The sequence below is a fragment of the Devosia sp. P3_B2 genome (genome assembly GCF_056402875.1).
Map to the genome: position 1 here is coordinate 1 of NZ_JBFUGO010000002.1, position 55,195 is coordinate 55,195.

General features: G+C 64.6%; 52 protein-coding genes and 2 pseudogenes (1 of these 54 cut by a window edge). 23 read left to right on the plus strand and 31 right to left on the minus strand.

Features of this window, described 5'->3' with window-relative positions; all coding sequences use genetic code 11:
- The 4 genes and pseudogenes from AC1DV8_RS02710 to AC1DV8_RS02725 form a co-directional block, all read left to right on the plus strand.
- Window positions 1-225: pseudogene (locus AC1DV8_RS02710) on the plus strand (sugar phosphate isomerase/epimerase); the annotation flags it as partial.
- Between the two features lie 65 nt (window positions 226-290).
- A complete protein-coding gene (locus tag AC1DV8_RS02715) occupies window positions 291-1,292 on the plus strand; it encodes a substrate-binding domain-containing protein (RefSeq protein ID WP_477156385.1) in 1,002 nt (333 codons plus the stop codon).
- Window positions 1,293-1,356: 64 nt separating this feature from the next.
- Window positions 1,357-2,139, plus strand: coding sequence for an ATP-binding cassette domain-containing protein (locus AC1DV8_RS02720; protein ID WP_477148512.1), 783 nt, complete (start codon window positions 1,357-1,359; stop codon window positions 2,137-2,139).
- Complete coding sequence (locus AC1DV8_RS02725; protein ID WP_477156386.1) at window positions 2,136-3,191, plus strand: ABC transporter permease; 1,056 nt, start codon at window positions 2,136-2,138, stop codon at window positions 3,189-3,191. Before AC1DV8_RS02720 ends, AC1DV8_RS02725 begins: the two co-directional genes overlap by 4 nt.
- A gap of 72 nt (window positions 3,192-3,263) precedes the next feature.
- On the opposite strand, the gene dgoD is transcribed toward AC1DV8_RS02725, so the two are convergent.
- The 3 genes from dgoD to AC1DV8_RS02740 form a co-directional block, all read right to left on the minus strand.
- A complete protein-coding gene (gene dgoD / locus AC1DV8_RS02730; protein ID WP_477156387.1) occupies window positions 3,264-4,439 on the minus strand; it encodes a galactonate dehydratase in 1,176 nt (391 codons plus the stop codon).
- Between the two features lie 94 nt (window positions 4,440-4,533).
- Window positions 4,534-5,685 (minus strand): mandelate racemase/muconate lactonizing enzyme family protein, encoded by a 1,152-nt coding sequence (locus AC1DV8_RS02735; RefSeq protein ID WP_477156388.1) that lies wholly within the window; start codon window positions 5,683-5,685, stop codon window positions 4,534-4,536.
- Between the two features lie 51 nt (window positions 5,686-5,736).
- A complete protein-coding gene (locus AC1DV8_RS02740) occupies window positions 5,737-6,438 on the minus strand; it encodes a GntR family transcriptional regulator (protein ID WP_477148516.1) in 702 nt (233 codons plus the stop codon).
- 196 nt (window positions 6,439-6,634) lie between these two features.
- On the opposite strand from AC1DV8_RS02740, the gene AC1DV8_RS02745 reads away from it, so the two are divergent.
- Complete coding sequence (locus AC1DV8_RS02745) at window positions 6,635-8,113, plus strand: ABC transporter substrate-binding protein (RefSeq protein WP_477156389.1); 1,479 nt, start codon at window positions 6,635-6,637, stop codon at window positions 8,111-8,113.
- 54 nt (window positions 8,114-8,167) lie between these two features.
- Here the strand turns inward: AC1DV8_RS02745 and AC1DV8_RS02750 are convergent, their stop codons facing one another.
- From AC1DV8_RS02750 to AC1DV8_RS02760, 3 genes are read right to left on the minus strand one after another with little or no spacing between them, the layout of a single operon-like run.
- The gene (locus AC1DV8_RS02750; protein WP_477156390.1) at window positions 8,168-9,256 is read right to left on the minus strand and encodes an ABC transporter ATP-binding protein; all 1,089 of its coding nucleotides are present in this window, start codon (window positions 9,254-9,256) and stop codon (window positions 8,168-8,170) included.
- A 29-nt stretch (window positions 9,257-9,285) separates the two neighbouring features.
- On the minus strand, window positions 9,286-9,930 hold the full coding sequence (locus AC1DV8_RS02755; protein WP_477148519.1) for a ThuA domain-containing protein: 645 nt from the start codon (window positions 9,928-9,930) through the stop codon (window positions 9,286-9,288).
- Window positions 9,927-11,129, minus strand: coding sequence for an ROK family transcriptional regulator (locus AC1DV8_RS02760; protein ID WP_477148520.1), 1,203 nt, complete (start codon window positions 11,127-11,129; stop codon window positions 9,927-9,929). Before AC1DV8_RS02760 ends, AC1DV8_RS02755 begins: the two co-directional genes overlap by 4 nt.
- Window positions 11,130-11,448: 319 nt before the next feature.
- On the opposite strand from AC1DV8_RS02760, the gene AC1DV8_RS02765 reads away from it, so the two are divergent.
- From AC1DV8_RS02765 to AC1DV8_RS02775, 3 genes are all read left to right on the plus strand, one after another.
- Complete coding sequence (locus tag AC1DV8_RS02765; RefSeq protein ID WP_477156391.1) at window positions 11,449-12,705, plus strand: extracellular solute-binding protein; 1,257 nt, start codon at window positions 11,449-11,451, stop codon at window positions 12,703-12,705.
- Window positions 12,706-12,908: 203 nt separating this feature from the next.
- The gene (locus AC1DV8_RS02770) at window positions 12,909-13,778 is read left to right on the plus strand and encodes a carbohydrate ABC transporter permease (protein WP_477156748.1); all 870 of its coding nucleotides are present in this window, start codon (window positions 12,909-12,911) and stop codon (window positions 13,776-13,778) included.
- Window positions 13,778-14,620 (plus strand): carbohydrate ABC transporter permease, encoded by an 843-nt coding sequence (locus AC1DV8_RS02775; RefSeq protein WP_477148522.1) that lies wholly within the window; start codon window positions 13,778-13,780, stop codon window positions 14,618-14,620. Before AC1DV8_RS02770 ends, AC1DV8_RS02775 begins: the two co-directional genes overlap by 1 nt.
- 43 nt (window positions 14,621-14,663) lie before the next feature.
- Here the strand turns inward: AC1DV8_RS02775 and AC1DV8_RS02780 are convergent, their stop codons facing one another.
- Window positions 14,664-15,563 carry a GntR family transcriptional regulator gene (locus AC1DV8_RS02780; protein ID WP_477156392.1) on the minus strand — a complete coding sequence of 300 codons (900 nt, stop codon included), beginning with the start codon at window positions 15,561-15,563 and terminating at the stop codon, window positions 14,664-14,666.
- Window positions 15,564-15,665: 102 nt separating this feature from the next.
- Here AC1DV8_RS02780 and AC1DV8_RS02785 point away from each other — a divergent pair, with 102 nt between their 5' ends.
- The 4 genes from AC1DV8_RS02785 to AC1DV8_RS02800 all read left to right on the plus strand — a co-directional run bounded on the left by AC1DV8_RS02785 (window position 15,666) and on the right by AC1DV8_RS02800 (window position 19,575).
- On the plus strand, window positions 15,666-16,712 hold the full coding sequence (locus tag AC1DV8_RS02785) for an ABC transporter permease (protein WP_477156393.1): 1,047 nt from the start codon (window positions 15,666-15,668) through the stop codon (window positions 16,710-16,712).
- Window positions 16,709-17,476: an ATP-binding cassette domain-containing protein gene (locus AC1DV8_RS02790; protein WP_477148525.1), complete on the plus strand. Its 768-nt coding sequence runs from the start codon at window positions 16,709-16,711 to the stop codon at window positions 17,474-17,476. The genes AC1DV8_RS02785 and AC1DV8_RS02790 overlap by 4 nt, the downstream gene beginning before the upstream one ends.
- Before the next feature lie 68 nt (window positions 17,477-17,544).
- Window positions 17,545-18,462 (plus strand): sugar ABC transporter substrate-binding protein, encoded by a 918-nt coding sequence (locus tag AC1DV8_RS02795; protein ID WP_477148526.1) that lies wholly within the window; start codon window positions 17,545-17,547, stop codon window positions 18,460-18,462.
- Between the two features lie 84 nt (window positions 18,463-18,546).
- Window positions 18,547-19,575: a zinc-binding alcohol dehydrogenase family protein gene (locus AC1DV8_RS02800; RefSeq protein WP_477156394.1), complete on the plus strand. Its 1,029-nt coding sequence runs from the start codon at window positions 18,547-18,549 to the stop codon at window positions 19,573-19,575.
- Between the two features lie 36 nt (window positions 19,576-19,611).
- On the opposite strand, the gene AC1DV8_RS02805 is transcribed toward AC1DV8_RS02800, so the two are convergent.
- From AC1DV8_RS02805 to AC1DV8_RS02830, 6 genes are read right to left on the minus strand one after another with little or no spacing between them, the layout of a single operon-like run.
- On the minus strand, window positions 19,612-20,811 hold the full coding sequence (locus AC1DV8_RS02805) for an ABC transporter permease (protein WP_477156395.1): 1,200 nt from the start codon (window positions 20,809-20,811) through the stop codon (window positions 19,612-19,614).
- On the minus strand, window positions 20,798-21,493 hold the full coding sequence (locus AC1DV8_RS02810; protein WP_477156396.1) for an ABC transporter ATP-binding protein: 696 nt from the start codon (window positions 21,491-21,493) through the stop codon (window positions 20,798-20,800). Before AC1DV8_RS02810 ends, AC1DV8_RS02805 begins: the two co-directional genes overlap by 14 nt.
- Window positions 21,490-22,965, minus strand: coding sequence for an efflux RND transporter periplasmic adaptor subunit (locus AC1DV8_RS02815; RefSeq protein WP_477156397.1), 1,476 nt, complete (start codon window positions 22,963-22,965; stop codon window positions 21,490-21,492). Before AC1DV8_RS02815 ends, AC1DV8_RS02810 begins: the two co-directional genes overlap by 4 nt.
- Window positions 22,962-23,450 (minus strand): hypothetical protein, encoded by a 489-nt coding sequence (locus tag AC1DV8_RS02820; RefSeq protein ID WP_477156398.1) that lies wholly within the window; start codon window positions 23,448-23,450, stop codon window positions 22,962-22,964. Before AC1DV8_RS02820 ends, AC1DV8_RS02815 begins: the two co-directional genes overlap by 4 nt.
- A 39-nt stretch (window positions 23,451-23,489) precedes the next feature.
- Entirely contained in the window at window positions 23,490-24,686 is a 1,197-nt protein-coding gene (locus AC1DV8_RS02825) for a sensor histidine kinase (protein ID WP_477156399.1), read from the minus strand.
- Window positions 24,683-25,378, minus strand: a complete 696-nt coding sequence (locus tag AC1DV8_RS02830; RefSeq protein ID WP_477156400.1) for a response regulator transcription factor — start codon at window positions 25,376-25,378, stop codon at window positions 24,683-24,685. Before AC1DV8_RS02830 ends, AC1DV8_RS02825 begins: the two co-directional genes overlap by 4 nt.
- Window positions 25,379-25,611: 233 nt before the next feature.
- On the opposite strand from AC1DV8_RS02830, the gene ytfQ reads away from it, so the two are divergent.
- The 5 genes from ytfQ (at window position 25,612) to AC1DV8_RS02855 (ending at window position 30,902) form a co-directional block, all read left to right on the plus strand.
- Entirely contained in the window at window positions 25,612-26,574 is a 963-nt protein-coding gene (ytfQ, locus tag AC1DV8_RS02835) for a galactofuranose ABC transporter, galactofuranose-binding protein YtfQ (RefSeq protein ID WP_477148534.1), read from the plus strand.
- A 105-nt stretch (window positions 26,575-26,679) separates the two neighbouring features.
- A complete protein-coding gene (locus tag AC1DV8_RS02840) occupies window positions 26,680-28,176 on the plus strand; it encodes a sugar ABC transporter ATP-binding protein (RefSeq protein ID WP_477156749.1) in 1,497 nt (498 codons plus the stop codon).
- On the plus strand, window positions 28,173-29,177 hold the full coding sequence (locus AC1DV8_RS02845) for an ABC transporter permease (RefSeq protein ID WP_477156401.1): 1,005 nt from the start codon (window positions 28,173-28,175) through the stop codon (window positions 29,175-29,177). The genes AC1DV8_RS02840 and AC1DV8_RS02845 overlap by 4 nt, the downstream gene beginning before the upstream one ends.
- A complete protein-coding gene (yjfF, locus tag AC1DV8_RS02850) occupies window positions 29,174-30,151 on the plus strand; it encodes a galactofuranose ABC transporter, permease protein YjfF (RefSeq protein WP_477148536.1) in 978 nt (325 codons plus the stop codon). Before AC1DV8_RS02845 ends, yjfF begins: the two co-directional genes overlap by 4 nt.
- A gap of 1 nt (window position 30,152) precedes the next feature.
- Entirely contained in the window at window positions 30,153-30,902 is a 750-nt protein-coding gene (locus tag AC1DV8_RS02855; protein WP_477156402.1) for a FadR/GntR family transcriptional regulator, read from the plus strand.
- 28 nt (window positions 30,903-30,930) lie between these two features.
- On the opposite strand, the gene AC1DV8_RS02860 is transcribed toward AC1DV8_RS02855, so the two are convergent.
- The 4 genes from AC1DV8_RS02860 to AC1DV8_RS02875 form a co-directional block, all read right to left on the minus strand.
- Window positions 30,931-32,205, minus strand: a complete 1,275-nt coding sequence (locus tag AC1DV8_RS02860) for an L-fuconate dehydratase (protein WP_477156403.1) — start codon at window positions 32,203-32,205, stop codon at window positions 30,931-30,933.
- Window positions 32,206-32,271: 66 nt separating this feature from the next.
- Entirely contained in the window at window positions 32,272-33,210 is a 939-nt protein-coding gene (locus tag AC1DV8_RS02865) for a substrate-binding domain-containing protein (protein WP_477156404.1), read from the minus strand.
- 99 nt (window positions 33,211-33,309) lie between these two features.
- Window positions 33,310-34,314, minus strand: coding sequence for an ABC transporter permease (locus tag AC1DV8_RS02870; protein WP_477156405.1), 1,005 nt, complete (start codon window positions 34,312-34,314; stop codon window positions 33,310-33,312).
- Window positions 34,314-35,819, minus strand: a complete 1,506-nt coding sequence (locus AC1DV8_RS02875) for a sugar ABC transporter ATP-binding protein (RefSeq protein WP_477156750.1) — start codon at window positions 35,817-35,819, stop codon at window positions 34,314-34,316. The genes AC1DV8_RS02870 and AC1DV8_RS02875 overlap by 1 nt, the downstream gene beginning before the upstream one ends.
- 227 nt (window positions 35,820-36,046) lie before the next feature.
- Here AC1DV8_RS02875 and AC1DV8_RS02880 point away from each other — a divergent pair, with 227 nt between their 5' ends.
- Window positions 36,047-36,742, plus strand: a complete 696-nt coding sequence (locus AC1DV8_RS02880) for a FadR/GntR family transcriptional regulator (RefSeq protein WP_477156406.1) — start codon at window positions 36,047-36,049, stop codon at window positions 36,740-36,742.
- Between the two features lie 114 nt (window positions 36,743-36,856).
- Here the strand turns inward: AC1DV8_RS02880 and AC1DV8_RS02885 are convergent, their stop codons facing one another.
- The gene (locus AC1DV8_RS02885; protein WP_477156407.1) at window positions 36,857-37,702 is read right to left on the minus strand and encodes a LytTR family DNA-binding domain-containing protein; all 846 of its coding nucleotides are present in this window, start codon (window positions 37,700-37,702) and stop codon (window positions 36,857-36,859) included.
- Window positions 37,703-37,833: 131 nt separating this feature from the next.
- On the opposite strand from AC1DV8_RS02885, the gene AC1DV8_RS02890 reads away from it, so the two are divergent.
- A complete protein-coding gene (locus AC1DV8_RS02890; RefSeq protein ID WP_477156408.1) occupies window positions 37,834-39,036 on the plus strand; it encodes an acyltransferase family protein in 1,203 nt (400 codons plus the stop codon).
- A gap of 182 nt (window positions 39,037-39,218) precedes the next feature.
- Window positions 39,219-39,701, plus strand: a complete 483-nt coding sequence (locus tag AC1DV8_RS02895) for a nuclear transport factor 2 family protein (RefSeq protein ID WP_477156409.1) — start codon at window positions 39,219-39,221, stop codon at window positions 39,699-39,701.
- A gap of 121 nt (window positions 39,702-39,822) precedes the next feature.
- Here AC1DV8_RS02895 and AC1DV8_RS02900 read toward each other — a convergent pair whose 3' ends face one another.
- Entirely contained in the window at window positions 39,823-40,815 is a 993-nt protein-coding gene (locus AC1DV8_RS02900; protein ID WP_477156410.1) for an NADPH:quinone oxidoreductase family protein, read from the minus strand.
- Between the two features lie 104 nt (window positions 40,816-40,919).
- Between AC1DV8_RS02900 and AC1DV8_RS02905 the strand changes: the two genes are divergently transcribed.
- Window positions 40,920-41,546, plus strand: coding sequence for a TetR/AcrR family transcriptional regulator (locus tag AC1DV8_RS02905; protein ID WP_477156411.1), 627 nt, complete (start codon window positions 40,920-40,922; stop codon window positions 41,544-41,546).
- 77 nt (window positions 41,547-41,623) lie between these two features.
- Here AC1DV8_RS02905 and AC1DV8_RS02910 read toward each other — a convergent pair whose 3' ends face one another.
- Both AC1DV8_RS02910 and AC1DV8_RS02915 read right to left on the minus strand, forming a co-directional pair.
- On the minus strand, window positions 41,624-42,136 hold the full coding sequence (locus tag AC1DV8_RS02910; RefSeq protein ID WP_477156412.1) for a DUF2867 domain-containing protein: 513 nt from the start codon (window positions 42,134-42,136) through the stop codon (window positions 41,624-41,626).
- A gap of 140 nt (window positions 42,137-42,276) precedes the next feature.
- Window positions 42,277-43,293: a zinc-dependent alcohol dehydrogenase family protein gene (locus AC1DV8_RS02915; RefSeq protein ID WP_477156413.1), complete on the minus strand. Its 1,017-nt coding sequence runs from the start codon at window positions 43,291-43,293 to the stop codon at window positions 42,277-42,279.
- 93 nt (window positions 43,294-43,386) lie between these two features.
- Here AC1DV8_RS02915 and AC1DV8_RS02920 point away from each other — a divergent pair, with 93 nt between their 5' ends.
- A complete protein-coding gene (locus AC1DV8_RS02920; protein WP_477156414.1) occupies window positions 43,387-44,304 on the plus strand; it encodes a LysR family transcriptional regulator in 918 nt (305 codons plus the stop codon).
- 43 nt (window positions 44,305-44,347) lie between these two features.
- Here AC1DV8_RS02920 and AC1DV8_RS02925 read toward each other — a convergent pair whose 3' ends face one another.
- Both AC1DV8_RS02925 and AC1DV8_RS02930 read right to left on the minus strand, forming a co-directional pair.
- Window positions 44,348-45,244, minus strand: a complete 897-nt coding sequence (locus tag AC1DV8_RS02925; protein WP_477156415.1) for a phosphotransferase — start codon at window positions 45,242-45,244, stop codon at window positions 44,348-44,350.
- 57 nt (window positions 45,245-45,301) lie between these two features.
- Window positions 45,302-45,895 carry a TetR/AcrR family transcriptional regulator gene (locus AC1DV8_RS02930; RefSeq protein WP_477156751.1) on the minus strand — a complete coding sequence of 198 codons (594 nt, stop codon included), beginning with the start codon at window positions 45,893-45,895 and terminating at the stop codon, window positions 45,302-45,304.
- Window positions 45,896-45,982: 87 nt separating this feature from the next.
- Between AC1DV8_RS02930 and AC1DV8_RS02935 the strand changes: the two genes are divergently transcribed.
- Window positions 45,983-46,267 carry a SelT/SelW/SelH family protein gene (locus tag AC1DV8_RS02935; protein WP_477156416.1) on the plus strand — a complete coding sequence of 95 codons (285 nt, stop codon included), beginning with the start codon at window positions 45,983-45,985 and terminating at the stop codon, window positions 46,265-46,267.
- Window positions 46,268-46,325: 58 nt separating this feature from the next.
- Here the strand turns inward: AC1DV8_RS02935 and AC1DV8_RS02940 are convergent, their stop codons facing one another.
- The 8 genes and pseudogenes from AC1DV8_RS02940 to AC1DV8_RS02975 form a co-directional block, all read right to left on the minus strand.
- Entirely contained in the window at window positions 46,326-46,727 is a 402-nt protein-coding gene (locus AC1DV8_RS02940) for a RidA family protein (RefSeq protein ID WP_477148552.1), read from the minus strand.
- A gap of 51 nt (window positions 46,728-46,778) precedes the next feature.
- Complete coding sequence (locus tag AC1DV8_RS02945; protein WP_477156417.1) at window positions 46,779-47,741, minus strand: alpha/beta fold hydrolase; 963 nt, start codon at window positions 47,739-47,741, stop codon at window positions 46,779-46,781.
- A gap of 146 nt (window positions 47,742-47,887) precedes the next feature.
- Window positions 47,888-48,730 (minus strand): helix-turn-helix domain-containing protein, encoded by an 843-nt coding sequence (locus AC1DV8_RS02950; protein WP_477156418.1) that lies wholly within the window; start codon window positions 48,728-48,730, stop codon window positions 47,888-47,890.
- Window positions 48,731-49,008: 278 nt separating this feature from the next.
- Window positions 49,009-49,392, minus strand: a pseudogene (locus AC1DV8_RS02955) (allophanate hydrolase-related protein); the annotation flags it as partial.
- Window positions 49,393-49,419: 27 nt separating this feature from the next.
- Window positions 49,420-52,956, minus strand: coding sequence for an urea carboxylase (uca, locus tag AC1DV8_RS02960; protein WP_477156419.1), 3,537 nt, complete (start codon window positions 52,954-52,956; stop codon window positions 49,420-49,422).
- Window positions 52,956-53,576 carry an urea amidolyase associated protein UAAP2 gene (locus AC1DV8_RS02965; protein WP_477156420.1) on the minus strand — a complete coding sequence of 207 codons (621 nt, stop codon included), beginning with the start codon at window positions 53,574-53,576 and terminating at the stop codon, window positions 52,956-52,958. Before AC1DV8_RS02965 ends, uca begins: the two co-directional genes overlap by 1 nt.
- Before the next feature lie 3 nt (window positions 53,577-53,579).
- Window positions 53,580-54,395 carry an urea amidolyase associated protein UAAP1 gene (locus AC1DV8_RS02970; protein ID WP_477156421.1) on the minus strand — a complete coding sequence of 272 codons (816 nt, stop codon included), beginning with the start codon at window positions 54,393-54,395 and terminating at the stop codon, window positions 53,580-53,582.
- Window positions 54,392-55,195, minus strand: partial view of an ABC transporter ATP-binding protein gene (locus AC1DV8_RS02975; RefSeq protein WP_477156422.1) — the 3' portion only. 21 nt of this gene lie beyond the right edge of the window; 804 of the gene's 825 nt are visible here — the last part of the coding sequence; its start codon lies beyond the right edge, outside the window; the stop codon is at window positions 54,392-54,394. Before AC1DV8_RS02975 ends, AC1DV8_RS02970 begins: the two co-directional genes overlap by 4 nt.

Consider the following 55,195-nt stretch of genomic DNA (forward strand, 5'->3'; position numbering starts at 1 on the left):
TTCGGCGACAGCAACTGGACCGACATCATCTCCGAGCTGCGGCTCGCCGGCTGGACCGGCTCGATCGACATCGAAGGCTGGCATGACCCGGTCTATCGCGACGCGCTTGAAATGACCGGACAGGTCAGGGCGCTCAACTATCTCAAGCACAGCCGCGGCGGCGATTTCGTGAATCTGGCGGCGAACTACGAGGGCGGAGATCCCTCGCTTCGACGCGCCAGCTGATGAGTGGTGCCGGCGGGGGAGCCGGCACGCAAAACCGTGCACAGCACGAAAGGGAGGACGTGACTATGACTAGGATTGTTCTGAAGACACTGACCGCAGCAGCCTTTGCAACGGTCACCATCGCCAGCCTGACGAGCGTCGCCATGGCGGAAACGCTGCGCGACAACTGGTGCAGCGACGTCAAGATCCGGTTCTTTGCCGGTGGCGCCGAGGGCGATGCGTTTGCATCGATCGTCTACAACGGCGCCGTCCAGGCGGCTAAGGATACGGGCGCTCAGGTCGACTACGTGTTCTCGGGCTGGAGCTCGGAAAAGATGATCCAGCAGCTCCGCGAGGCCATCGGCGCTGCCCCGAACGGCATCGCCATGATGGGCCACCCGGGCAATGCCGCGATCATGCCGCTGGCCGAAGAAGCTTCCGCCGCGGGCATCAAGATGATGTACCAGAACGTGCCGGTCGACGAGGTCACCGCAAAGTTCGGCGGCGGCTATGTCGGGGCCCAGCAGAAGCCGCAGGGCAAGGCCCTGGGTGAGGAAGCCATCCGCCGCTTCGGCCTCAAGGCCGGCGATGTTGCCATCGTGATGAGCGACTGGTCGCAGATCGAACGCGCCGAACGCGAACTCGGAACACTCGAGGCATTCGAGGCGGCTGGGTTGAAGGTCGTGAAGCTGCAAAGTCCGGAAGGCCTGGGCACGGATCCAAACGTGGGCATTCCAGTCATCACGGCGGCTGTCACGGCCAACCCCGATGTGAAGATCATCGCCTATCCGGGTGGCCAGCCGCTCGGTAACGCCGCCACCTACATGCAGGCGGCAGGCAAGAATGCCGGCGACATCATCAACATCGGCTTCGACACCAGCCCGCAGATCGTCGAGGCGTTCAAGGACGGCTGGGTGCAGTTGACCTCGGACCAGCAGCCGTTCCTGCAGGGCTACATGCCGATCCTGTCGCTCTGCCAGCAGGTCGTCTACGGCCTCGGCTCAATCAATGTGGATACCGGTGCCGGCTTCGTGACCCCCGACAATTACGGAGCTGTTGCGGACCTGGCCAAGGAAGGTCTTCGCTAAGGGCTCCCGGCGGCGGGGTCCGGTTCCGGCCGGGCCCCGGCCCATCATTTGCAGCGAGGGCATCGTGCAAAATCGCATTATCGAGCTCAAGGACATCAAGAAGTCCTATGGGCAGGTCTACGCCCTTGGCGGAGTTGACCTTCACGTGGACCAGGGCGAGGTCGTCGGCCTCGTCGGCGACAATGGCGCGGGCAAGTCCACTCTCATCAAAATCCTTGCAGGCGCGGTTCGACCGACGACGGGCGAGATCCTCGTGCGCGGCGAGCCGGTTTCGAACTGGAACGCGGCACGCTCGCGCGAGGCGGGCATCGAGACGGTGTTCCAGGACCGCGCGCTGGCCGTGCAGCAGACCATCATCTGGAACGTCTTCATGGGCCGCGAACTGGTGGGCCCGCTTGGCTTTCTCAAGGTCCGCAAGCAGCGCGAAGAGGCCGAGCGCCTGATGCGCGAGATCGGCTTCACCTCGAAGGTCTTCGGCCCGAGTTCCATTGTTGGCCAGTTGTCCGGTGGCGAGCGCCAGGGCGTGGCCATCGCCCGGGCAATGTACAACCAAAGCGACCTGATCATCCTGGACGAGCCGACGACGGCGCTCTCGCTCACCGAGACGGCCAAGGTTTTCCATTTCGTCCGGCAGGCCCGGGCAGCGGGCCGCTCGATCCTGTTCATCGGCCACAACATCCACCACGTGTTCGACATTTCCGATCGCTTCGTCGTGCTCGATCGTGGACGCGTGGCGCTGCAGGCCACCAAGGCCGAACTCGGCTCGGCGGAAGCCCTTGTCCGCTTCATGGAAGAGCTTGCCCATCCGGGTGGCGCCGGCGTTGAGTCCACAGGAGGGACAGTATGACTGATACAGCCAACCGTGACGGTCAGTCGCTGGCCAAAGCCCTCGATGCGGACAAGGTCCGTCGCGTTGCAGAGGGCAAGCACGCCGACCGGTCCAGAGTTCGCCGCTTCCTGATCGACCACCGGCCGGCCATCGGTTCGTTCGTCGTGCTGGTGGTCATGCTTGCCTGCTTCTTCGTGGGCAACCCGGAAGTGTTCTCGCAGTGGAACATGTACCGCGCCGTCCTCATCGGCCTGCCCGTCGTCCTCTTCGTCGTGGTGCCGCTAGTCTACGTGGTGACAGTGGGCGAAATCGACCTCTCCTTCCCGGCGACCATCGGCATGGCCGGGTGGGTTTTCGCGTTGGTGGTGCAGGCTGGGTACGATCCGTTTCTTGGCATCATCGCGGCCGTGCTGACGGGCCTTTTCCTGGGGCTCTGCGTTGGCTGGCTCGTTGTCTATTGCAACCTCTCCTCGCTCATCGCCACGCTGGGCATGAATTTCATGCTGCGGGGGCTGATCCAGATCAACACCGAGGGCAAGTCGATCGCCCTGGTGGGCCTGCCCAAGACCCTGACCTTCCAGATCTTCGGCGGCCAGTTCTTCGGCGTTCCCGTGCAGGTGCTCTGGGCCCTGCTGTTCGTGGTGATCTGCTCGCTCATCTACAACAGGCACCGCTTCGGCGTGCATGTGCACATGGTTGGCGACAACCCTGATGCAGCGCAGCAGATGGGCATCAACATCAAGCTGGTGCGGCTGAAGACTTTCGCGTTCGTCGGCCTTGGCGCTGCGCTCGCGGGCGTCGCCGCCGTGATGATCAACTACACGTGGTGGCCGACTTCCGGCGACGGGTATCTGCTCCCTGCACTGGCCTCGGTGTTCGTCGGTGGCACGGCGCCATGGGGCGGCATCGGCACGATTATCGGCAGCGCCATCGGCAGCTTCACGGTGTCGTTCATCCAGTCAGGAGTCGTGGGTGCCGGACTGTCGGGCTTCTACGTGCAGTTCTTCTACGGACTGATCATCATCCTCTCGCTGCTCGGTCATCGCTGGAACCAGGTGAGGTACCGGTAGCCCGGGGCGATGATGCGCCAGGTATGCAGGAGGGGCGGTGTCCCGCCTTGCATACCTGGCATCTGATCAAACTCACCAATTGGCGATGCGGCCATCCGCGAGGACGGATTCGGTAGCGGGTATGATCTCCTGCGCGAACGGGCGGCGCGCGGCAGCCTTCTCGTCGATTTCGATGCCGAGGCCCGGACCCTCCGGTATGGCCCATGCGCCATCGACGAGGTTCAGCGGGTAGGTCGAGCAGATTTCCTCGAACCACGGCACGATGCCGACCGCCTCTTCCTGGATGACGAAGTTGGTCGTGGCAGCGTCGAACTGCAGTGCAACGGCGCCGGCCACCGGGCCCATCGGGTTGTGGGGGCAGACGCCCATATGCGCTGCCTCGGCAATGGCCGCGATCTTGCGTCCGCCGGTGAAACCGATGCAGTGCGCAAGGTCCGGCTGAATGTATGCGACTGCCCGGGTGTGGGCGACCTCGGCGAACTCGCGTGGCGTGAATAGCCGTTCACCGGTCGCCAGTGGGCAGTCGACGCGGCGCGCGATGTCGGCCATCCCGGCGGTGTCGTCCGGCTGGATCACTTCCTCGCAGAACAGCGGCTTGATCGGCTCGATCGCCTTGATGTAGGCGATCGCCGCATCCAGCGAGTCCGGCCGGCCATGGAAGTCGGTCATGATTTCAACGCCGTCACCAACCCGTTCACGCACCGCCGAGGCGAGCTTTTCGACATGCCTGACAGCGGGGAGGGGGGCGTCGTAGCCGGTGTAGGGGACGAAGCCGAGCTTGATGGCGTTGTAGCCCATCTCCACCGTCTCCTGCACCGCGTCGCAGAAGCGGCTGATATCGGTGTTCGGGACGCGCGCCGTGGAGTCGCCGCGCTTGAGGTGGGTATAGACGCGGACGCTGTCCCGCACCCTGCCGCCGAGCAACTGCCACACGGGCACACCCAGCGCCTTGCCCTTGATGTCCCACAGCGCGTGCTCGATGCCCGAGACGGCGGTGAGGCCGATCGAGCCCAGCGGCCAGAAGCTGAAGCGCGTCATAGTGTTGACCAGATGCTCTATCCGCATCGGATCCTGGCCGATGAGAAACGGTGACAGGTCTTCGATCGTGCCTTTCACCGCCCGGGTCTTCCACTCCAGGGTCGCTTCGCCCCAGCCCCAGAGGCCCGGCTGGTCGGTCAGCACTTTGACGAAGATCCAGTTGCGGTGCACGGCGTTGACGACGACGGTCTCGATGCCGGTGATCTTCATATCGGTCCCTCCCCAGGACGCTGCATCGATCCCGGTCGATGCTTGCTTGGCTCGCCTCGGGCCGAAGTGCCGTGCGAAGCTTGTTGGTCCGCTGTCAGGCCAGCTCGATCTTGTTCGCTTCGAGATAGTCCCGGTCGAGTTCGATGCCGAGTCCGGGCACGCGCGGCAGCTTGAGGGCGCCGTTCGAGTTGTCGAGCCGGGTGTGCATGAGCTCGTTGTATCCGGACAGATCCCAGCGCGAGGTCTCGAGCCGGTAGAAGTTCGGGACCGTCATCATAACGTGCGCGCCGGCCAGCACATTGATCGGGCCACCGGCGTCGTGCGGCGAGATCGGGACGTAGAAGGCCTCGGCCAGCGTCGCGATCTTCTTCATCTCGGTGATGCCACCGGTCCAGGTGACGTCGGGCATGATGTAGTCGGCGAGCTTGTTTTCGAGGATCGCCACGAAGTCCCACTTGGTATGGGCCCGCTCGCCCACCGAGATCGCCGCGTTCACCTTCTCGCGCACCTGCTGCAGCGCCCCATAGCTCTCAGGTGGCACCGGCTCCTCGAACCAGTCGATCTGGCCGGCTTCCTCGAGCGAGCGGCAGAGCCGGATCGCGGTCGGCACGTCGAAGCGGCCATGCGCATCGATCAGGATCTCGATCTCGGGCCCGGCGGTCTTGCGGATCAACGCGGTGAGGTCGGCCGCCTTGCGTTCGTCGGCGCGAGTCATCATGCCGTCGAGATAGCCGTCGCGCTGCTCGTTGCCCCCACGCTGGTGAGGGTACGGGTCGAACTTCAACGCTTTGTGGCCCGACTTCACGATGTCAGTGATCTCGGCCACCACAGCTTCGTCGGAGGTGAACTTGCTCTGGTCGGGGTGGGTGTAGAGCGAGATCTCGTCGCGCACCGCGCCGCCCAGCAGTTCGTAGATCGGCAGTCCGAGCACCTTGCCGCGGATGTCCCAGAGCGCGATGTCGATGGCGCTCACGCATTCGCAGGCGGCGCCGCGGCTGCCCATGTAGGTGAAGCTGCGGAACAGCTTGTGCCACAGTCGCTCGATCTTGCTGGGGTCCTCACCGGCGATCTGCCCGCCGATCTGCCGGAGGATGGCGCACAGTGCCCGGTTGGCGATCTTGGTGGTCGAGGTGATCTCGCCCCAGCCGGAAATGCCCTCGTCGGTCGTCACTTCGACGAACAGGTACTCGCCCCAATACGAGGTGCTGGCCTTGACCAGCCAGGGCTGGACGCCCGTGATCTTCATTATCGTTCCCTCAAAAACCTGTGCATGCCCCTCGCATGCGAAGAATTGGCCTCAGCCGGCGCGCGCCGAGGTGGCCGCCCGCATCTGCTCGAGAACATGGCGGCCCGCGCCATCCACATGCAGGGCGATCAAGTCCGCGGCTCTCGCGGCGTCACCTTCCTTGACCAGCCTGATGAGCTCGCGGTGATCGCGGATCACCTGGGCGCGGCGGGAAAGGGTGAAGCTGTAGCGCCGTCCCAAGGCGCGCAGTACCTCGCGGTGCTTCCACCAGAGCTCGGCAGCGAGGTGGTTATAGTGGCGCTCATACATGACCGTATGAAACTGCGTATCGAGCTCGCTGTGCAGGATCGGGTCGGCGAAGTTGTTGGCCTCGATGAGGTGCTGGATGCGTTCCAGTTCCGCGATATCGGCGGGGGTGGCCATATCCACGAACCATCGAACCATCGAGGGCTCGATCAGCACGCCGATCTCGTAGACGTCCCGCACGAAGTCCTGGTCGATCGGGCGGACGCGCGCGCTCTTGTTGTGGACGATCAGCACGAAGCCTTGCGAGCGCAGCAGCTGCAGCGCCTCTCGCACCGCATTTGCCGGTGATTTGTGCCGTTCCGACAGCTCCGCCACCACCAGCCGCGAGTTGGCTTCCAGGCGGCCGGAGATGATGTCATCGCGGATCAGTCCGTAGACCAGAGCCCCTTCTTCCGACACGCCGGTCGGGTCGATGCCAACGGGGGGGCGGGCCTTGAACTCTCTCATCAATGTCGATCCGTGCGTTCGGTAGCGGCTCAGCTTTGCCGGTTTCTTGCCAAATTTCTAGAGAGATGGGTGAAATTTTGCAAAATCCTTGTTGCCTGTCCCAAAAACGAGGCGTTAATTGCGTAGCCGGCAGGTTGCCGGACAGTCATTCTCGATCTGCGCGAGGGGCGCAGGCCGCGGGTGGAGGAGGAAATTCATGTCAGAACACGGAATTGGCCGCGCGCTTGCGCACGGCGTGGCAGCGGCTGGCCTGGCGGCAAGCCTTATCTCGACGGCCTTCGCCGGGGGAATCGACATCAGCAAATGGTCGCCGGAATACGTGCGATCGATCGCAGGCACCGAGACGTTCGATACCGTCGGTCACTGCAACTCGGTCACCCCGACCGACTACAAGGGCAAGCTGACCTTCTGGTACCAGGGCATCTTCGAGGCCGATCCGCAGATCATGCGCGACAACTACCGCGATTTCTTCGCGGCGTTCCGCGCCACATACCCCAACATCGAGCTTACCGAGCAGGGCATCACCTATAACGAGCTGCTCGACAAGTTCCGCACCGCGCTCCTCGGCAACTCTGCTCCAATGGCGATCCGCCTGCAGATCCTGGGCGGCACCGAGTTTGCGGCCAAGGGCTATCTCGAAGAGCTGAAGCCCGAAGACGTGGGCTACAAGCCAGAAGACTTCTGGCCCGGCGCGATGAAGGCGGTAACCTGGGACGGCAAGGTCTACGGCATTCCCACCAACAACGAGACGATGGCGTTCATCTGGAACGCCGACATCTTCAAGCGCGCGGGCCTAGATCCGGAGAACCCGCCTGCCACGTGGGACGACGTGGTCGCCTATTCCAAGCAGATCCACGACAAGCTCGGCATCGCCGGCTACGGTCTCGTCGCCAAGCAGAACGCCGGCAATACGCCCTATCGCTACATGCCGCAGCTCTGGGGCTATGGCGGCGGTGTCTTCGACGAAGCCGACCCCAACCCCACCTACGGCGAAGTCCGCCTCGACAGCCCGGCCTCCATCCGCTCGCTGCAGGCCTCCTATGACATGTACGTCAAGGACAAGTCGGTGCCCGTTTCGGCGCTCACCAACACCCAGGGTGAAAACCAGGCGCCGTTCATCTCCGGCCAGCTCGGGATGATGATCTCGCACCCGTCCGAGTACGCCAAGATGGTCGAACTCGCCGGCAAAGCGACCGGCAGCGACGTGGCGGTGGCCCAGAACGTGCTCGACAACATGCGCTACGGCCTGATCCCCACCGGGCCCGATGGCAAGCGCGCCGTGGTGTTCGGCGGCTCCAACATCCACATCGTCAAATCCCAATACGTCGAGGGCGGCAAGGTCGATGAGCCTGCGGCCAAGGCGTTGATCTGCATGTGGACCAGTCCCGAGTGGTCGCTGAAGCTGGCCTGGGCGGGGTCAAATCCGGGCAACGTCAACGGCTTCAAGACGCAGTGGATGAAGGAACGCCTCGACACCATCAAGTTCCTCGACGTCACGACCTCGATGCTGCCCAACGGCATCCCGTTCCCGGCCCTGCCGGAGGCGCCTGAGATCATGAACATCATTGTTCCGGACATGATGCAAAATGCTCTCACCGGCACCATGACCGTCGAGGCGGCCGCAAAGGACGCTGCGGAGAAGGTCCGAAAGCTGCACGGTGGTGGCGGTCTCTAAGCCATCAAGATGCAGGGCCGGACGAGACGCTCGGCCCTGCAACTATTCAGGTGGCTACAGCCGCAACCCTGCCTTGTCGAAGGCCATTGCTGCGCCGGGTTCGATGCCCACCTCAATCAGCGCACCGCTGCTGATGCGGGAGTGGCCCTTCTGCTGGATCGTTACCTTGGTCTGGTCGTCCTTACCCGCCGCATAGACGTAGGAGACGCCGCCCAACTGCTCGACCACCTGAGCCTTGGCCGTCAGCGTCGGCCCGCCGAGGCCAACGTCGGCGAAATGCTCAGGCCGAATGCCGACGCTGATCGCGTCGCCCACCGCACCACCGCCGCCGCGTCGCCTTACCTTGAGGGCAGGGGCATCGAACGCGGTTAGCGAGACGGTCAGCTCCTGCCCGTCGATGGCCGCTATGGTCCCATCTAGGAAGTTCATCCGCGGCGATCCGATAAAACCGGCCACGAAGGTGTTGTCGGGGTTGTCATAGAGCTCGATCGGGCTTCCCTGCTGTTCCACCCGGCCGGCGCGCAGCACGACGATCCTGTCCGCCAGGGTCATGGCCTCGACCTGGTCGTGGGTCACATAGACCATGGTGGCGCCGAGCTGCTGGTGCAGCTTGGCGATTTCGATGCGCATCTGCACCCGGAGCTCTGCGTCGAGGTTGCTGAGCGGCTCGTCGAAGAGGAAGGCCTTTGGCTGCCGAACGATGGCGCGGCCGATGGCGACGCGCTGGCGCTGGCCGCCCGAGAGCTGGCGCGGTTTGCGCTCGAGAAGCTCGGTAAGTTCAAGGACGCGGGCGGCTTCATTTACCCGCGTCGAGACCTGGTCCCTGGGCGTGCCCCCCATGCGCAGCCCGAAGCCGAGGTTTTCCTCGACCGTCATGTGCGGGTAGAGCGCATAGGACTGAAAGACCATGGCGACGCCGCGCTCGGAAGGATCGTAGTCGGTGACGTCTTCGCCGCCGATCAGGACCTGTCCGGCAGTCGGTTCCTCGAGTCCGGAGATGGTGCGCAACAGCGTGGATTTCCCGCAGCCTGATGGGCCGACGAAGACGACGAACTCGCCGTTGCCGATGTCGAGACTGACATCGTGAATCACCTGTACTGCGCCGAAGCTCTTGTTGATGCTCCGCAGCTGAAGTTCAGCCATCGTCTCCTCCTTGCGATGGTTAGCGTGGTTCAGCGCGCGGCCCAGAGGGCCCCGCGCTCGAAGATCGTCCGCATCTGCGGGACCTGGAATTCGTCCGCCACATGGCCCAGCGACGAATAGAAGACGCGGCCTTTGCCGTAGCGGCGCTTCCAGACCACTGGCATCACCACTCCGTCGATCTCGTCGAAATGCTCGCCGGAGAACGTGGTGGTGGCGAGCACTTCGACGCTCGGGTCGAAGTGCATGTAGTACTGCTCCGAGCGGTAGGGGAAATCGCCGACGCCGGTCATGATCGGGTCGTCTGACTTCGCAACGTTCACGACGTAGTCGATGATGTTGCCCGGGTGCGCCACCCACTGTCCGCCGGTCATGAACTGATAGTCGGGCTCGTTGCGGAAGCTGTCGCACATGAGGCCATGGAAGCCAGCGAGGCCGGTGCCGCTGCGTACCGCAGCGAGGAGGTTGGTGAGTTCCTCGCGCTCGATCCGCGACATGGTGATGGCCGGAACGATCAGGTCGTACTGGCTGAGGGACTCGTCGGCAAAAGCCTCGGTGGTGGGTTCTATGTCGACGGCAAAGCCATGTGATTCAAGCATCGAGCCAACGAGGCGCGAACTCTGCTCAGGCGTGTGCCCATCCCATCCTCCCCACACGATCAGCGCAGACTTCGTCATTTTCTTTCCTCCTGATAGGCAGATGTCCATGGGGCGCTATAGATGTCCCGCAGCATGAGGGCGGCAGCGCCGCGCGCCCAAAGCTGGTCGTCGAGCGTGTGAAAGATGAGCTGCGTCGTTGCGAGATGCGCACGGAAGCTATTGGCCGCGACGGCTGTCTCGAGCGCCGGCGCAACGAGTTCGCCATAACGCGAGGACGCGAACGCGACGATGATCTTCTCGGGGTTAATGAGGTTGACGACGTAGGAAATTCCGAGGCCGAGCCGTGCACCCTGTGCGTCGATCACCGACTGTGCCGCCTCGACGCCGGCATCGCTCGCCTCGGCCAGCGCCCCCATGATGTCCGTCCGCGCCAGCGGTCTATCGAGGAAACCTTCGCCGAGTCGCGCAGCCGCCTCTCGCCGCATGGCGGCATCGCTCACATAGGCGTTCAGGCAGTCGACCTGACCGCATTCGCAGGGCTGGCCAGCGCCGCCCACCTTGATATGGCCAAACGTCGGGCCGAGCGTGCTGGCGCCGCGGTGCAGATCGGATTCGATCCACAGGCCCAGGCTCGCCGTCTGGTCGAGGGAGATGACTGCGAAGGTTCGTTCGGCTTGCGCATAGCCGAACCAGCTTTCGGCCAGCGCCAGCAGATTTGCGGGCTTTTCAAGCTTCACCGGCAATCCGGTGCGCTCGCTGAGCAGCGACCCAATGGGGATTTCACGCTCGCCGAAAACCGAACTCGAGTAGCTCTTGCCTGAGCGCGGATCGACCAGTCCCGGCACGCCGATGCCGATGCCCTTGATCCGGCTGCGATCGATGCCCGACTTGTTGACGCAGTCGGTGAGCGCATCCTCGATGATGTCAGTGATCACGTCTGCCGGCTGGCGGGCCATTCGGATCGGCAGCTGCGACGAGGCGACGAGCTCACCGCGGAAGTCGACCAGCGTTACGGTGGTGACGCTCTCCGAAATCTTGATACCGAGAACATAGGCAGCATCAGGCACGAGGCCGAGCAGCACGCGCGGCCGGCCTCGCTGCGCCTCGTTGTGCGGTTGGGTGTGGATGGCGTCGATCAAGCCTTCTTCGATCAGTGCGCCGGTGATCGCCGACACCGTGGTGCCGCTCAGCAGCGTGCGTTCGGAGATCTCGACGCGCGAAATCTGTCCATGGCACCGGATGGTCTCCAGCACATGGTACTTGTTGATCTCACGCATCAGCAGCGGGTCTGCGATTTTGACGACCAGGTGACTCTCCAACGGCGAAAGTGAATTAGTGCGCATACCATATCAAAATGTCTGGCGAAATGCACGATTTGCTGGCGGAGAGGCGTCCAGACATGCCGTGTTTCCAAATTATCTCAATCAGTTAGCTGCCGCATTCACCGCGCCCGCTCATTTCTGAGGTACGTTCCTCTTGCGCCTTTAATAAGGGATGCGTAGAAAGTAGCAAGTGGTGATGGCGGGAACGCCTCACTGCCGCGGCTCGAAAAGACCGATGAGGGTAGGGGCCGCCGCGAGGACAGGAGGAGAAACCATGAAGCGTATTGCGCTTGCCGCGATGCTGGCTATGGCCGCCATTTTGCCAGCTCAGGCCCAGACCGTCGTCAAACACTTGCACATCACATCCATCCCGGCCGAGGTGGAGCTGATGAACCAGATCGCAGCCGACTTCATGGCTGCCAATCCGGACATCAAGGTCGAGCTCCCGTTCCTCGAGAACGAAGCGTTCAAGGCCAAGCTGACCACACTGTTGCAGTCGGCCGATGCGCCCGACGTGTTCCACTCGTGGGGCGGCGGCGTGTTCTACGAGCAGGCCAAGGCCGGCTTCCTGCGCCCGGTCGAGGACGTGCTGTCCCAGGAGGCCAAGGACAATCAGGGCCAGGCCGGTGTTTCCGCTTTCACCGCGCCCGATGGCCACATTTACGGCGTCGCGCGCGATGTGAGCGAGGTCGTGCTCTGGTACAACAAGCCCCTGTTCGCGCAGGCCGGCGTCGATCCCGCCAGCATGCAGACCTGGGAGGGTTTCCTCGCCGGGGTGCAGAAGTTCAAGGATGCCGGCATCACTCCGATTGCCGTCGGCGCCAAGGACAAGTGGCCGGCCCACTTCTGGTGGTCCAAGCTCGTCGTCCGGCTGGCCGGCAAGGACGGCTTCGAGGCAGCTGCCCGTGGTGAGGGCGACGGCTTTGCCGGCGAGGATTTCGTCAAGGCCGGCGATTACTTCCTGCAGTTGGCCCAGCTCGACCCCTGGCAGCAGGGGTTCCTCGCCGCCAGCTATGGCGACGCCTCCGGCCTGTTCGGCGACGGCAAGGCTGCGATGCACCTCATGGGTGACTGGGACTACGGCGCCATGAAGGACAACTCGGCGAACAAGCAGGGCATTCCGGACGACCAGCTCGGCATCCTGCCTTTCCCGACCATCGACGGCGGCAAGGGTGATCCCACCGACACACTTGGCGGTCTGGGCGGCATCCTCTTCTCGAAGAACGCCTCGGACGCCGCGGTGAAGTGGGTGGAGTACTTCAACTCCGCCGAAGTGCAGAAGAAATACGCCGAAGCCGCCTACTACATCCCGATCGCCAAGGGCGCCGCCGATGGCATGACCAACCCCTTCAAGGTGCAGATCGCCAAAGACATCGGCAGCGCCCATTGGCATGCCCTGTTCTTCGATCAGGCCCTGGGCCCGAATGTGGGCGGTGTGGTCAACGACGTCTCGGCCGAGCTCGCCGGCAACTCGATCAGCGCCCAGGAAGCGGCTGAGTTGATCAAGGAAGCCGTGGACGAGTCGCTCTAGGCCGCAGGCCTTTTCCGGCGGGCGGCCMGCGCCGCCCGCCGGTTTCCGGCTCGCCCCGCGCGAGCTTCAGATCGAATGCGCCGCCGGCGTTTGTCTCCTCGCCTTGGACCACAAGGCGGACTTCGAGGGAGGATCATCCAGTGACCAGCATAGCCGACGCGGCGACCTCGACCGTGCCCGTAGTGCAACGTCGCCGTCGCTACATGGAACGCAAGAGCCTCGTGCCGCTGCTATTGTTCCTGCCGCCGGCGCTCATCCTCTTCACGCTGTTCGTCGTGCTGCCGATGGTGGACGCGGCGACCTTCTCGTTCTTCGACTGGAACGGCTACGGGCCGATCACCGACTTCGTCGGTTTCGATAACTACGCCGACGTGCTCAAGCATCGGAACTTCGGCACTGCGGTCCGCAACAGCCTGATCGTCGTTGCGGTTTCGCTGCTGGTCCAACTGCCGCTTGCCATGTGGTGCGCCATCGCGCTGGCGGAGCGCGCCGTCAGCATCAACGTGATGCGCACACTGTTCTTCCTGCCCTTCATGCTGGCCGAGGTTGCCGCGGGGCTCATCTGGAAGTTCGTTTACGACGGCAATTACGGCCTGCTGCCGGCCATCGGCAACGCCATTGGCGTCGAGATGCCGTTCGTGCTCGGCGACAAGACCTGGGTCATCCCGGCCATCATGCTGGTGATCACCTGGAAGTATTTCGGCTTCCACATGATGATCTATATCGCCGGGCTGCAGTCCATTCCGTCCGAGGTCATCGAGGCGGCGCGGCTGGACGGCGTCAAGCGCTGGCAGATCGTGCGGCACATCAAGATCCCGATGATCCGCTCGGCCATCGTTATCTCGGTGTTCTTCGCCGTTACCGGTGCGCTGCAGCTGTTCGACCTGATCATTCCGCTGTCGAACGGCGGCCCATCGCACTCCAGCCACACCATCGTGACGTTCCTCTACCAGTTCGGCATCCTGCGCATGAAGCTCGGGTTCGGGGGCGCGGTGAGCGTGCTGCTGTTCATTGCCTGCGTGGTCGTGGCGCTCGCCTATCGTCGCATTCTCTTCAAGGTGGAGCAGAACTGATGGCCGCCGCAAACCGGAAACGCCGCCCCGTCATCTCCGCGGTCCAGTGGATCTCGCTGCTGGTCGTCGCGGCCTTCGTGATCGTGCCGTTCTACACCACCGCGTTGGGCGGCTTCAAAGAGATCGGGGAGCTCCGGGTAAACCCGTTCGGCCTGCCGGCGAGCTGGGATCCGGTGCGCTTCGTCGAGATTCTCGGCGGTCCGCGCTACTTCTCGTCGCTGTGGAACTCGTTCCTGATCGCAGCCGGCACGGTGGTGCTCTCAACGCTCGTGGCCTCGATGACGGCCTTCGCGCTGGCCCACATCAAGTTCTTCGGCCGCAAGTTCGTCATGGGCTATCTGATGCTGGGCCTGCTGTTTCCGTCGGCGACCGGCATCCTGCCGCTGTTCATCAAGATGCGCGACCTGGGGATGCTCGACAGCCACTGGGGCATCATCACCGTGCAGGTGGCTTTCAGCGTCTCCTTTGCCGTGCTGCTCTTTCATAACTTCTTCAAGGAACTGCCCAAGGAGCTGATCGACGCGGCTCGCATGGACAATTGCGGCTATATCCGCATCTACTGGTACGTCACGCTGCCGCTGTGCCTGCCGATCATCGCAACGGTGAGCGTCTTCAATTTCGTGAGCAGCTGGAACAGCTTCCTTCTGCCGCTGATCGTCCTCAACTCCGAGGACAAGTACACCTGGCCGCTCGGCATCATGCAGTTCCAGGGCCAATTCGGCTCGGATTGGCCGCGCATCCTCGCTTTCCTCACGCTGTCCATCATGCCGGCAATCGCCTTCTTCCTGCTGGCGCAGCGCTACGTCATCTCGGGCCTGACCGGTGGGGCCGTGAAGGGCTGACTTCTCCGTCTAGCGGGCAATTCCAGCCCGCTGGCCGCCAGCACTAGGCCGTCGCCGCGTCGGAGGTCGAACGGATCAAGGTCTGTTTGGCTGAGGTCATGTGGGTGCGGCAGGCGGAGACAATGGTCGCGCGCGACCGGCTCAGCAGCGCGTCAATGTAGTTGAGGTGCTCGCGGATGGCGACCTCGTTGCGCTCGCGCTCGTCCTTCTTGTTCCACTGATAGTGGTAGTGAAAGATCAGCGTGATGATGTCGTAGAACCCATCGATGAAGCGGTTGGGAAGGGCCGCGTTGACCAGGCGATGGAACCGGCTGTCGAGACTGGAGAAGTCGTGGAAGCGGGTGTCGATTTCTCCAAGCAGCGCAACATGCTCCTCACGCAGCTGCCGCAGCTCGCGCCATAGCGGCGAGGCCTCCGGTAGCCCGGCGAAGGCTTTTGCCGAACGCAGCTCGAACATTTCTCGTATCTCGAACAGCTCCAGCGCAAAGCCGCCGGTGAACCCCTGCAGAACCCAACCGCCGCTCGGCCGCCGCTCGATCAGGCCGAAGCGCTGAAAGCTGTTCAGGAACTCCCGGATGACCGTGGTGGCGACGCCGAACTGCCGCGCCAGCTCGAGCTCGTTGATCAACGATCCGGGCCTCGCATCGCCGCGTACCATCCACTCCATGAACTGCTTTTCGACCTGGACGGAGGTGGGAACAGTTTCAGCCTCGGGAAACGGGGAGGCCTGGCGCCCCACCCTGCGGACGAAGCGTAGTCGTCCAGTGCCGCGCACCATCCCCTGATCGCCCAGCGCGGCGAGGACCTTGCGCACCGTTGTACGGCTGACCCCAAGCCTGGCGGCCAGCACCGGCTCCGAAGGGACGGGATCGCCTTCCCTCAGCTCGGCCATCAACACCAGGGCGTCGTTGAACGTGCGCTTGAACAGAGTATCGGTCTTCACGTTCCTCAGTCCCCTGCAGTTGTTCTGCAACCTATAAAAAACAATTTGACGATTTCTGTAAATGGAAGTTTTTTGTACATAATGAACATACGGGAGGGGACTGTGCTCGTGGAAGAGGGGCCGCGCGCAGATACGGCTGAGGTACGTGCCCGGTCGGCGGCTGAAGGTTCAGCTCTCGCCATCGCGCTGAAGCTGCTGGGTTTTGGCCCGGTGCTTATTCTTGCGGTTCTCGTGGTTGTCATCAGCTTGGCGACCCCCAACTTCCTGAAGCCGGTGAACATTGGGAACATCGTTGCCCAGACCGCCGTAATCGCGATCGTCGCCATCGGGCAGCATCTCGTCGTCCTCACACGCGGTATCGATCTTTCGGTGGGCGCCAACCTCGCGCTGGCAACGGTGATCGGCGGGCTCGCTTTCCGAGTTGCCGACTCTGCGCCCTTGGTCATGGCGGCGATGCTTCTGAGCGGGGCGCTCGTGGGGGCCGTGAATGGGCTCGTCTATGTCTTCGGCCGGCTGCCCCATCCCTTCATCATTACCCTGGCGACGCTGAGCATCGCGCGTGGCCTCGCGCTGGAACTGGCGATCGGCCACACCACCATGCGCGGCATGCCGGCGGCGATCGCGGCGATCGGCGGCGGCTCGACCCTGGGCATCCCCAATTCCTTCTTTGTGGTCCTCGGCGTCGCTGCTGCCGCACTCTTCATAGCCCGGGCCATGGTCTGGGGGCGCTGGATCTACGCGGTGGGCGGCAAGCCCGAAGCGGCCGTGCAGATGGGCATCCCGGTCAAATGGGTGCTCGTCTCTGTCTATGTCATCTCGGGTCTATGCGCGGGTATCGGCGCCATAGTTCTTGCCGGCCGTACCGAGGCGGGCTCGCCGCTTTACGGCAACCTGCTCGAGCTCGACACCATCGCGGCAGTGATCATTGGAGGCGCGAGTTTTCTCGGAGGACGCGGCCATATCGGTCACGCCCTTGTCGGCGCGGTGATGATCGGCGTCATCCGCAACGCCCTCAACCTGCTCAATGTCGACGTGTTCTTCCAGATGATCGCAATCGGGGCGATCATCGTGGTGGCGGTCGAGGCGGACGTGCTGCGCAATCACCTGGAAGCGCGGGTGCGCGTCATGCAGTCGGGGAGGGCGTCATGAGCGCCGCCACGTCCGCCTCGCCGGTTCTTTCCGTGAACCATGCCGAGAAACGCTTCGGCGCCGTGCACGCACTCAAGAGCGTGAGCATCGAGGCCTACCGCGGCGAAGTGCTGGCGCTCCTCGGCGACAACGGGGCGGGCAAGTCCACCCTGGTGAAATGCATCAGCGGTGTGCACGCGCTGGATGGGGGCGCGATCCTGCTCGATGGCGAGCCGACAGCGATCCGCAACCCGGCGGCGGCCCGCCGGGCGGGCATCGAGACCGTCTACCAGGACCTCGCGCTGTTCGACAACCTGACCCCGGCGCAGAACTTCTACTGCGGACGGGAACTCTCGTTCCCGAGCTGGCTGCCGCGCGGCCTGAGGCTCCTGAGCACGCGGGAGATGGATCGCCAGGCGGCGTCGGTGATCGACCGGCTCAAGGTGCGGCTGCCGAGGTTCGACGCGCCGGTAGCGCTCATGTCCGGTGGCCAGCGCCAGGCGATCGCGGTGGCAAGGGCGACGGTGTTCGCCCGCAAGGTCGTGATCCTCGACGAGCCGACCGCCGCGCTCGGCCTCAGGGAAGCGCGCAAGGTTCTCGACCTGATCGCGCAACTCCGCGACGAGGGTAACGCCGTGATCCTCATCACCCACAACATGGAACATGTCATCGAGCTTGCCGACCGCGCCGTCGTGCTGCGGCAGGGGCGCAAGGTCGGGGAGCTCAAGCCCAGCAAAGCCAATCAGCACGAACTGGTCTCACTCATCGTCGGAGCCGAGGCCTAGGGGATCGATCCGAGGGGATCGAGTGGAGGGAGCGCTTCAACCGAGGCGGTCCGAAGGGAGGAAGACCAATGAAGCTCAAACTACTACTGGGAGGATTGGCGATCGCTGCCGCGACCTGCGGACCGGTCGCAGCGGCGGATAACGTGAAGATCGGGTTCATCACCAAGTTCCCGGTGCCGTTCTTCGCCACCATGGAGAATGCAGCCAAGGCCTACGCCGAGGCCAATCCAGGCGTCGAGATCATCTACGGCCAAGGAACATCGGCCACCGACATCGAGGGCCAGATCGCCCAGATCGAGTCGATGGTGACGCAGGGCGTGCAGGGCATCGCCCTGACCCCAGTCGATCCCACGGTGGCACCGGCGCTCGACAAGGCCATCGCTCAGGGCGTGAAGATTGTTCTGATGGACAACAACATCCCGGACTGGAAGGGCCGCACGTCGCTTGCCACCACCGACAACTACGCCGCGGGCGTGATCGCCGGCCAGTACCTGAAGACAGTGCTCAAGAACGGCGACACACTGGGCATCCTGGAGGGCGTTCCCGGGGTCCCGGCCCTGGACGATCGTGTCAACGGCATGCTCGAGGGCCTCAAGGGCGTCGAGGTCAATATCGTCGGGCGTGGCGGCACCAACTGCACGGAAGAACTGGGGATCAACGTGGCCCAGGATCTGCTGACCGCCAATCCGGATCTGAAGGCGATTTATGCTGCCTGCGGCCCTCCAGCCGCAGGAGCCGCGCAGGCAATCAAGAACGCCGGCATCGCAAGCGACGCGATCGTGCTGGTGGGCTTCGACTTCTGCTGCGGAGAGGCGGAAGCCCTGACGGCGGATATCGAGGACGCCACGGTCGCGCAGTTCCCGACCAAGATGGCCGAACTCGGCGTCGATGCCCTCGTCAAGGCTATCCGCGGCGGTGAGGTCCCATCCCTCATCGACTCGGGTGCGGCACTGGTAACCAAGGACAACATGGCCCAGTTCCAGTGACCCGCGGCGAGGGTCGGAACCTGGTTCTCCCCAGTTCCGACCCTCGCTGTTCCAGCCGATCTTCTACAAACGGAAGCAGTTGATATGCAGGCGCTGGTCTGTCGCGAACCCGGAGTGCTGGAGCTCGAGAGCCGGCCGGCGCCGCCGCGCGGCGAGGAGGACGTGCTGGTTCGACCGCTCAGGGTCGGCATTTGCGGCACGGACTATCACATCTACGAAGGCAAGCACCCGTTTCTCGCGTATCCGCGGGTCATGGGACACGAACTCGCGGTGGAGGTGCTGGAGGCGCCGCCGGGGTCGGGTTTTCGCGCCGGCCAAGTCTGCGTCGTCAATCCATACCTTTCGTGCGGCATCTGTGTCGCCTGCCGGGCCGGCAAGCCCAATTGCTGCGTGCGCATCTCGGTGCTTGGCGTCCACCGGGACGGCGGAATGGCGTCGCTGCTATCGCTGCCGGCGGCTAACCTGATTGCTACCGAAGGGTTGAGCATCGATGCCTGTGCGGCGGTCGAGTTCCTGGCCATCGGCGCACATGCCGTCCGTCGTTCGGGAGCGAAGGCCGGTCAGCGTGGATTGGTGATTGGGGCTGGTCCGATCGGCCTCGGTCTCAGCCTGTTCTCGGCAATCTCGGGTGTCGCTGTCACAGTCATGGACCTCGATCCTTCACGGCTGGCAGTAGCACGGGAGATCGCCGGCGCATCACCGCTCCAGGGAGGGGAGGGGGTACTCGAGGCAGCGGCATCGCTGACCGCCGGGGAAGGCTACGACCTTGTCTTCGACGCCACCGGGAACGCGGCCTCGATGCAAAAGGGCTTCGACTTCGTCGCCCATGGCGGGACCTACGTGCTGGTCAGCGTGGTCCGGGAGACCATCACATTTGCGGACCCGGACTTTCACCGCAAGGAAATGTCTCTCCTGGGCAGCCGCAACGCCACGTCGGAGGATTTCGAGCGGGTCATGCATGCCATTCGGAACGGTCGGATACCGGTCGAGCGGTTGATCACCCATCGGACGACGCTCGCAGACGCAGCCCGCAACATCCCGACCTGGGCAACGCAGAAGCAAGGGCTGATCAAGGGAGTAATCGAGATGGATGGGGTGAGTTCGGAAACGTGAGAGCTCGATGGCTTGGCCTCAACGTCCGCTCTGGTGCTAACCCGCGCTCAGCGCCTCGGTCGGGGCAAGGCGGGCGGCTCGGATGGCGGGGTAGAGGCCGGCGATGCCGCCGATGAGCAGCGTTGCGCCGATGCCGCCGGCGGCGACCCAGAGGGGGATGTCGACTGGCCAGCCTTGTAGCTGCGCATAGCCAACCGTCACCAGCCAGCCGATCACGATGCCGCTGCCGCCGCCGAGCAGCGCCAGCAGCAGCGCCTCGCCGAAGAACTGGATGCGGATGTGACCCCGCGTTGCCCCCTGCGAGCGCCGGAGGCCAATCTCGGCACGCCGCTCGAGCACGGAGATCACCATCGTGTTGGCGACACCAATGCCACCGACGAGCAGCGCCACGGCGCCGAGGCCGAGGAGAAGGCCGGTGAAAGCGATGTCCGCCGCGGCTTCTGCTGCGAGGGCATCGGAAGGGCGAGACACGTCGACTTCGTTCGGCTGCTCGGGATTGGCGGTGCTCGCGAGGAGATCGTGTACCGCCTCGACTGCTGCAGGGTCGGTACGAACATACAGGGTGGTAATGTCGCCCTCGAAGTCGAGGTAACGCTCACCGGCCGGCCAGCCGATCAGCGCGCAAAGGTCAAGTGACGGCACGAGCGACACCGGCTCGAGGATCCCGACCACGGTGAACCAGCGGCCGCCGAGCCAGATCGGCTGGCCGATAAGATTGTTGCCGATGCCGAGGCGCGTGGCAGCGCGGGCCCCGAGGACAACGGTCGGGTACTCTGCAGTAGCCTCGTTGAGCCACGCACCACCGGCGATCCGTGCGCCAACCGTCTCGAGCAGGTCGAGGCGGGCGGCAAACACGGCCATCCCGCCTGACTGCGTCTCGGGGATGCGGTCGCTCCGATAGACCTTTGCATCCGCAAGTTGACCGATGGCGCTCACGGCCTCGACCTCAGCGATGCGTCCGATCATCGCAATCGACTCCGATGGCATCGTCGCGGCTTCGCCGAACATCGAGGTGCCCGGGCCGGCGCTCAGGAGATTGGTGCCAAGCTCCGAAAGCAGCTGGTTCAACTGGGCGCGGCTCGAGGTGGAGATTCCGACCACCGCGATCATCGCTGCGATGCCGATGGCGATACCAAGCGCCGAGAGCACGACCCGGAGCGGTCGAGCCCGCAGCCCGTACACTGCGAGCCGCACGACATCGGGGGCCAGCAGCCTTGCCGGCTCAACAGTGGTCACGTCGCACCCGGTTTCGGTCGTCGACCAATTGCCCGTCATGAATCGATGCCTGCCGGTCGAAGCGCGCCGCGAGCTCACGGTCATGGGTGATCACGATCACTGCGGTGCCCTCCCCGTGCAGATCAAGCAGCAACTGCACCACACCGTCACCCGAGGCGCTGTCGAGCGCGCCCGTCGGCTCGTCGGCAAGCAGCAGCATCGGGCGGCGCACCAGCGCGCGTGCGATTGCCGTCCGCTGCTTTTCCCCTCCGGACAGCTGGTGGGGGCGATGGCCGAGCCGATGACCGAGGCCGACCTGGCGCAAGGCCGCCTCTGCCCGCTCGCGACGCTCGCTCAGCCCAACGCCGGTGTAGAGGAGGCCGTCCGCGACATTGTCGAGCGCCGAAACGCCGGATGACAGGTGGAAGTGTTGGAACACGAAGCCGATACGGCGCGCACGCAATGCAGACAGGTCGTCGTCTCCGTGCTCTGACACATCGAGCCCGTCGATCTCGACCTGGCCCGCGCTAGCACGGTCGAGCGTGCCGATGATGTTGAGCATCGTCGACTTGCCCGAGCCTGAGGGACCGACAATGGCGACAAGCTCGCCGCGGCCGATCTCGAGGCTGACATCGCGCAGGGCGAAGACGCCGCCGGCGAATGCCCGCGAGACGTTGCGCAGCGAGACGATGGGGTCCTTCATCCGGGCACTCCAACCCGCATGCCTTCGGCGATGCCCTCTCCGGTCACCTCGACCCTCCCGGCCGCGAAGAGTCCGGTATCGACGGGGACGAGGGCGCTGGCTCTATCGGTCACCAGTTCGATGGCAAAGCCGCCTTCCGGACGCGCGAGGAGCGCTGCGATCGGCACCGAGAGCACATCGTTGCGGCTGTCGCTCACGAACTCGACGTCGACAGAGGCAACTTCGAGCCCGCCGAGCGCGGCCTGATCGGCGATCGCGATGGTCACCTCGATGGCACCGTCCGTCACCACCGACCCGACCTCGGAGATAATCCCGTCGACCTCGGTGTCGTCGGGCAACGTCACGGTGACGGCCCGGCCGACGGCAGCCAGCGCCTGGTCACCCACCGCGAGCGGGACGGCAACCAGCTTCTCGGTGCTGGAATAGGTGACGAGGGAGCCGCGGTCGGCTGAGGACTCGATCAGTGTCTCGCCGATGCCGGCGGTGTGCGCGGCGATGTGCACGGGACCTTCGGCGACCACCAGTTGGCCGGGGTCCACGGTGCCGGTGACAGGAAGACCGGCCGACTTCTGCCACGCGCGAACCCGCTCGGGGAGCGCTCCCGTATAGCCCAGGGCTGCGAGATTTTCAGCAAGCTGCTCGACGTCGGCATTGTCAGATGCACGGGCGACGAGCGCCGCAAGTTCGCTTTGCAGATCGTCGCGCTTCACTTTGGTTTCGGCGATGGCCACGCGGGCTGTCACCGCATCGAGGCCGGCGGTGGCGAGGTCCCTGCGAAGCGTGCGAATGGCTGCGTCGAAGCTGGCGCGGGCGGTGGCGAATTCGGCTTCGGCGGTCGCGATTTCCGCGGTGGGTGCAAGCTCCGCGGCGGAAAGTTCGCGGATGCGACCGAGCTTGGCCTCCGCGGCGCTGACGGCCCCGGCGAGCTGGATGAACTCGGGCGTGGCGGGGGTGGACGAGAGGGCGTCTTGAAGCCGTGTGTCGACGTCCGCCGCACGAGCCTCGGCGTCGGCGAGCCGCGCTTCTTCGAGGCGGAGGGTCAGCTCGGCCGCCTCGACTGCCATCTTGCCCTCTTCAAGTTCGACCCAGACAGGAGAGGGGGTGTCCGGGTCGAAACGGAGCGTCCGATGCTGGGGCGCCGAGCCGTAAAAGAGGATCGCGGGCTGGCCGTCGAGCGCGTAGAGCGGCTTGCCCCGCTCGATGCTCGAGCCGACGGGCGCGATCCAGGTGACCATGGCGGAGGCACCGGCGAGACTGGGCCGCAGCGAGCTTAGATCGCCATAGCCCAGGGTGCCGGTCACGGTCTTGGTGTCGAGGAGCGTTCCGCGCATTACTTCAGCCGTCGCAGCCGGAACTGCCGAGGGTGCTGCAGATGGTGGCGGCTGCTGCGTCCACAAGAGGCCGGTGACCGCGACGGCACCGGCGGCGAGAACCACCACGCCGCCGGTGAGTATGGCACGGGCGCGCATCATCCCCCGATAATGATCCGGGCGCCGCCGGCAGCGTCGCGGCAAGCTTCCATCGCGGCCTTGAGCCGAGGATCGTCCGGACCGGCGCTGACGCCTTTGGGGTCGATCCGCCCTTCGGAGTCCGGATCGGGGAAGTCCGGCAGGCCGTTCTCCCGCACGCATTGGGACAGTTTCAGCAGAGCGTCGAGATCCGCCGGTGTGATGCCTTGATCGCGAAGACCTTCGGGAGCGAGATCGCGACAGGCGGCCGCCGCGGCCTTGAAGCGCGGTGCACTTTCCGGGTTGATCAGGAACCGCATGTTTCCGTCGGCGGTCGGGTCGGGAAATTCGGCATAGCCGTTGTCGCGCATGCATTGGGAATAGGCGAGCGCCACATCCTCGCGGTCAGCCGGCGGCTGCTGCGCCGCAGTGGCCGCAGAGGTTGCGATGGCCGCGACCGTGAGGCCCGCGCGCAGGATGAGAAGGAGTCTTGGGGCAATCATCGTCACGTCTCCGTCTTGGGGAGTGACGAGATACAAAACGGCGCATTAGCTGGCCGTTAGGGCCGCCTCGCGAGCTGCCGGAATGCGCACGCGGACGATGAGCCCGCCGCCTTCGCGCGGCGTCGCCTGTACTTCGCCGCCATGCGTATGGGCGACCGAGCGCACAATGGAGAGACCGAGCCCGGCCCCGCGGACGATCGTGCCACGGGCAGCGCCGGCTAGCCGCTCGGTCGCGGCGAGCCGGCGGAATGGCTCGAAGAGGTTTGGGACTTCGTAGGCCGGCACGATCGGGCCGGTATTCTCGATGACGAGTTCGGCGCTGTGCCCGGCCGTCGCCGTCGCGACGCGGACCCAGCCGTTCGCGGGCAGGTTATACTGGATGCCGTTTTCGATGAGGTTCTGGATCAGCCGCTCGAGGAGGAAAGCGTCGCCCATGATGATCCCCGGCCGAAGGTCGGTTTGGAGAACGACGCAGGCCTTGTCAGCGATGGGGCGCAGCTCCGAGACGGTGTGTTCAGCGATCTCTCCGAGATCGACCGGATGGAAATCCGCGGCCCGGTGTTCGCTGCTCGCGAGGGCCAGGAGGCCGTCGGTCAGTTTCTCATGACGCTGGTTCACGGCGAGGAGGGTGGTGCCGAGCTGCTTGACCTCGGCGTCGGCGTCCGCATCGAGCAAGGCGACCTCGATCAGCGTGCGGGTGATGGTGAGCGGCGTGCGGAGTTCGTGCGAGGCATTGGCGACGAACCGGCGCTGGCCGTCGAAGGATCGATCGAGCCGTTCGAGCATCTCGTCGAGCGTGTCGGCGAGATCCTTGATTTCGTCCTTGGGGCCGGTAAGAGCGATGCGCTCATGAAGGCTCCGGTCGGCGACGCGGCGTGCGGTGGCGGTGATCTCGCGGAGGGGCCGAAGCGCCTGTCCCGCCACCAGCCAGCCGATAATGCCGGCGACGATCGTCATGATGCCCACCAATCCGAGAGAGACCACCAGCATCGTATCGAGCGTATTGAACCGCCCCTGCTGGACCAGTACCCGCAGCCGATTGGTTTCTTCCATGATATCGGGCGGCGGCAGTTCTCCCGGCGCGCCCAGATCCCTGAGCCGCACGATGAACTGTCGGTCGAGCACCTGCCCCAGATAGAGGTAGATGACAACGATGAGCGCCACGCCCGCAACCAAGAACGCGCCGGCGTAGAGGAGGCTCAGCCGCGTGCGGATGGTCCAAGGGAAGCCGAGGATCTTCATTTGAGGCGGTATCCTACGCCCTGGACGGTTTCGATCACGGCGGGATCGCCGAGTTTGCGCCGGACGTTCATCATCGTGAAACGGACAACGTTGGTGAAGGCATCGATCTGTTCGTCCCAGGCCTTCTCCAAAAGCTGCTCGGCGGAGACGACACCGCCATCGGCCCGCATCAGTTCCTCGAGCACCGCGAATTCCTTGCGCGACAGGTCGACCGGCCGGTCGCCGCGCTGCACTGTGCGGCGGTGCGTATCCAGGCGGATGCCAGCCCGTTCGAGGACCGGCGGAATGGCGGGGCGCGCCCGCCGCCCAAGCGCCTGGACGCGCGCGACAAGCTCGGCAAATGCAAACGGCTTGGTCAGGTAGTCGTCAGCCCCCAGCCCGAGACCTGCAACGCGCTCCGCGATGGCAGTCGCCGCCGTGAGCATCAGGATACGGGTCTGTGACTCGGATCGAACCAGCGCGGCGCAGACTTCGTCGCCCGAAATGAGCGGAATATCGCGGTCGAGGACGAGGACGTCATACGCGTTGACCTCCGCCCGCTCGAGGCCAGCCTCGCCGTCATAGGCGACATCCACCGCCATGGCGTGGAGCCGCAGCCCCTCGGCAATCGAGTCCGCGAGCTGCCGTTCGTCCTCAACAACCAGTACGCGCACCCGGTCCACCACCTCAAGCCGATCGGCTTCCCTAGCCAATGCCGTGTTAGGGCCGCGTTAGGCCAGAAGAGGGAACGCGAAGAACCCGGCTGCGGGTAGCGTCCACGATTGTGGCTACGATAGCGGCCAAAATGGTGGGAGAGTCTAGGGCAGCCTGAGGTTGCCATACCTGCCAACGAGGGTTCGAACAGCATCTTTACATATAATAGTACTAATGGTACCGACTCTCCTGCCGCGAAGGTGAAAGCACCTCGCCGCAAAGGGAGGACATCGTGACATTCATTACCCGGCTCGCCGTCGCGGCGAGCATCGCTACCGCTTTGACCTCGGGCGTCTTGGCGGCCGACCTGACGGTCGGTTTCTCGCAGATCGGCTCGGAATCCGGCTGGCGCGCTGCCGAGACCTCGGTGACCAAGCTCGAGGCCGAAAAGCGCGGCATCGACCTGAAGTTTGCCGACGCCCAGCAGAAGCAGGAAAACCAGATCAAGGCGATCCGCGGCTTCATCGCACAGGGCGTGAACGCCATCCTCGTCGCTCCGGTGGTCGCCACCGGCTGGGACGAAGTGCTGGCCGAAGCCAAGGAAGCCAACATCCCGGTCGTGCTGCTCGATCGCGGCGTTGATGCGCCCGAAGACCTGTACCTGACCTCGGTTGCGTCCGATCAGGTGAAGGAAGGTCGCGTTGCCGGCCAGTGGCTGGTCGACAAGGTCGCCGACAAGGACTGCAAGGTCGTCGAGCTCCAGGGCACCGTCGGCTCGACCCCGGCCATCAACCGCAAGAAGGGCTTCGAGGAAGCCATTGCGGGCCATGCCAACATCTCGATCGTCCGCAGCCAGACCGGCGACTTCACCCGTTCCAAGGGCAAGGAAGTCATGGAAGGCTTCCTGAAGGCCGAGAATGGCGGCAAGGGCATCTGCGCGCTCTATGCCCACAATGACGACATGGCCGTCGGCGCCATCCAGGCGATCAAGGACGCAGGGCTGAAGCCGGGCACCGACATCCTCGTCGTCTCGATCGACGCGGTTCCGGATATCTTCGCGGCGATGGTCGCCGGTGAGGCCAACGCTACGGTCGAACTGACCCCGAACATGGCCGGCCCGGCCTTCGACGCCCTCACCGCCTATCTGGGCGAAGGCACGACGCCGGAGAAGTTCATCATCACCGAATCCAAGCTCTACACGCCCGCGGACAACCCGCAGGCCGAGTATGACAGCCGCAAGGGTTTGGGTTACTAAGCAAAGATCGCGCCTCGCCGGCTCCGGCCGGCGAGGCGTCGCCCATGTCGGGAGCACGGGTGGCACGCGACCTCGGGGGGTGAAGTGCAGCAGTCGGCCTTCAGAATGGAGGCGCGTGGAGTTTCCAAGGTATTCGGAAACCACACAGCGCTCGACGCAGTCGATTTCGGCCTCTTGCCGGGCGAGGTGCATGCGCTCCTGGGCGAGAACGGCGCCGGTAAGTCGACCCTCATCAAGATCCTGACCGGCGCGCACAAGCCGGACGGTGGCGAAGTGCTGGTCGATGGCGCCCCGGTGACGCTTCACAGCCCGCTGCATTCCCAGTCCTTCGGCATCGGCACGGTGTACCAGGAAGTGAACCTGCTGCCGAACCGGTCGGTGGCGGAGAACCTTTTCCTCGGCCATCAGCCGATCCGCTTCGGGCTTGTCGACCGCCGCAAGATGCTGCGCGATGCGCGCACCCTGCTCAAGCGCTACGACCTCAATATCGACCCGGCGACGGAGCTTGGCAGCCATTCGGTGGCGGTGCAGCAGATCGTCGCCATCGCCCGCGCCGTGCAGCTTTCGGGCAAGGTCCTCATTCTCGACGAACCCACCGCCAGCCTCGACCGCAACGAGGTCGAGCGGCTGTTCGAAGTCATCACGAGCCTCAAGAAAGACGGGCTCGCCATCGTCTTCATCACCCACTTCCTCGACCAGGTCTTTGCCGTCGCTGATCGCGTGACGATCCTGCGTAACGGCCGGCTGGTCGAGACGCGCCCGCTCAACGAGCTGACCCGTACCGACGTCGTTCGCAAGATGCTGGGCAAGGACGTGGCGTTCTCCGGTTCGACCAGCATCGAAGCCGAGCGCCCCGCGACCGAGGTCCTCATCCAGTATGAGGGCTACGGCAGGAAGCGCAGCGTGCAGCCGTTTTCGCTGACCATCCACAAGGGCGAAGTGATCGGCGTTGCTGGGCTGCTCGGATCGGGCCGCACCGAGATGGCGCGCGCCATGTTCGGCATCGACGCCGCCGACGAAGGCTCGGTCTCGATCAACGGCAAGCGGGTCGATATCCGCAACCCCAGCGACGCCATCGCCAAGGGGTTCGGCTTCTGCCCCGAGGATCGTAAGGCGCAGGGCATATTCGGCGATTTGAGCGTGCGCGAGAACATCGCCATCGCGCTGCAGGGCAAGCTGGGCTGGTTCAGCGCCCTCAGCCGTGACGAGCAGTTCGAGCTCGCCGGCAAGTTCGGCGAAGCCATGGACATCCGTGCCGCCTCGCTCGAAATGCCGGTGAAGCTGCTTTCGGGTGGCAACCAGCAGAAGGTGATCCTCGCCCGCTGGCTCGCCACCGACCCGGCGTTCCTGATCCTTGACGAGCCTACTCGCGGCATCGACGTGGGCGCCCACGCCGAGATCGTCCGCACCATCAACCGGCTGCGCGACGACGGGCTGGCGCTGGTGGTGATCTCGTCCGAACTCGACGAAGTGGTGGCCTATTCGTCACGCATCGTGGTGATGCGGGACCGGGAAATGGTGGCAGAACTTCGCGGCGCGAACATCAATCCCGGCGTCATCGTCCAGGCGATCGCGGCGCACAACGACGAGGCCGCAGCATGAAGAGCCTGGCGCTTGGCCGATTCATCAACGCCCAGACCCTCGCACTCGCGGGCGTGCTGATCCTCAACTGGCTGCTCTTCCCCGGTTTCTTCCGCATCGACTGGCAGGACGGGCGCCTGTTCGGCAGCCTGATCGACGTGCTCAACCGCGGCGCCCCGGTGGCCATTCTCGCCATCGGCATGACGGCGGTGATTGCGACCAAGGGCGTCGATCTTTCGGTGGGCGCGGTGATGGCGATGACCGGCGCGGTGGCCGCGACGCTCGTCGTCAACGGTTACCCGGTCCCCATTGCCATCGGCGCCGCACTTGGTGTTGGCCTGCTGTGCGGGCTTTGGAACGGCGTGCTTGTCGCCTTGCTCGACATCCAGCCGATCATCGCCACACTGGTGCTGATGGTTGCCGGCCGCGGCCTCGCGCAGCTCATCACCGAAGGCTCGATCGTCACCTTTTCCGATCCGGCGCTGATCTTCGTCGGCACCGGTTCCTTTCTCGGCCTGCCGATGCCAGTGGTGATCGCCTTCGCGCTGCTAGTGATCGTCACCTTCGCGGTGCGCAAGACCGCCATCGGGCTCTTCATTGAGGCTGTCGGTGTGAACCGCTCGGCCGCGACGCTCGCCGGTATTCGCAGCCGGTTGCTGCTGCTAATGGTCTATGGGCTCAGCGGCTTCTGCGCCGGCATCGCCGGTATCATCGTCGCCGCCGACATCCGCGGCGCCGACGCCAACAATGCGGGGCTCTGGCTCGAGCTCGACGCCATCCTCGCCGTGGTCATCGGCGGCACTTCGCTGCTCGGCGGCCGGTTCTCGCTCGTCATGTCGGTGATCGGCGCGCTGATCATCCAGGCGATGAACACCGGCATCCTCGTTTCGGGCTTCCCGCCGGAGTTCAACCTCGTTGTGAAGGCCGGGATGATTAGCCTGATCCTCGTCATCCAGTCGCCCTTGGCCGGGCGCGCCGTCGGCTGGTACCGGCAGCGCATTTCCAAGGGATCGGCCCGATGAACCGCAGCCTCCGACCGCTACTTGCGACGGTCATCATCTTCGCCATCGCCTACGCTCTCGCGGTCGCCCAGTTCCCGGGCATGTTGTCGACCCGCGTGCTCGGTAATTTCCTGACCGACAATGCCTTCCTCGGTATCACCGCGGTCGGCATGACCTTCGTCATCCTCTCGGGCGGCATCGACCTCTCGGTCGGCGCGGTGATCGGCTTCACCGGCGTGCTCGTTGCAGTGCTGATCAGCTGGTTCGGTGTGCATCCGTTGGTCGCCTTCGCCATCGCCATAGCGGTGGCCGCGGCTTTCGGGGCGCTGATGGGGCTTGCGGTGCATTACCTGCAGGTCCCGGCCTTCATCGTGACGCTCGCCGGCATGTTCCTCGCGCGCGGTGGCGCCTCGGTGATCACGCAGGACTCCGTGCCGATCAACCACGAGTTCTACGACCTGCTCTCGTCGCTCTATTTCAAGCTGCCGGGTGGCGGGCGGTTGAGTTTCATCGGGCTGCTGATGGTCGCTGTTTTTGCGATCGGCGCGATCCTCGCGCACCGGACTCGGTTCGGCTCCTACGTCTTCGCGCTGGGCGGCAACACCACCTCGGCCTCGCTGATGGGCGTGCCGGTCGCCCGCACGACGGTGCAGATCTACATGCTGTCGAGCGTGCTCGCGAGTTTGGCGGGAATCGTATTCTCGCTATATACCTCCGCGGGTTATCCGCTGGCTGCGGCGGGGGTCGAGCTCGACGCGATCGGGGCGGTGGTTATCGGCGGCACGCTGTTGACCGGTGGCTATGGCTTCGTGCTCGGCACGTTCGTGGGTGTGATGCTGCTGGGCCTGGTCCAGACCTACATCATCTTCGACGGCACCCTTTCGAGCTGGTGGACCAAGATCGTCATCGGCGCGCTGCTGTTCCTCTTCATCGTGCTGCAGCGCCTCGTATTCGCCGCCTCGGCACGGGGAGATAAGTCGCCCCAGAAAGCGTAGCATGAGCGAACCAGGCAGTCTCATTCGCTCGATCGGTGGGCGGCTGGCTGCGCGGAACTACCACACGTTCGTCATCAACGAGATCGGTCTGGGCATCGTTACGGGCAGGTTTCCGGTGGGTTCGATCCTACCGAGCGACGCCGTGATGATGGAGCGCTACGGTGTGTCCCGCACGGTGCTGCGTGAGGCGCTGCGAACGCTAGAGGCCAAGGGCCTCGTGGAAGCACGACCCAAGGTGGGCACTCGCGTCACGCCTCAGACGCATTGGAATTTCTTCGATCAGCAAGTCCTCGCGTGGCACTTCGAGGCGGAGCCGGCCCCTGGGTTCCATAAGGGGCTGTTCGACATCAGGCTCGCCCTCGAGAGCAGGGCGGCTGAGCTTGCCTGCCAGAAGCGCACCGCCGAGCACGTCCGTCTCATGAAATACTGGGTGCATCAGATGGAGATCGCCGCCGACAGCGTCGAGTCTCACGCGCTGGCCAACCTCGAAATCCACCGGATCATCGCCGAAGCGTCCGGCAACCAGTTGCTCCGTTCGGCCCTGGGCCTCGTGGAGCTGACCGTGGCCCTTGCGGCGGCGATTGACGATGACGATACGCGCGCGGCGGTTACCGCCGTTCACGCCGAGCTAGTCGATGCAATTGAGGCCGGCGACGCTGCTCGGTCGGCTGACAGCATGCGGCAAGTGGTCGGCACCGAACTGACGCTGGTAGAGGGCAGGGGGCTCGCAGCATCCGCCACAAGCGCCTGACTTCGGAAGGCGCCCAATGCGCGCGCGTTCACTTCGAGAATGAGTTTTCCGCGATCGAGGCGGGTTTCATCTCGATGGAGAAGCCCGGCAGCTTCGGCGGCATGTAGGCAGCTTTCTCGATCACGCAGGGATCGATGAAGTGCTCGTGCAGGTGGTCGACATACTCGATCACCCGACCCGTCTTGGTGCCCGAGACGGCCAGGTAGTCGATCATCGAGAGGTGCTGCACGTATTCGCAGAGGCCAACGCCGCCGGCGTGGGGCCAGACCGGGAGGCCGTATTTGGCGGCCATCAGGAGGACCGACAGCACCTCGTTGAGGCCGCCGATGCGGCAGGCGTCGATCTGGACGATGTCGATGGCGCCGCGGGTGATGAACTGCTTGAACAGGATGCGGTTCTGGCACATCTCGCCGGTCGCCACCTTCACCGGGGCGATGGCTTCGCGGATCTTGCGGTGACCTTCGACGTCGTCGGGGCTGGTTGGTTCCTCGATGAAATAGGGGTTGAAGCGCTTGAGCTCGTTGACCCAATGGATTGCCTGGTCGACCTCCCACACCTGGTTGGCGTCGATCATCAGGTAGCGGTCAGGGCCCATGATCGAGCGGACGATTTCGAGCCGGCGGATATCGTCGGCCAGATCACGGCCGACCTTCATCTTGATATGCGAGAAACCGGCCTCCACCGCCTCGGTGGCGAGCCGCGTCAGCTTCTCGTTCGAATAGCCGAGCCAGCCTGCGGACGTGGTGTAACAGGGGTAGCCGTTCGCTTCGAGTTCGGCGATGCGCTCAGCCTTGCCAGCTTCGGCCTTCCTGAAGATGGCGAGCGCCTCGTCGGGCGTGATGGCGTCGGTCAGATAGCGGAAGTCGATGATCGAGACGAGCTGTTCGGGCGTCATCTCGGCGACGTAGCGCCAGACGGGTTTGTTGGCGCGCTTGGCGAGGAGGTCCCACACGGCGTTGACCACGGCGCCGGTCGCGAGGTGCATCGCGCCCTTGTCGGGGCCGATCCAGCGCAGCTGGCTGTCGCCGGTCACGTGGCGCCAGAAGCGGCTGGGGTTCTCCGCGATCCAGTCGAGTTCGAGGCCGATGACGCGCTCGCGCAGTGCCTCGATCGCTGCCACCACCACCTCGTTGCCGCGGCCGATAGTGAAGGTGAGGCCGTGACCTTCGAGCGGCCCGTCGGTACCCAGCACCACATAGGCCGCGGAGTAATCGGGATCGGGGTTCATCGCATCCGAGCCGTCGAGCGAGGCCGACGTCGGAAAGCGGAGGTCGTGGGTGCTGAGCGTGGTGATCTTGGTCATGGCAGCAAGCCGGAAAGTGATAAATGAAAGGGGTGCCGGGCAGGCGAGCCTGCCCGGCGGGAGAGATCAGTCGTAGAGAACTGCGGCGATTTCCGGCGCGTCCATGTTGGTCTTGTCGTACCAGAAGAAGCCGGTGTCGATGACCTTGGGCAAGGTCTCGCCCTTCAGGGCCGCGATGGCAGCCTTGACGGTCTCGTAACCGATGCCGACCGGGTTCTGGGTGATGGCGCCGGCCATCGAACCATCGAGGATGGCGGCTTTCTGGGCAGCGCCCGAGTCATAGCCGATCACGACGATGTTGGAGCTGAGCTCCTTCTTGCCGTTGAGCACACCGAGAGCCGAACCTTCATTGGCGCCGAAGATGCCCTTGAGGTCCGGGTTGGCCAGCAGGATCGACTTGGTGATTTCGGTCGACTGCAGCTGGTCGCCGGCACCGTACTGCACCGAGACGACTTCGATCTTGGGGTACTTTGCCTTGATCTGCTCGGTGAAGCCCTTGACGCGGTCGATACCAGTGCGGCTGGTCTGGTCGTGGGCAACCACGGCAACCTTGCCTTCGCCGCCGATCAGTTCAGCCATCTTGTCGGCAGCCAGCGCGGCCGCGGCGACGTTGTCAGTGGTGGCAGTGGTCAGCGGGATGTCGCTATCGACGCCGGAGTCGAAGGCGATGACCGGAATGCCGGCATCCTTGGCCTGCTGCAGCAGCGGGGTCGCTGCCTGGCTGTCGAGCGCGGCAAAGCCGATCGCCGAGGGCTTGCGGGCGATGGCCGCGGACAGCATGTCCATCTGCTTGTCGACCTGGGCTTCGGTATCGGGACCTTCGAAGGTCACCTTGGCGTTGAATTCAGCGCCGGCCTTGTCGGCACCGGCCTTCACGGCCTGCCAGAACTGATGCTGGAAGCCCTTGGAGATCAGGGCAATGTCATATTCCTGCGCCTGCGCCGCAACAGCGGTGGCGAGAAGTGCAAGAGCGCCGACGGCGCCGAGCAGAGTACGTCTAAGCATATGGGTGTCCTCCCGGTTTGACTTCGTTGTCGTGGCGGCGTTGTTCGCCGTCTTCGTTATTGGCACCGACCCTGGCGTCGGTGCAGGCAAAGCCGGCGCCTAAAGTTTGCGGCGCCGCAGAATGTCGGCATAGACGGCCAGAATGATGATCGAGCCGGTAACCACGGTCTGCCATTCCTGCGCCACCGACAGGATGCGGAGGCCATTGGCGAGAACCGAAATGATAAGCGCGCCGATCAGCGTACCGAGCACGGTGCCGCGGCCGCCCGAGAGCGAAGTGCCGCCGATCACCACGGCTGCGATGGCGTCGAGTTCGTAGCCCTGCCCGAGCGCCGGCTGCGCCGAGTTGAGGCGCGAGGCGATGAGCAGGCCGGCAATGCCACAGACGGCGCCGGCGGAGGCGTAGACGGCGATCTTCCAGCGATCGACATTGACGCCCGAGAGGCGCACTGCCTCTTCGTTAGAACCGAGCGCGAAGGTGTAGCGGCCGAGCGCGGTGCGGGTGAGGACGAAGCTCGCGATGACCGCCACGACAAACAGGATCAAGACGCCGTTCGGAATGGGCATCACCGGCACGACCGAACCAACGATCGACCCGAGCGAGATCTGGTTGAAGCCGGGCGTTGAGTTGAAATAGATCGGCTTGGTGCCCGAGATCACCAGCGACAGGCCCTTGAGGATGAGCATCATGCCGAGCGTGGTGATGAACGGCGGCACCTTGAGCTTGGCGATCACCGTGCCAGAAACGAGGCCGCTGAAGGTGCCGGCAAGGATTGCGCCGAGGATGCCCAGCGGTAGCGGCAGGCCCCAGTAGGTGAGGACGACGCCGGCGACGACCGCGCAGAAGGTCATCAGCGTGCCGACGCTCAGGTCGATGCCGCCGGTGATGATCACCAGCGTCGCGGCGATGGCGAGCACGCCGTTGACCGAGGTCGCCTGCAGGATGGCGAGGATATTGGCCGTCTGCAGGAAATTGGGCGAGGCCAGCGAGAAGACGACCAGCAGCGCCAGCAGGCCGGAAAAAGCCAGCAGCTTATGATAAGCGCCTGAGCCGCGAATGCTGGCGAGAAGTCCGGGTTTGGCTGCCGTTTCGGTCATCGCCATTATGCCACCTTGCTGTTCGGTTCCGGCGCCATCGCGCTTTCGCGCTGTGTGGCGAGCCGCATGATCTCTTCCTGGCTGGCGCCGCCCGGCAGGACGCCGGTGAGCCGGCCCTCGCACATCACCGCGATGCGGTGGCTGAGACGCAGGATTTCGGGCAGTTCGGACGAGATAACGATGATCGCCCGGCCCTGTGCGGCGAGCGAATTCAGGAGCTTGTAGATCTCGGACTTGGCGCCGACGTCGATGCCGCGCGTCGGCTCGTCGAAGATCAGGATTTCGCAGTCGCGCAGCAGCCATTTGGCGATGACCACCTTCTGCTGGTTGCCGCCCGAGAGCAGGCGCGCCTCCTGCGTGTCCGAAGGGGTCTTGATGGACAGCTGCTTGATGAAGCGCTCGGCTACCTGCCGCATCTCGCCATCGCGGACGATGCCGCCGGGGCCGATGAAGCGCGACAGCGAGGCCAGCGCGATATTGTTGCGGACGTCGAGCCCGGTGGCGAGGCCGAACTGCTTGCGGTCCTCGGAGAGATAACCGATGCCGGCCCGCACCGCGTCCTGCGGGCGCCGGATCTCGACCTTCTTGCCATGCACAAGGACTTCGCCCGCCTCGACCGGGTCGGCGCCGAAAATGGCGCGGGCGACTTCGGTGCGGCCGGCGCCCATCAGGCCGGCGAGACCGAGGATTTCACCCTTCCGCACGGAGAAGCCGACATCGCGGATTTCCTTACCGCGGCGGAGACCACGGACCTCGAGCGCGATCTCGGCCTTGCTGGTGTCGGGGATGACCAGCGCCTCGTCGGTCAGCTTGCGCCCCACCATCATCGAGATGATGGTTTCGATCGGCGTATCGGCGGCGGGAACTGTGCCCACGTGCTCGCCGTCGCGCATCACCGTCACCCGGTCCGAGATGCGTTTGATCTCGTCCATCTTGTGCGAGATGTAGATGATACCGACGCCGTCGGCCTTCAGCCGGGCAATGATGGTGAAGAGCTCGGCGATTTCGCTTTCGGTCAGCGCCGCGGTTGGCTCATCCATGATGAGGACGCGCGAGCGATAGGACAGTGCCTTGGCGATCTCGACCATCTGCTGCTTCGCGATGGTGAGGCTTTCGACGGGGACCCGCGGATCGAGCGCCAGGTTCATTGATTTGAAGATGGCCGCCGCATCGGCATTGAGCTTTTGCTCGTCGAGCAGCAGGCCCTTGCGCGGCTCGCGGCCGATGAAGATGTTCTGCGCCGCCGTCAGGTCGCGCATCAGCGCCAGTTCCTGATGGATGATGCCGATGCCGAGCTTTTGCGCCTCGCGCGGCCCGGCGATCTCCACCGGCTTGCCATCGACGCGGATCTCGCCGGCATCGCGCTGGTAGATGCCCGAGAGAATCTTCATCAGCGTCGACTTGCCGGCGCCGTTCTCGCCCATCAGGGCGTGCACCTCGCCGGCAAAGAGCGAAAACTGGGCATCCGACAGCGCTCGCACGCCCGGGAACGACTTGTCGATCCCGCTCATCTCGACGAGCGGAAGCGAGGGGTCGTCATTGGTGGGGAGGCGTCGAGACGCCTGCTCATCAGTACGCAACTGTCCCCTCCCAGGCGGCGCGTTTCCGTGTTAGGCGTATCAGATGGCAAGGCAGACTAGCTGTCAAGTGGCTAGACCAGTGGCGAACTTGGGATAGATTGCTATGCGTCGCGAGTTCGCTAGCATCAGAGGCAAAGGGCGGCGGCAGTAGGGGTGATATGATCAGGCTTGAGGCTGTCTCAAATCGCAAACTGTACATCCAGATCGCCGATCAGATTCGCGACCAGATTCTGGCTGGCGAGGTCAAACCGGGAGAGCAGCTCCCCTCAGAGCGCGACTTGGCCGCGAACCTCGGGGTCTCGCGGCCGACGGTGCGCGAAGCGCTGATCGCGTTGGAGGTGGCTGGCCTGGTCGAAATACGGGTGGGAGTTGGCGCCTTCGTCCGCAAGTTGAAAAAGAGCCAGAAAGGCTTGCCGGAACAGAGCCGCTCTCCGATCGAGATCATGACCGTTCGACGGCTGCTGGAGCCCGAGGCAACGACGCTCGCCTGCCAGAATATCGATGTGGCGGGAAAAGAGCGGTTGCAGGCAGTCATAGCTCGGATGAGGTCCGAAGCGAGCGAAGGCGTGTGGTCGACGGAAACGGACCGCGCCTTGCACATGACCATCGCGGACTACGCTCAAAACTCCGTACTCCGAGAAGTACTCGATCAGCTCTGGTCGATGAGAGCGGAAGCTGTCGACAGCCGTTTCCACCAGCATCTCGCCGATATCGAGGAGGTGCGAGAGCACATCCTCACCGATCACGAACGCATCGTGGATTGCATCGTCAAAGCCGATTCAAAGGGCGCACGCGCTGCGATGAACGAGCACCTCGACTTCGTGTCCAAGACGATGCTCGATTCGTGGGAATAGCCTGCCCCGGTGCGGCGCCGGCGGTCCACCGTCAGAGACAAGCCTCAGCTGCTGCCCACGCAGCAGGTAGACTCGTGTCTAGTCGCGCGAGCCGATGGTCGTGACCGGCGGCTGCTATTTCAGCGCGTCCCGATACCGGCGCGAGCCTCGTAACTCCGTTCCGTCCAGCATGCGGATGATGACATCGCCGTCCCCGGTGGGAACTACCTCGCGAACCTTTTCGCGGTTGATCAGGCGCGAGCGGTGCACGCGCGCCACCGGCGCCCTCGCTTCGGCCAATTGCTGTTCTAGCGCGGCAAGGCTGGTGCGTACGAGGTGGGTGACGCCCTTGGCACGGATCTCGACATAGTTGCCTGCCGCCTCGGCCCAATCCAGCGACGTGGCATGCAGGAAAACCGTACGCCCACCGGATTTCAGCGTGAGCTGGCCAGTGTCACGGGCATCGCGGCGCGCCACCGCAGTCTCCCGCCTCGCCAGTTCTAGCCCGCGGGTGAGTGACAGGAAGAGGATGATGACCGCGTAGGGCAACAGGTCTTTGCGATACTCGTAGAGCATGTCGGTCAGCGGCTCGCCCAGAAAGGTGTAGGGCTGGCCAAGAGCGCCGAAGACCAGCGTCCGGAGCAGCCACAGGCCTGCGATATGCGCCGCGGCAAACATGATGCTTCCGAGCAGGTGCCAACCCAGCACACGCGGCCAGCTGTCGGCCGCGAACGGGAAGCGCCGCTCGAACCAAGCCACTGCCGGCACGAGCAGAAACAGGACGATGATACTGCTGCCCTCGAGTATCCAAGGCTCATGCGCGTCATATGGGACGCCGGCCCGCTCGGCTTCGGTAATCAGCGTCAGCGCGTTGATCACGGCCACTGCCGTGAAGAAAAGCGACGCGATGGCCCAGACGCGCATCAATACCCGGCGGTCGATCGCTTGTTCGTCGGCGCGCTCTGCCGAAAGCTCCGTCATTGCTCCCCCATCGCCGCCGCGCGTCCCCGGTGCCCGCCACTCGTCCCGCCGGGCCGGCACTCGTCCCTCGGCGATTGGCGGGTCTGACTTACCCACCTAGCCCTACTGGTCTCGCTCACAAGGAGACCGGCATGACCCCCGCCCACTCGCCCGACATGCGCCGCTACGACATCGATTGGCTGCGCATCATCGCCTTCGGCTTTCTCATCTTCTACCACATCGGAATGTTCTACGTGACCTGGGACTGGCACGTGAAGAGCCCCTTCGTCTCGCACGCCCTGGAGCCGCTCATGCGGCTCGTCGCGCCCTGGCGCTTACCGCTGCTGTTCTTCATCTCGGGGGTGGCTTTGAAGTTCGTTATGGACAAGCTGCCGGCCCGCCGACTGCTGCCGCAGCGGCTCGCAAGGCTGGGGATCCCGATCCTCTTCGGCTTTTTTGTCTTCGTGACACCGCAGGCTTACTACGAACTCCTCGCCAAGGGGGAAATCGGGCCGGACTACCTCGCATTCTGGTGGCAGTACCTTGATTTCGACTTCGAGTTCTCGATCATCACCCCGACATACAACCACCTGTGGTACGTCGTTTATATCCTGCTCTACACGCTGCTCCTCGCGCCGCTCAGGCCAGTACTGGAGTGGCTGCGCCGCCCATTCGACCGCCTCTATGCAGGCCGGACCGGCGTGCCCCTTCTGCTGCTGCCGGTCGTCCCTTTCGTCGCCTACGATGCGCTTCTGAGCGATGCCTTTCCGGTGACCGATGCGATCGTGGACGATTGGTTCAACCACGCCAACTCGCTGACCATGCTGGTATTCGGCTATCTCGCAGGCAAGAGCCCGCCCTTCTGGCAGGCCATCGATCGGGCACGGCACCAGGCCCTCGCACTCGCGCTAACACTCGGCGCGGTGCGACTGGCAGCGTCGCTATCAACTCCGGCGATCGGCCTTTGGGAGGGGGTTCAGAGCTTGGTGAGGATCGCCTATTGCTGGGCCACGATCGCGGCCCTGCTCGGGTACGCCCAGCGCCATCTCAATCGAACTAGCCCTGCTTTGCGCTACCTGAGCGAGGCGGTCTTTCCCTACTACATCCTGCACCAGACCCTGATTGTCTGTCTCGGCGTCTGGGCTGCGGGCCTGCCACTCTGGGCGGAAGCCTCAGTCATCGTGCTGGGCACGATCGCCGGATGTGCCATCGGGTACGAGGTCGTGCGCCGTGTCGCTGTATTGAGGCCGCTGTTCGGCCTGTCGCTGCGGCATCGACCTGCTGCTACCCCAACCTTGCCGCCGCCTGCCGCGGTGCCATTGGCGGGCGTCCAAGTGCTGCAGGAAGAGAGCTGACGAGGCGGGCTGCGATGGCTCAGGCACAATTCGCTTGCGGGGCGCGGTAGGGTGAGCCAACCTACTCTTGGTCGATGCCGCTTGCCGGCCCTGCTGATCTCAGATCGACCATTCCCCCAACATCGCAATCGAACCGCATCTGGCGCACGCCATGGCGGCAGTTCACCCTTGAGGAGAGCTTTATGGCCATTCGTTCCGATTCCGACGTCTCCATTCGCCTCGAACGGCTCGAGGATTTGCAGGCGATCAACCGCCTCTTCACCGACTACGGACATTACCTAGATGAACGGGACTGGCCGAAGCTTGCGGCACTCTTCGCCGAGGACGGCGAAGTGATCCTTGAGCCGTTAGGTCGCGCGACGGGACCGAGTGCAATTCGCAGCCTGCTTGAAGGGGGGCTCAGCAGCGAGCGGGGCCGAACGTTCCACATCATTTCCAACCCGCTGGTCACGCTCATCGGCGAGAGCGCCGAGACCAATGTCAGTTGGGCAATGATCGTTCGCCTGGCGGACGACCGCCCGACGCTCGCTGCCTTCGGGCGGCATCGCGACAGGCTGGTCAAAGTCGGTGGCAGGTGGAAATTCCAGCGGCGTGAGGGTCTGACGGAGATACCCACGACCATGCCGACCTCGCTCGCGAACCACCAGGCCACGGCACGGCGTTAGCGCCGGCCTTTGCCGCGATGCGGATGGCGTGATCGGAGGGGCGCTCTACGGAACCGGCGGCGAGAGCCAGCCTGTGATCAAGGTGGCTAGGCGTTGCGCCGCGCGAACAGGCGACGCCAGTTCACAGCTTCAACCCCAACTTGCCGACGCTGGAGCGGCCGGCCAACTCCGCGAGGGCTTTCGCCCCCTCAGCGAGTTCGTAGATGGTTGGCTGGACGGGCGACAATACGCCACTTGCGATGAGCCTGAACAGCTCGCCCATGACCTCGCCGAACATCTCCGGAGCGGCCCGGATCAGCATGCCCATGTTGAAGCCGATGACCTGGACCTGATGCTTGTACACGAGGTCCCAATTGCTGAGCGATGCCTCGCCGGCGGGCAGGCCCGTGACGATGACGCGCCCGGTGACGCGCCGCGCCGATCTCAGGCTCGCTTCGAGAGTGTCACCGCCTACGGACTCGATGACCAGGTCGACGCCGGCATCTCCGGTGATGCGGAGCACCTCGGCTGCGATATCGGCGCTGCGGGAGTCGAGTAGGTGATCGGCGCCCAATGACCGAACGATGTCGTGCTTGCCCTGGGAGGCGGTGGCAATCACCGTAGCGCCGTAGTGTTTGGCGATTTTGACCGCCGCCTGGCCGGTGGCGCCGGCTGCTGCGTGAATTAGCACCGTCTGGCCGGAGGTGAGTTGTCCCAATGGCTTGAGCGCCGCTACGGCGGTCGGCAGGTTCACCACCAGGCCCAAGGCCTGCTCATCGGTCCACCCAGGAGGAACCGGCACCGCGGCCATCGCCGGCAGCGCCATATACTCTGAAAAAGCGCCGTATCCGACACCGATCACGTGGACGCCGAGCGACACGGTAGTCACTCCTTCGCCCAGGGCGACAACCTCACCTGCGGCCTCGAGGCCGGCGAGATAGGGCGGCTGCGGTCCCCCGTGGAAGGTGCCGTTGGCCTGCGAGATATCGGCGATATTGACGCCGGCGGCGGTCACCCGGATCAGGATTTGGCCCTTGCCCGCGACCGGCACAGGTGCATCGCTTACCATCCGCAGGTCCTGCGGGCCGTTCAGGGACGTCTGCTGCAGAGCGCGCATGACTGCCGGGATGCTCATGGGAACTGTCCTCGATTTATTGAATGATCGACAAATAAATACAGCATGGCGTCTTGACGCCGGTCAAGCTATAATTTGTCGATCGACAAAGAATTGGAGACCACATGGCAGCGCGCGGCAGGCCACGCATCTTCGACCGGGATAGGGCGCTGCGCAGTGCGATGGACCTGTTCTGGGAGCGCGGCTACGAAGGGACCTCGATGAGTGACTTGACCGAGGCCATGGGGATCGCTTCGGCCAGCATCTATGCGGCCTTCGGCAGCAAGGAGGCGCTGTTTCGCGAGGCGGTAGCCCTCAATGCCGCGACACAGGGACAGCCGCCGAGAATCGCGCTGCGTGAGCAACGCACCGCCCGCGATGCGATCCACGCCATGTTGCAAGCGGTCGCCGATACCATAACCATGCCCGACGCGCCGCGCGGCTGCATGCTGGTCCTCGCGGCACCGACAGGCGCCGTGGAAAATCACCCCGTGCGAGAACTCCTTGCGGGGGCCCGCCGGGCGCAGTTCAACGAGATCAGGGAGCGGCTCGTCCGGGGCATCAGCGACGGCGACCTTGCCGTCTCGACTGACAGCCTCGACGCCATCGCCCGCTACTACACCACTGTGATGCACGGCCTATCGATGCAGGCTCGCGACGGTGCCAGCCGGGCCGAACTCGAGCCCGTCATCACCCTCGCCATGGGCGCATGGACGACTCTGGCGTCAGCTGCTGCCCCCGTCGGGTCATGACAGACTGGGCTGCGTCCCCTCGGTGGCGACAAGAAGCAGGATGCCGGCGATCACGCCCAGGATTCCGGAAGAGTAGGTCAGGCCGCCACGATGCCTGCTCGTGCCGCGTTGGCCAGGCAGCGCGCCACGATGATGCGGTGGAATGGATAGACCACCGCAAGGTAGGCGCGACCCAAACCATTGTGCGGTCGCACCCAGGTGCTGATGGCGACGAGGTCGTCATGCACCGACCGCAGGATCGAGACGCGAAAGTCGAGATGCTTGTCGTTGGCCCCCAGGACTACCTCATCTGGTGTCGCCGAGTGCACCGCAAAAATGCCGGCATAGTTGCAGCTGACGATTTCCTCGCGGGTCGGAGGACGCAAATCCTCGGGCCCGCCGGTCTTGAGACCCAAGGGCGCAACCAGTGCGTTGCGGAGCCCCAGTAAGGCCACGACCCATCCGGGCATATGAAAGAACGTGGCGATGGTCAGATCGGCGGCGTCGGGGGCGGGATGCGGCAGCGGCACCGACTGCCCATCGAGGAAATCGCCCTCGGCAAAATAGCGGCGCAGCGCGCCGTCGCTGGGATAAGCAAAGTCCTTGGCCATGGCGTGGTCCCCGCGTGGAGAGCCTGAGGATAGGCGTTGGGCAAGGCAAAACCCTGCGCAACGGTGTCGCACGGGGGGAGCGGATTGACGCAGTTGGTGCGGCCCGCCAGCGGAGGTTCCGCGCTCGTCGATCATGTCCTTCAGGCGACGCCGATCACAACCTTGCCAAATGGTCCGCGCCGCTGGTGCTCGAACGCCTCGTGTACTGCTTCGAACGGGTAGACGGCATCGATCACCGGCCTGATGCCCAGCGCCTCGATTGCCGTGTTCATGCGCTCGAACTGCCGCCGCGAGCCTGTGGCGATCCCTTGGAGCGTGATGCGGTTGCGCGTGAGCGTCGGCGTTGGCAACGTCACCTCGGCGCCCGCAAGCTGGCCGATGAGGGACACTCGCCCGTCGGCCGCTGCCGTCTCGATCGACTGCCGCAGATTGGCGCCGCCAATCAGCTCCAGCACATGGTTGACGCCGCGCCCGCCGGTGAGCGATCGCACCTCGGCGGTCCAGTTGGGTGTCGCGCTGGTATCGACCCCGAGCTTTGCCCCGAGCGCCCCGGTGCGTTCGAGCTTGTCGGCGTGGCGGGACAGCACGATTGGCACCTGTCCGAAGGCCAGCGCGAATTGCAGCGCAAATAACGCCACGCCGCCGGTTCCTTCGATGAGCACAGTCGTCCCGGGCCGCGACTGGCCGGACTCGACCAATGCGGACCAGGCGGTGAGCGCCGCGATCGGCAAGGTCGCGGCTTCGTGGTCACTGAGAGAGGCCGGTGCCATTACCGCGGCGTCCTCGCCGAACACCGCATGGCGTGCTAGCACCCCGGGCAGCGACACCCCCAGCGTCTGCTTGTGCAACACCGGCGGCGCATCACCATCGGGCCAATCGGCAATTACCTGTCCCAAGACGCGATCGCCGACGCGGAAACGCGTCACTTCGGGCCCGATTGCCACCACCTCGCCGACGGCGTCCGACGCTGGCACGAAGGGTAGGGGCAGCACCGGCAGTTTGCCGTCGACCAACAGCAGGTCCTTGAAGTTGAGCGCGACAGCGCGCACCGCGACCAGGAGTTCGCGCCCACCGATCGATGGCAGTGGCATCGCCTCACGCACCAGCTTATCGAGCCCGATCCCGGTCATGCGCCAGGCTTCGGTCATGTCACCCATCTCACACCTCCCGCTTGTTCCTCTCTGTTTTACATCGCACATGCTGCTACAATGACGCGAATTGGTCGGAAGATCGTTGCGCGTGGGTCTACAATGAGCCTTGTATCCGGTAGCCTCGAGGGTGCTGTCGCCTTCGTTCAAGCGGTGGATGCGGGGAGCTTCACTGCCGCGGCAGAGCGGCTGCGCCTGACTAAATCGGCCGTCGGTCGCAGGGTGTTGCAGCTTGAGCAGCGGTTAGGAGTGCGCCTGCTCAACCGGACCACCCGTCGCCTGAGCCTGACACCCGACGGCGAGATTTACTACGAGGCTTGCCGCCACGCGCTGATCGGCCTTGCCGAAGCACAGGACGTCATCGCGTCCGGGCGACAGGTGCCGGCCGGCGTGGTGCGGCTCGCCCTGCCGCTTGCCTTTGGCCGCCGCTGGGTTGCGCCCGTGTTGTTCGAGTTGGCCAAGGCGCACCCGGCCCTCAGGCTCGAGATCGGCTTCGATGATCACCGCACCGACCTCGTCGACGACGGTATCGACCTCGCGGTGCGTCTGGGACCGCTTGAGGATAATGCGTCGCTGATCGCTCGACGTCTTGGCACGCAGCGATCGCTGCTCTGCGCCAGCCCGGCTTATCTCGCCACGGCGGGAACGCCCGCCGATATCCCATCCCTGGCGCAGCACGCGCTGCTGGTTTACGGCCGGCGCGACTTCGTCAACCCATGGTCACTACCTGATGGGGACACGGGAGCCACGCTCTACCAGCCGCGAGCCAGCATGCTCATCGGTGACGGCGACGCGCTGCTGCAGGCCGCGGCCGCCGGGTGCGGCATCGCTTTCCTGCCCAATTGGCTTGCCGGAGACAGTCTGCGCAGCGGCGAGCTGGTACCTCTGCTGATGAGTTCGACTGTCGACACCGCGCCGATCCACTTGCTGTGGACCGCCGGGCGCGTTGTGCCCCCGCGCATGCGAGTGATCATCGATGCGCTGGTGGCGCACGCCGTTTCGTTGCACGAGCAGCCATGACTGTTCCTCGCGCTCGCGGGGTGGCCGTCCGCCAAAGTTCGGATCAGATGTCCGGATCCTCGAGGATGCGGGAGAGCGTGCTGCGCCCAAGGGCACTCATGGCGGGGTTGGTGCTGCGGTAGTACCAGACTAGGCCCATGGCCTGCTGAAAGGCCCATGCCGCACCGCGCTTCCACTCGACTTCACTTGATCCAAGCTGAGCGCGCACGATTTTGCGCTGCTTGCGATCAAGCAGATGCCACGCGGCGACAAGATCCAACGCCGGATCGGCCGGTCCGAAGCTGCCGGTGTCGAGCACGCCCACAAGGCGGTCCCCACGCACGAGGAGGTTCGCCGGAATAAGATCCCGGTGGCTCATAACGTCGGGACCGGACGGCGGCAACTCACGCAGCCGAGCCCAGATGCGACGGAGCCGAGGCACGTCCATAAGACCCTCGCTGTTCTCGAAACAGGTCGACATCCAGTCGTCGTGGTCGGGAAGACTGCCACCCCTCCCTTGGCCATCAAAACGACGGCCATGTGGGTTCACGGCGCGCAGCGACGCGATCAGGTTGGCTATGTCGAGAGCTAAGGTCGCAGAAGCAGCAAGCCCATCCGGCGTGGCGACATCGCCCCCGATCCAAGTCTGCATCGCCCAAGGCAACGGATAGAGCGGGCCGGGCTGACCAAGCCCGATCGAGCGAGGGCAGGCAAACGGAGAATGCGCCGCAAATTCCATCATCGCGGCGGCTTCGCTGCGCAGCATGTCGGTGCATTCGACCGGATCCGTGGCGCGCAGAGGGAACCTTGCCGCTACACTCGATCCAATCCTGAAGATCGCATTGACCGTGCCAACGGCGCCAACCTGCTCGATCCGCTCGTCGCGGTACTCCGGGAACTGATCGAAGACCATCTGGCGAACGATATCGGCATCGATGTGGAGCTGGTCCGAGTGCATCATGGTGTTGGTGTCACCCTTTCAGTTCCTCGCCGAATACCCGAGACGACAAGATCGCGACTACGACGCGCGCGGACCGAAAACCGTAGCGAAAGCAATATCCTTGAACCGCCTCAGCGGCGCATCCGAACGCTCTACTTTCATGCGCATGATCGCCCCTTCCCAGGAGGCAAGCAGAAACTCCGCCAGATCCAGGGGAGTGAACTTGCTGTCAATTTCACCGGCTGCCTGAGCCTCTGCGATGCACTCGGCAAAGGGTTGCAGCCACTCCCGGTAGATCCCGATGAGATGCTGCCGCAGCGCTTCGCTCTCCTGGACGACTTCCAGGCTGAAGTCTCCAATCAAGCATCCCCTCGCATAGCCATCGGCAGCGAGCCGATCCGAGATGAGGTCCAGGTACCGTCGCAGTCGCTCGCGTGGTGCAAGATCGCCATTGAGGAGGGACTCGGCGATCCGCTCCCGGATCGAGGCGAAGTAGAGGTTCAGAACCTCAGCCGCGAAATCCTCTTTCGATCGGAAGTGGTTCGTGAACGAGCCCTGGGGAACCCCGGCCTCGCCTACGACATCCCTCACACCGCCGCCGTGATAGCCCTGGCGGAACATCACGGTCAGGCCAGCAGCGATGATCTTGTTCTTGGCGGACGGTTTGGGCATGTCATCCAAAATACGTACGACCGTATTGAAGTCAAGGTTCTCTGATGTTAATACGGTCGTCCGTATTGAACTGGTATGGAGGAACGGATGATCGCAGATGTTGAGCATGCAGCCGGCAACGGAACAACGAGAGCCGAACGCCAAGAGCAGGTCACGATCACCTATTGTGTGCCGTGCGGCTATGAGAGCCGCGCCAAGAGAGCCGCGGAGAGTTTAGCCGATGAACTCGGCCTTCCCGTGGAGCTGAACCCTGGAAAAGGCGGCGTCTTCCACGTCGCGGTAGCGGGTCAGGTGGTGACAGCGCGACGCAAGGGGTACTTTCCCGACGAAGCCGACATTGTGCAGGCGGTACGCGAAGCTCTGCACGGCTAGACTCGCTTGCCGCGACCGGGTTGCGCCGGTCGCGGCGTGGGTTTTCGTCGCGTCCTGATCAGGACAAGACGGCCGTCGCTTCGATCTCGATGAGGTAGTCGGGATTGGCCAGTTGCGAGACAATCGCCGTTGTCACGGTCGGCGGGTTCTTCAGCTTGCCGGCGCGTGCCATCCAGGCGCCGAAACCAGCCTTGAGGTCGGCGTCGTCGCGCAGGAGAAGGCCGACGCGGACAAGATTTTCAAGCTTGCCTCCCGCGGCTTCCAGCACCGTGATGAGGTTGTCGACCGCCTGGGTCGTCTGCGCCGCGGTGTCTCCCTTGCCGACGACTTCACCCTTCTCGTCGACTGCATTCTGCCCGCCGATGATCAGTGTCGCCGCGCCAGCGGGGATAATGATCCCCTGCGAGAAGGCAGGGTTCTTGTGCATGCCTTTGGGGTTGATGTGCTCGAGCTTTGCCATTTGCGTTTTCTCCGTTCTTGAGTATTTGGCGATGACGTAACGGCGAGTGCCTTAGCTGCTGGCAGCCTCACCGAGGAAGAACCACTCGATTGCCGGGGCGAGAACGTCTGGCGCGGCGTTGTGCATCTGCCCCTCGAGCGTCTTGTGCTCAGCATCCGGAAGGACGTCCGCCAGCCCGCGAGCCGAGTTCCGGATCCACTGAGGGCTCGCTCCGCCGTCCATCACCAGCGTCGGCACTGTGGCGCTCGCCCATTCCTCAGCCCGCAGTGGCTTGCCGGCCATGCCGTCGCCAAGCACGGCGATGTCGTAGGGCAGGGTGTGCGCCACGGCCTCGAGCGCCGGCCATGATGGGTCGCTCTTCATCTTGGCAACCACTTCGGCCGGCGCGAGCACCAGGTCTGCCATCCAGTACTCCACTGCCTCGCCGCGGCGATCGGCTGCGATCAACTCGTTGATGTGAGTGACATAGTCCTCAGGCGGCGGCGGACGGCTGTCGTCAGTGATGAATGGTGGCTCGTACAGCGATAGCTTCTGGACCTTGGTGGGAAGCCCCGCTGTTGTCTTAAGGGCAAGGACGGCACCAGAAGACTGGCCATGGACAAAGGCCGTCCCACCGGCTTCGTCAATGATGGCCTCGAGATCTTCGATCTCGCGCTCAACCAAGTATGGCACCGTGTCCCCACTATCGCCCCGGCCTCGGCGATCGTAGCTGAAAACCGTGAAGCGTGGCGCGAGGAGCCTGGCCACCGGTGCCCACGCCGAACGCTCGCTGAGCGCGCCGCCGACCAGGACAAGCGCCGGCCCGTCACCGGATCTATCGAAGGCGATGCGAGTCCCGTCTTTCGACGTCACGGTGTTTGCGTCTACGCTCGCCTCCTCGGCCGATACCTGGCGCACCATTGATGCAGTGCAAATGACGGCGCCCGCTAAACCGTTCCAGATGAACTGCCGCCTGCTCAACAAGCGTGCCGACGCGCCACCGATCGCGGTCCCAAGTGGGGTTGGCGTATCCATGTCTGGCTCCTAACAGCTGAGTTGCACCGAGCCCGCGGGGGGAGATCGCGGCGGGCGAACTGGCGCGTTTGCTTGGCCTCGGCGGCGAACCGCTGGCCGTCCAAACCCCACGATAGGATTCCGTGGGGAACACCGCTTGTACAAATTTAACCGGCGGGGAGCATCCACGGGACCATCGCGTGGTCAGGCCGCTCGGCGTAAACCGATCGCCGCTGCTGGAGGTAGGCCGTGGGATTGAGCTCGGCGAAGGCAGTGAAGTCTCGGCTGAAGTGGGACTGGTCGAAATAGTCGCTGTCGTGAGCGAGGGCCGTCCAGCGGACCGGCTCGGTCACGTCGATGCTCTCGAGTGCGTGCTGGAACCGGCAAAGCCGGGCAAGCTCTCTTGGTGTGCAGCCCACCATGCGATTGAACAGCGTGATGAGGTGCTTATGGCTGATGCCAACTTCGCCGCAGAGCTCGCTGATCCTCGCCCCGCCGTGCCGCCGCGCGATACGTCCTGCAACGTGGTCCACGATCCGCGCCGCGTCCGGCTGTTTACTGAGCCGCGCCAGCAGCACTTCTTCGAGCAGCGCAAATCGTCGTTCGGGGGTTACCGCCTCGTAGAGACGTTCGCGGATCTCGGAGGCGGCGCTACCCCATATGGCGTCGAGCGACACCACGCGATTGTGCAGCTCGGACAACGGTACGCCGAGGAAGGCGTGGGCCCCGCCGGGCCTGAAACTTACACCTAGAAATTCGGTCTGCGCAGGCCACTCCACCAGATGCCGCCGGTTCCAGATACCCAGACACCAGCTTTCGGTGCAGACGGAAACCACCGGACCCTCCGAGCGCTCACGGACGCGCCAAGGGTCGCCGAAGTTGAACTTGAGATCAGTCGACGCCGTTGGGAAAATCCCGTCGCGCCGGTAGGGCATCGACCCCCGCGCCACATAGAGGAAGTTGATATGGCCCCGCAGGGGTGGCGCGACGGCGTGCAAGATAAAGGTCATGCGACTACCTCTTTTGTCGAGGATCAGCGCTTCCTGACTACGCCGGCTGGAAAGCACTCGACACACTGCAACGCTCCGGCTGGCGTTCGGTGCCAACAATTCAGCGGCGATGGCGTGCTTGCATTGGTCTCGCGATGCCTCGCTGGCCTCTCAAGTACCTGGAGTCAGTCGCTTGCCTGTGCCCGCGGTGCCCCTTGACCACGCAACGCCCTTGCGGGCGGCCAATCCATCGCGCAGGCACTCCACAAGCCAGGCAATGGCGGTGAAGATGGAGCCTCTCATCGCGACTTCTCCTGCAAGAATGCACGCCAGCCGCCGAAGCGGGTGATCTCCTCGGCACCGGCAATGGCGTAGGCCTCGCAGAGGAAGCCGGAGACCGAGCTGCCATCATCGAGCGATACCTTGCCGATGCCGAGCGGGGACGGGATCTTTGCCACGAACCGGCCGAAAGCGTCGGCCGGCAGGGCCCAGACCTCGACCTCGAGGCCGGGGCCGGCATAGCCGGGTTCGCGTACCAGGCCCGGCTTGGGTGGGGTGGTGTTGGGCAGCGCGTAGAGCCGATAGTCGCCGGCCGTGCGGCTGCGCTTGATCAGCTGTCCGCCGGGGCCGGTGAGTTCATGGTTGAGGGGCAGGCCGCTCAGGTGTGCGCCCACCACGACAATCGGCAAGAGTGCGTCGATTTCGGCCATCTAGATCTCCTCCAGTACGATGATGATGTCGCCGGTTTTTACGTTGCGCCCTGGCCCGGCTCGGACGTCCCGAACGGCGCCCGCTTCGTGGGCGGTGATGGTGATTTCCATCTTCATGGATTCGATGATGGCGACGGGCTGTCCGGCTTCGACATGGGCGCCGTCCTCGACCAAAATCTTCCAGATATTGCCGGGGACCGAAGTCGCGACGCCGAAGTGGCCCGACGGGATTTCGCTTGCGTCGGAAGCACTTGCGCCTTCATCGGCGATGAAGCTGTCGAGCCCTTCGTCCTTCCAGCGTTGCCGTTCGGCTTCGAAGGCGGACTGCTGGGTGTGCTTGAAGGCGGCGATGCTGCTGGCGTTGCGCGCGAGCTTGGCGGCGTAGTCGGCGTAGGAGAGCTTGGTCTCCTCGATCCGGACGGGATAGCCGCCGTGCGGGAAGGCGGCGCGGGCTTCCATCAGCTCGTCGTGGCTGACCGGGAAGAACCGGATCTGGTCGAAAAAATTGAGCAGCCACGGCTTGTTAGCGGCAAACTCCGGGGTTTGGCGCCAGGTGTTCCAGACCTGGATGGTGCGGCCGAAGAGCTGGTAACCGCCGGGGCCCTCCATGCCATAGATGCACATATAGGCGCCGCCGATGCCGACGGCGTTCTCGGGGGTCCAGGTGCGGGCCGGATTGTACTTGGTGGTGACGAGCCGGTGGCGCGGGTCCATCGGGGTTGCGACGGGGGCGCCGAGATAAACGTCGCCGAGGCCGAGGACGAGATAGCTGGCGTCGAAGGTAGTGCGCTTCACCGCATCGATGTCCGACAGACCATTGATCCGTCGGATGAATTCGATGTTGTCGGGGCACCAGGGCGCGTTCGGCCGGACCAATTCCTGGTACTTCCGCATAGCGAGTTGCGCTTCCGGATCGTTCCAACTCAGCGGCAGGTGGACGATGCGGGAGGGGACGGTGACCTCTTCCGGCCGAGGCAGGGACTGCTCGATCTCGGCGAGGAGGCCGAGGAGGTGGTCGCGGCTCAGCCGGGTCGAATCGTAGTGGATCTGGAGCGAACGGATGCCGGGAGTGAGGTCGATGATGCCGTTTTTCGCCCCGAGTTTGCCTTCCCGATGAACGGATTCCATCAACAGATGAACGCGCAACCTGAGCGCGAGATCGAGCGCCATCGGGCCGTATTCGACCAGAAGATTGTCGTCGCCCTGCCGCCGGTAGACGACCGGGACGGGTCCGTTGTCGGAATGGCCCACGATGGCCGAGCCGGCTTCGCTTGGCCGGTGGATCGCGGGACCGGCAACCTTATCATCGGGCCTGATGACGGGGATAAAGCGGATGATGTCGCCGGGCTTGAACTGGCCGAGCTTCCAGAGTTCCTCGCGCGCCATCACCGCCGGGCAGACGAAGCCGCCGAGGCTCGGACCGTCGGGGCCGAGGATGATGGGCATGTCGCCGGTGAAGTCGATGGCACCGACCGCGTAGGCGTTGTCGTGGAGGTTGGACGGATGGAGACCCGCCTCGCCGCCATCGGTACGTGCCCATTTCGGCGCCGGCCCGATGAGGCGGACGCCGGTACGGGCCGAGTTAAAGTGGACCTCGTAGGCCGTCGAGAACAGCGTCTCGATGTCTTCGGTGAGGAAGAAGTCGGGCGCGCCGTGCGGGCCGTAGAGGACGCCGACTTCCCACTCGCGAGTGAGTGGGGCAGGATCGTCGGCTGGCTTCGTGGCTTGGGGCGCGTTGGCGAGGTGCAGGACCTCGCCGGCGCGGAGCGTGCCGGTGGCGTGGCCGCCAAACTTGCCCAGCGCGAAGGTGGCGCGGGAGCCGAGTACGAGCGGGGCCGCGAGCCCTCCCGAGATGGCAAGGTACGAGCGCTGGCCGGGACCCTCGATAGTCCCGATGCTGAGGACCTGACCGGCACCAATCACGATCGGCTCGTTGTGCGCCAATGGAGCACCGTCGAGCTTCATCGGCATGTGAGCGCCGGCGAGCGCGACGGTGGCGGGCGAATGGAAGCGCAGCGTTGGGCCGGAGACGGTGAGCTCGAGCGCCGCGGTTTCGTCGGCATTGCCCACGAGCCGGTTGGCGTGGCGGAAGCTGCGCTCATCCATCGGCCCGGAGGGCGGCACGCCGACGTGCCAAAGGCCGAGCCGGCCGGGCAGTTCCTGCAGCGAGGACTGCGCGCCCGGTGCGATTACCTCGATGACGTCGGGGCTGAAGGCGAAGGTTCGAAGTGCTGTCGTCGCGACCTTGCCTGAGGCGAGCAGGTCGGACGCCGCGATGGCGCTGAGATATTGGAGGTTGGTCTCGATGCCGGAGATGCTGGTTTCAGCCAGCGCCGCGCGGAGCTTCTCGATCGCCGCGGGACGATCGCCGGCAGCGACGATGATCTTGGCCAGCATCGGATCGTAAAAACTGGTGACCTCGGTGCCGGTCTCGACCCAGGTGTCGACGCGCGCCTCGCCAAACTTCACCTCGGTGAGGAGGCCGGCGCTGGGCTGGAAGTTGGCATGCGGGATTTCGGCATAGAGCCGGACCTCCATCGCTGCGCCCCTGGGCGACAATGGCTTGGTCGGGATCACATCCTCGCCGGCCGCCTGCCGGATCATCCACTCGACGAGGTCGATGCCGAACACCGCCTCGGTGACGGGGTGCTCGACCTGCAGGCGCGTGTTGACCTCGAGGAAGTAGAACTCCTCGCGGACCGGATCGTAGATGAACTCCACCGTGCCGGCGGAGCGATAGCCGACGGCACGGCCGAGATTGGTGGCCGCCTCGTGCAGTCGGTATCGGGTCGTGGCGGAAAGACCGGGGGCGGGAGTTTCCTCCACTACCTTCTGGTTGCGGCGCTGCAGCGAGCAGTCGCGTTCGCCGAGCGCGATGACCTTGCCCTTGCCGTCGCCGAACAGTTGCACCTCGACGTGCCGCGCGTCGGAGACGAAGCGCTCGAGGAAGACGCGGGCGTCGCCAAAGCTGGCGCGAGCCGTGCGCTGCACGCCCTCGAAGGCGGCCGCGAGGGCAGCGGCGTCGGCACAGAGCGACATACCGATGCCGCCACCACCGGCGGTGGATTTGAGCATCACGGGGTAGCCGATGGTCTCGGCCGCGATGAGCGCCTCGTCGAGCGTCGCGAGCAGACCGGTACCGGGAAGGAGCGGCACGCCATTGGTTTCGGCCAGTTCGCGGGCGGTGTGCTTGAGGCCGAAGGACTCGATGTTCTCGGGCGTCGGGCCAATGAAGGTGATGCCTTCGGCTTCGAGGCGGCGGGCGAATTTGGTGTTCTCGCTGAGAAAGCCATAGCCCGGGTGCACAGCCTCGGCGCCGGTTGCTTTGCACGCCGCGATGACGGCGTCGACGTTGAGGTAGCTTTCGGCGGCCGGGGCTGGGCCGAGGCGCACCGCCTCGTCGGCCATCCGCACCGCCTTGGTGAAGCGGTCGGCGTCGGAATAGACCGCCACCGAGGCGAGGCCCATGCGCTTGAGCGTACGGATGATCCGCACCGCGATCTCGCCGCGGTTGGCAATGAGGACTTTGCGGAACATCACTCGGCGTCCCAGACCAGGACCTGGATGGGCGTCGGGTTGAAGCCGTTGCAGGGGTTGTTGATCTGCGGGCAGTTGGAGATGACGCAGAGCACGTCCATCTCGGCGACGAGCTCGACGTAGTCGCCGGGCTTCGAAAGCCCATCGACGATTGTCATCTCGCCTGAGGGCGCGATCGGCACGTTCATGAAGAAGTTGATGTTGGGAACGATGTCGCGCTTGGTCATGCCGTGCTTGGAGACTTCGAGCACGAAGTTGTCGCGGCAGGCGTGGAGGTAGCGCGTCTCGTGGCCGAAGCGCACGGTATTGCTCTCGCATGAGCAGGCGCCAGCCATGGTGTCGTGGCGGCCGCAGGTGTCCGCCACCACCGTGAGCATGGTGTTGCCCTCGTTGGAGATGACCCTGGTGCCGACGCCCACATAGGCCGAGCCCTGGATGCGCAGCGTGTCCTGCGCGGAGTAGCGTTCGGCGAAATCGCTGGCACGGTAAAAGATGGTGTCGATCGCCTGCTGGCCTTCGCTATCAATGATGCGAATGGTCTGGCCGGCCTTGACGACGCCGGACCATGGGGCTTCAGCGGGGATGGAGTGCGACTGGATGGCGGTCTCTGCGCTACGCATGATTCAGGCCTCCGCGCGGGCGTTGTTTTCGAAGCCGCGGACGGCTTCGGCGGTGGCTGTGCGGCTGAGATCGTCAGCGGCGACCGTGGCGCGATAACGCGTTATCTCGACCGGGTTCGGGGCGTAGATCGGACTGGGGTCCAGCGGATGCGGGCAGTTGGAGAGGGCAACCAGCAGGTCAATTTCGGCACGGAGGTCGACATAGTCGCCGCCGTTAAGCAGCCCCGGCTGCCACTCGAAATGACCGTCGTCGTCGGAAACGCGGACCGGCGCGAACAAGGTCAGCGCCATGGGGATGTCGCGGCGGGCCAGGCCCAGCTTGCCCGCGGCGAGGACGAGGTTGTCGCGCGTATTGCGGGTAATGGCGCCGGGGTACTTCGCGGCATTGGCGGCCGCGTTCGAACCGCCGACGAGCAGGTCATGTGCGCCGCCCGAAGAATCCTCGGTGACCGAGAGCATGACGCGGCCCATGTCGGAGAACAGTACGCGGCCCTTCTGCACGCGCGTGTCCCACTGCACCTTGACGGTATCGGGCAGGTTCAGCCGCTCGCTGGTATCCCTCGCACCCCAGCAGACGAGCGCGACAGAGGCCGGGCCGTGGGCCTGCGCGATACGCAGTGCTTCGCCCTTGCGAAGCAGGGTCGACCAGTACCAGCCGCCGGCAATGGTTTCGGTCGCGATGATGTCGGCAGCTGCTATGCGCGCAGCCGGCAGGGGGCTAGCCTCGGGCAGAGCCTTGGTGGCGAAGGCGAGGCCCGCCTTCTGGTGCGCTTCGTAGCGCGCGCGATCGGCGGCGATCTGTTCGGGCGTTCGGCTCATGCCGGGGCTCCTTGAGGTACGGGAACCAGGTCGTCCTGGGGGGCGCCCGCCTCGAGGATCGGGTCGTCCCGATCGGGGCTGTCTGGATCGAGCACGCCGGCGCGTCGCGGCGGCCAGATGTCGATGTCTTGGCTGAGCGAGGCGCCGTAACGTTCGCGTTCGTCGGGCCGGTTGCGCGGCCGCTCGAAGGCGATGACGCGGGTGCCGAGGGTGAAGGCCTCGCGCATATCGTGGGTGACCATCACCACGGTGAGATTTGTCTCGTTCCAGAGCCGCTTCATCAGCACATGGATTTCGGCACGAATGCCGGGGTCCAACGCGCCGAACGGCTCGTCGAGGAGGAGGACGCGCGGCTTCATGATCAGGGCCTGCGCCAGGGCGAGGCGCTGCTGCATGCCACCCGATAGCTGGGCCGGGTATTTGTCCTCGCTGCCGGTGAGCCCGACTTCGGCGATCAGGCCGCGCGCTTCCTCGATGGCGTCACGGCGGGCGGGGCCGACGAGGCGGGCGCGGAAGCGGGAGGCTTCGAACTCCTTGCCAAGGAGGACGTTGCCGAGCACCGTCAGGTGCGGGAATACCGAGTAGCGCTGGAACACGACGCCGCGGTCCGGTCCGGGCTCGGGTGAGAGCGGCTTGCCGTCCAGTGTGATCGTGCCCCGCGTCGCCCGCTCTTCACCAAGCAGCAGTTTCAGGAACGTGGTCTTGCCGCAGCCGGAGGGGCCGACAAGCGCGACGAAGGCGCGGTCCTCGATGGTGAGCGACACCTTCTCGAGCACGATCTGGTCGCCATACTCTTTCCA

Excerpts from the sequence above, each read along its gene's own strand:
- AC1DV8_RS02825 (WP_477156399.1), bottom strand. The coding sequence starts at position 24,686 with ATGAAGATCCTCGGCTTCCCTTGGACCATCCGCACGCGGCTGAGCCTC.
- uca (WP_477156419.1), bottom strand. The coding sequence starts at position 52,956 with ATGTTCCGCAAAGTCCTCATTGCCAACCGCGGCGAGATCGCGGTGCGG.
- AC1DV8_RS02845 (WP_477156401.1), top strand. The coding sequence starts at position 28,173 with ATGAAGAGCCTGGCGCTTGGCCGATTCATCAACGCCCAGACCCTCGCA.
- AC1DV8_RS02950 (WP_477156418.1), bottom strand. The coding sequence starts at position 48,730 with ATGACCTTTATCTTGCACGCCGTCGCGCCACCCCTGCGGGGCCATATC.
- AC1DV8_RS02935 (WP_477156416.1), top strand. The coding sequence starts at position 45,983 with ATGATCGCAGATGTTGAGCATGCAGCCGGCAACGGAACAACGAGAGCC.
- AC1DV8_RS02945 (WP_477156417.1), bottom strand. The coding sequence starts at position 47,741 with ATGGATACGCCAACCCCACTTGGGACCGCGATCGGTGGCGCGTCGGCA.
- AC1DV8_RS02910 (WP_477156412.1), bottom strand. The coding sequence starts at position 42,136 with ATGGCCAAGGACTTTGCTTATCCCAGCGACGGCGCGCTGCGCCGCTAT.
- AC1DV8_RS02740 (WP_477148516.1), bottom strand. The coding sequence starts at position 6,438 with ATGAGAGAGTTCAAGGCCCGCCCCCCCGTTGGCATCGACCCGACCGGC.
- yjfF (WP_477148536.1), top strand. The coding sequence starts at position 29,174 with ATGAACCGCAGCCTCCGACCGCTACTTGCGACGGTCATCATCTTCGCC.
- AC1DV8_RS02755 (WP_477148519.1), bottom strand. The coding sequence starts at position 9,930 with ATGACGAAGTCTGCGCTGATCGTGTGGGGAGGATGGGATGGGCACACG.
- AC1DV8_RS02875 (WP_477156750.1), bottom strand. The coding sequence starts at position 35,819 with ATGAGCGGGATCGACAAGTCGTTCCCGGGCGTGCGAGCGCTGTCGGAT.
- dgoD (WP_477156387.1), bottom strand. The coding sequence starts at position 4,439 with ATGAAGATCACCGGCATCGAGACCGTCGTCGTCAACGCCGTGCACCGC.
- AC1DV8_RS02765 (WP_477156391.1), top strand. The coding sequence starts at position 11,449 with ATGAAGCGTATTGCGCTTGCCGCGATGCTGGCTATGGCCGCCATTTTG.
- AC1DV8_RS02760 (WP_477148520.1), bottom strand. The coding sequence starts at position 11,129 with ATGCGTGAGATCAACAAGTACCATGTGCTGGAGACCATCCGGTGCCAT.
- AC1DV8_RS02890 (WP_477156408.1), top strand. The coding sequence starts at position 37,834 with ATGACCCCCGCCCACTCGCCCGACATGCGCCGCTACGACATCGATTGG.
- AC1DV8_RS02970 (WP_477156421.1), bottom strand. The coding sequence starts at position 54,395 with ATGAGCCGAACGCCCGAACAGATCGCCGCCGATCGCGCGCGCTACGAA.
- AC1DV8_RS02885 (WP_477156407.1), bottom strand. The coding sequence starts at position 37,702 with ATGACGGAGCTTTCGGCAGAGCGCGCCGACGAACAAGCGATCGACCGC.
- AC1DV8_RS02840 (WP_477156749.1), top strand. The coding sequence starts at position 26,680 with ATGGAGGCGCGTGGAGTTTCCAAGGTATTCGGAAACCACACAGCGCTC.
- AC1DV8_RS02860 (WP_477156403.1), bottom strand. The coding sequence starts at position 32,205 with ATGACCAAGATCACCACGCTCAGCACCCACGACCTCCGCTTTCCGACG.
- AC1DV8_RS02900 (WP_477156410.1), bottom strand. The coding sequence starts at position 40,815 with ATGAGCATCCCGGCAGTCATGCGCGCTCTGCAGCAGACGTCCCTGAAC.
- AC1DV8_RS02880 (WP_477156406.1), top strand. The coding sequence starts at position 36,047 with ATGATCAGGCTTGAGGCTGTCTCAAATCGCAAACTGTACATCCAGATC.
- AC1DV8_RS02745 (WP_477156389.1), top strand. The coding sequence starts at position 6,635 with ATGTCAGAACACGGAATTGGCCGCGCGCTTGCGCACGGCGTGGCAGCG.
- AC1DV8_RS02895 (WP_477156409.1), top strand. The coding sequence starts at position 39,219 with ATGGCCATTCGTTCCGATTCCGACGTCTCCATTCGCCTCGAACGGCTC.
- AC1DV8_RS02725 (WP_477156386.1), top strand. The coding sequence starts at position 2,136 with ATGACTGATACAGCCAACCGTGACGGTCAGTCGCTGGCCAAAGCCCTC.
- AC1DV8_RS02770 (WP_477156748.1), top strand. The coding sequence starts at position 12,909 with ATGGAACGCAAGAGCCTCGTGCCGCTGCTATTGTTCCTGCCGCCGGCG.
- AC1DV8_RS02750 (WP_477156390.1), bottom strand. The coding sequence starts at position 9,256 with ATGGCTGAACTTCAGCTGCGGAGCATCAACAAGAGCTTCGGCGCAGTA.
- AC1DV8_RS02790 (WP_477148525.1), top strand. The coding sequence starts at position 16,709 with ATGAGCGCCGCCACGTCCGCCTCGCCGGTTCTTTCCGTGAACCATGCC.
- AC1DV8_RS02965 (WP_477156420.1), bottom strand. The coding sequence starts at position 53,576 with ATGCGTAGCGCAGAGACCGCCATCCAGTCGCACTCCATCCCCGCTGAA.
- AC1DV8_RS02925 (WP_477156415.1), bottom strand. The coding sequence starts at position 45,244 with ATGATGCACTCGGACCAGCTCCACATCGATGCCGATATCGTTCGCCAG.
- AC1DV8_RS02795 (WP_477148526.1), top strand. The coding sequence starts at position 17,545 with ATGAAGCTCAAACTACTACTGGGAGGATTGGCGATCGCTGCCGCGACC.
- AC1DV8_RS02865 (WP_477156404.1), bottom strand. The coding sequence starts at position 33,210 with ATGCTTAGACGTACTCTGCTCGGCGCCGTCGGCGCTCTTGCACTTCTC.
- AC1DV8_RS02815 (WP_477156397.1), bottom strand. The coding sequence starts at position 22,965 with ATGATGCGCGCCCGTGCCATACTCACCGGCGGCGTGGTGGTTCTCGCC.
- AC1DV8_RS02800 (WP_477156394.1), top strand. The coding sequence starts at position 18,547 with ATGCAGGCGCTGGTCTGTCGCGAACCCGGAGTGCTGGAGCTCGAGAGC.
- AC1DV8_RS02905 (WP_477156411.1), top strand. The coding sequence starts at position 40,920 with ATGGCAGCGCGCGGCAGGCCACGCATCTTCGACCGGGATAGGGCGCTG.
- AC1DV8_RS02920 (WP_477156414.1), top strand. The coding sequence starts at position 43,387 with ATGAGCCTTGTATCCGGTAGCCTCGAGGGTGCTGTCGCCTTCGTTCAA.
- AC1DV8_RS02810 (WP_477156396.1), bottom strand. The coding sequence starts at position 21,493 with ATGAAGGACCCCATCGTCTCGCTGCGCAACGTCTCGCGGGCATTCGCC.
- AC1DV8_RS02855 (WP_477156402.1), top strand. The coding sequence starts at position 30,153 with ATGAGCGAACCAGGCAGTCTCATTCGCTCGATCGGTGGGCGGCTGGCT.
- AC1DV8_RS02715 (WP_477156385.1), top strand. The coding sequence starts at position 291 with ATGACTAGGATTGTTCTGAAGACACTGACCGCAGCAGCCTTTGCAACG.
- AC1DV8_RS02915 (WP_477156413.1), bottom strand. The coding sequence starts at position 43,293 with ATGGGTGACATGACCGAAGCCTGGCGCATGACCGGGATCGGGCTCGAT.
- AC1DV8_RS02735 (WP_477156388.1), bottom strand. The coding sequence starts at position 5,685 with ATGAAGATCACGGGCGTCCAGCCCTGGCTGGTCAAGGCCAGCACCTCG.
- AC1DV8_RS02775 (WP_477148522.1), top strand. The coding sequence starts at position 13,778 with ATGGCCGCCGCAAACCGGAAACGCCGCCCCGTCATCTCCGCGGTCCAG.
- AC1DV8_RS02870 (WP_477156405.1), bottom strand. The coding sequence starts at position 34,314 with ATGGCGATGACCGAAACGGCAGCCAAACCCGGACTTCTCGCCAGCATT.
- AC1DV8_RS02940 (WP_477148552.1), bottom strand. The coding sequence starts at position 46,727 with ATGGCAAAGCTCGAGCACATCAACCCCAAAGGCATGCACAAGAACCCT.
- AC1DV8_RS02930 (WP_477156751.1), bottom strand. The coding sequence starts at position 45,895 with ATGCCCAAACCGTCCGCCAAGAACAAGATCATCGCTGCTGGCCTGACC.